Source organism: Bacteroidales bacterium, from assembly GCA_013141385.1.
Taxonomy (GTDB): domain Bacteria; phylum Bacteroidota; class Bacteroidia; order Bacteroidales; family Tenuifilaceae; genus UBA8529.
The window spans coordinates 288,357-346,027 of sequence record JABFRB010000019.1; the positions used below are offsets into that span (position 1 = coordinate 288,357).

Annotated in this window: 51 protein-coding genes (2 of these 51 cut by a window edge); 31 read left to right on the forward strand and 20 right to left on the reverse strand. The window is 34.0% G+C overall.

Translation table 11 applies throughout. The features are described from left to right. From ybeY to dut, 4 genes are all read right to left on the reverse strand, one after another. Positions 1–64, reverse strand: partial view of an rRNA maturation RNase YbeY gene (ybeY, locus tag HOO91_12115; protein NOU18291.1) — the 5' portion only. Its footprint begins 365 nt before the window's first position; the window shows 64 of its 429 coding nt (coding positions 1–64); it begins with the start codon at positions 62–64; its stop codon lies beyond the left edge, outside the window. A 6-nt stretch (positions 65–70) separates the two neighbouring features. Beyond that, on the reverse strand, positions 71–466 hold the full coding sequence (locus tag HOO91_12120) for an ATP-binding protein (protein NOU18292.1): 396 nt from the start codon (positions 464–466) through the stop codon (positions 71–73). Between the two features lie 68 nt (positions 467–534). After that, complete coding sequence (locus HOO91_12125) at positions 535–1,743, reverse strand: peptidoglycan DD-metalloendopeptidase family protein (protein ID NOU18293.1); 1,209 nt, start codon at positions 1,741–1,743, stop codon at positions 535–537. A gap of 9 nt (positions 1,744–1,752) precedes the next feature. Continuing rightward, a complete protein-coding gene (gene dut / locus HOO91_12130; GenBank protein NOU18294.1) occupies positions 1,753–2,187 on the reverse strand; it encodes a dUTP diphosphatase in 435 nt (144 codons plus the stop codon). Between the two features lie 293 nt (positions 2,188–2,480). Between dut and HOO91_12135 the strand changes: the two genes are divergently transcribed. The 3 genes from HOO91_12135 (at position 2,481) to HOO91_12145 (ending at position 5,085) form a co-directional block, all read left to right on the forward strand. Next, positions 2,481–3,284: a peptidylprolyl isomerase gene (locus HOO91_12135; GenBank protein ID NOU18295.1), complete on the forward strand. Its 804-nt coding sequence runs from the start codon at positions 2,481–2,483 to the stop codon at positions 3,282–3,284. 7 nt (positions 3,285–3,291) lie between these two features. Next, on the forward strand, positions 3,292–4,311 hold the full coding sequence (pheS, locus tag HOO91_12140; protein NOU18296.1) for a phenylalanine--tRNA ligase subunit alpha: 1,020 nt from the start codon (positions 3,292–3,294) through the stop codon (positions 4,309–4,311). A gap of 75 nt (positions 4,312–4,386) precedes the next feature. Next, the gene (locus HOO91_12145; protein ID NOU18297.1) at positions 4,387–5,085 is read left to right on the forward strand and encodes a Crp/Fnr family transcriptional regulator; all 699 of its coding nucleotides are present in this window, start codon (positions 4,387–4,389) and stop codon (positions 5,083–5,085) included. Here the strand turns inward: HOO91_12145 and ruvB are convergent. Both ruvB and nadA read right to left on the reverse strand, forming a co-directional pair. Further along, positions 5,082–6,098, reverse strand: coding sequence for a Holliday junction branch migration DNA helicase RuvB (gene ruvB, locus HOO91_12150; protein NOU18298.1), 1,017 nt, complete (start codon positions 6,096–6,098; stop codon positions 5,082–5,084). The two genes, HOO91_12145 and ruvB, sit on opposite strands and share 4 nt — an antisense overlap. A gap of 4 nt (positions 6,099–6,102) precedes the next feature. Next, positions 6,103–7,092: a quinolinate synthase NadA gene (gene nadA, locus HOO91_12155; protein ID NOU18299.1), complete on the reverse strand. Its 990-nt coding sequence runs from the start codon at positions 7,090–7,092 to the stop codon at positions 6,103–6,105. A gap of 501 nt (positions 7,093–7,593) precedes the next feature. Between nadA and HOO91_12160 the strand changes: the two genes are divergently transcribed. After that, complete coding sequence (locus HOO91_12160; GenBank protein NOU18300.1) at positions 7,594–8,694, forward strand: BamA/TamA family outer membrane protein; 1,101 nt, start codon at positions 7,594–7,596, stop codon at positions 8,692–8,694. Between the two features lie 57 nt (positions 8,695–8,751). Here the strand turns inward: HOO91_12160 and HOO91_12165 are convergent, their stop codons facing one another. The 4 genes from HOO91_12165 to HOO91_12180 all read right to left on the reverse strand — a co-directional run bounded on the left by HOO91_12165 (position 8,752) and on the right by HOO91_12180 (position 14,284). After that, positions 8,752–10,143: an aminopeptidase P family protein gene (locus HOO91_12165; GenBank protein ID NOU18301.1), complete on the reverse strand. Its 1,392-nt coding sequence runs from the start codon at positions 10,141–10,143 to the stop codon at positions 8,752–8,754. A gap of 105 nt (positions 10,144–10,248) precedes the next feature. Continuing rightward, on the reverse strand, positions 10,249–11,202 hold the full coding sequence (locus HOO91_12170) for an ROK family protein (protein NOU18302.1): 954 nt from the start codon (positions 11,200–11,202) through the stop codon (positions 10,249–10,251). Positions 11,203–11,251: 49 nt separating this feature from the next. After that, positions 11,252–11,494: a hypothetical protein gene (locus HOO91_12175; protein NOU18303.1), complete on the reverse strand. Its 243-nt coding sequence runs from the start codon at positions 11,492–11,494 to the stop codon at positions 11,252–11,254. 15 nt (positions 11,495–11,509) lie between these two features. After that, positions 11,510–14,284 carry a DUF3352 domain-containing protein gene (locus HOO91_12180; protein NOU18304.1) on the reverse strand — a complete coding sequence of 925 codons (2,775 nt, stop codon included), beginning with the start codon at positions 14,282–14,284 and terminating at the stop codon, positions 11,510–11,512. 543 nt (positions 14,285–14,827) lie between these two features. Here HOO91_12180 and HOO91_12185 point away from each other — a divergent pair. After that, positions 14,828–16,378, forward strand: coding sequence for a hypothetical protein (locus HOO91_12185; GenBank protein NOU18305.1), 1,551 nt, complete (start codon positions 14,828–14,830; stop codon positions 16,376–16,378). Positions 16,379–16,413: 35 nt separating this feature from the next. Here HOO91_12185 and HOO91_12190 read toward each other — a convergent pair whose 3' ends face one another. After that, entirely contained in the window at positions 16,414–17,649 is a 1,236-nt protein-coding gene (locus HOO91_12190; GenBank protein ID NOU18306.1) for a TlpA family protein disulfide reductase, read from the reverse strand. A 77-nt stretch (positions 17,650–17,726) separates the two neighbouring features. Next, the gene (rnr, locus tag HOO91_12195; GenBank protein NOU18307.1) at positions 17,727–19,925 is read right to left on the reverse strand and encodes a ribonuclease R; all 2,199 of its coding nucleotides are present in this window, start codon (positions 19,923–19,925) and stop codon (positions 17,727–17,729) included. 168 nt (positions 19,926–20,093) lie between these two features. Here rnr and HOO91_12200 point away from each other — a divergent pair, with 168 nt between their 5' ends. Continuing rightward, positions 20,094–20,681: a hypothetical protein gene (locus tag HOO91_12200; GenBank protein ID NOU18308.1), complete on the forward strand. Its 588-nt coding sequence runs from the start codon at positions 20,094–20,096 to the stop codon at positions 20,679–20,681. A 391-nt stretch (positions 20,682–21,072) separates the two neighbouring features. On the opposite strand, the gene HOO91_12205 is transcribed toward HOO91_12200, so the two are convergent. Both HOO91_12205 and HOO91_12210 read right to left on the reverse strand, forming a co-directional pair. Further along, positions 21,073–21,246: a hypothetical protein gene (locus tag HOO91_12205; GenBank protein ID NOU18309.1), complete on the reverse strand. Its 174-nt coding sequence runs from the start codon at positions 21,244–21,246 to the stop codon at positions 21,073–21,075. 345 nt (positions 21,247–21,591) lie between these two features. Further along, positions 21,592–21,756 (reverse strand): hypothetical protein, encoded by a 165-nt coding sequence (locus HOO91_12210; protein ID NOU18310.1) that lies wholly within the window; start codon positions 21,754–21,756, stop codon positions 21,592–21,594. Positions 21,757–21,945: 189 nt separating this feature from the next. On the opposite strand from HOO91_12210, the gene HOO91_12215 reads away from it, so the two are divergent. The 4 genes from HOO91_12215 (at position 21,946) to HOO91_12230 (ending at position 24,444) form a co-directional block, all read left to right on the forward strand. Next, complete coding sequence (locus tag HOO91_12215) at positions 21,946–22,437, forward strand: hypothetical protein (GenBank protein ID NOU18311.1); 492 nt, start codon at positions 21,946–21,948, stop codon at positions 22,435–22,437. Next, positions 22,409–22,900, forward strand: coding sequence for a hypothetical protein (locus HOO91_12220; protein NOU18312.1), 492 nt, complete (start codon positions 22,409–22,411; stop codon positions 22,898–22,900). Before HOO91_12215 ends, HOO91_12220 begins: the two co-directional genes overlap by 29 nt. Before the next feature lie 136 nt (positions 22,901–23,036). Further along, on the forward strand, positions 23,037–23,267 hold the full coding sequence (locus HOO91_12225; protein ID NOU18313.1) for a hypothetical protein: 231 nt from the start codon (positions 23,037–23,039) through the stop codon (positions 23,265–23,267). A gap of 100 nt (positions 23,268–23,367) precedes the next feature. Beyond that, entirely contained in the window at positions 23,368–24,444 is a 1,077-nt protein-coding gene (locus HOO91_12230) for a radical SAM protein (protein ID NOU18314.1), read from the forward strand. An 83-nt stretch (positions 24,445–24,527) separates the two neighbouring features. On the opposite strand, the gene HOO91_12235 is transcribed toward HOO91_12230, so the two are convergent. Together HOO91_12235 and HOO91_12240 are read right to left on the reverse strand one after the other, a co-directional pair. Further along, complete coding sequence (locus HOO91_12235; protein ID NOU18315.1) at positions 24,528–25,661, reverse strand: ATP-binding protein; 1,134 nt, start codon at positions 25,659–25,661, stop codon at positions 24,528–24,530. A 115-nt stretch (positions 25,662–25,776) separates the two neighbouring features. Next, positions 25,777–27,219, reverse strand: coding sequence for a radical SAM protein (locus HOO91_12240; GenBank protein NOU18316.1), 1,443 nt, complete (start codon positions 27,217–27,219; stop codon positions 25,777–25,779). Between the two features lie 198 nt (positions 27,220–27,417). Here HOO91_12240 and HOO91_12245 point away from each other — a divergent pair, with 198 nt between their 5' ends. Further along, a complete protein-coding gene (locus tag HOO91_12245; protein NOU18317.1) occupies positions 27,418–28,929 on the forward strand; it encodes a hypothetical protein in 1,512 nt (503 codons plus the stop codon). Positions 28,930–28,968: 39 nt separating this feature from the next. Here the strand turns inward: HOO91_12245 and HOO91_12250 are convergent, their stop codons facing one another. Then, positions 28,969–29,832, reverse strand: coding sequence for a universal stress protein (locus tag HOO91_12250; GenBank protein NOU18318.1), 864 nt, complete (start codon positions 29,830–29,832; stop codon positions 28,969–28,971). A 485-nt stretch (positions 29,833–30,317) separates the two neighbouring features. On the opposite strand from HOO91_12250, the gene ispG reads away from it, so the two are divergent. The 7 genes from ispG (at position 30,318) to lgt (ending at position 39,938) form a co-directional block, all read left to right on the forward strand. Continuing rightward, the gene (gene ispG, locus HOO91_12255) at positions 30,318–32,195 is read left to right on the forward strand and encodes a (E)-4-hydroxy-3-methylbut-2-enyl-diphosphate synthase (protein NOU18319.1); all 1,878 of its coding nucleotides are present in this window, start codon (positions 30,318–30,320) and stop codon (positions 32,193–32,195) included. A gap of 139 nt (positions 32,196–32,334) precedes the next feature. Continuing rightward, on the forward strand, positions 32,335–33,696 hold the full coding sequence (locus tag HOO91_12260; protein NOU18320.1) for a sigma-54-dependent Fis family transcriptional regulator: 1,362 nt from the start codon (positions 32,335–32,337) through the stop codon (positions 33,694–33,696). Positions 33,697–33,801: 105 nt separating this feature from the next. Next, positions 33,802–34,713 carry a hypothetical protein gene (locus tag HOO91_12265; GenBank protein NOU18321.1) on the forward strand — a complete coding sequence of 304 codons (912 nt, stop codon included), beginning with the start codon at positions 33,802–33,804 and terminating at the stop codon, positions 34,711–34,713. A 692-nt stretch (positions 34,714–35,405) separates the two neighbouring features. Beyond that, positions 35,406–36,728, forward strand: a complete 1,323-nt coding sequence (locus tag HOO91_12270; protein ID NOU18322.1) for a hypothetical protein — start codon at positions 35,406–35,408, stop codon at positions 36,726–36,728. Positions 36,729–36,781: 53 nt separating this feature from the next. After that, the gene (locus HOO91_12275; protein NOU18323.1) at positions 36,782–37,876 is read left to right on the forward strand and encodes a gliding motility-associated C-terminal domain-containing protein; all 1,095 of its coding nucleotides are present in this window, start codon (positions 36,782–36,784) and stop codon (positions 37,874–37,876) included. A gap of 35 nt (positions 37,877–37,911) precedes the next feature. Next, a complete protein-coding gene (locus HOO91_12280) occupies positions 37,912–38,907 on the forward strand; it encodes a type IX secretion system membrane protein PorP/SprF (protein ID NOU18324.1) in 996 nt (331 codons plus the stop codon). 233 nt (positions 38,908–39,140) lie between these two features. Then, positions 39,141–39,938, forward strand: coding sequence for a prolipoprotein diacylglyceryl transferase (lgt, locus tag HOO91_12285; protein ID NOU18325.1), 798 nt, complete (start codon positions 39,141–39,143; stop codon positions 39,936–39,938). Here the strand turns inward: lgt and HOO91_12290 are convergent. Further along, the gene (locus HOO91_12290; protein NOU18326.1) at positions 39,935–40,948 is read right to left on the reverse strand and encodes an NAD-dependent epimerase/dehydratase family protein; all 1,014 of its coding nucleotides are present in this window, start codon (positions 40,946–40,948) and stop codon (positions 39,935–39,937) included. The two genes, lgt and HOO91_12290, sit on opposite strands and share 4 nt — an antisense overlap. Before the next feature lie 10 nt (positions 40,949–40,958). Beyond that, a complete protein-coding gene (locus HOO91_12295) occupies positions 40,959–41,417 on the reverse strand; it encodes a hypothetical protein (protein NOU18327.1) in 459 nt (152 codons plus the stop codon). A gap of 161 nt (positions 41,418–41,578) precedes the next feature. Between HOO91_12295 and vanZ the strand changes: the two genes are divergently transcribed. The 4 genes from vanZ (at position 41,579) to HOO91_12315 (ending at position 45,484) form a co-directional block, all read left to right on the forward strand. Further along, positions 41,579–41,974: a VanZ family protein gene (vanZ, locus tag HOO91_12300; protein NOU18328.1), complete on the forward strand. Its 396-nt coding sequence runs from the start codon at positions 41,579–41,581 to the stop codon at positions 41,972–41,974. 251 nt (positions 41,975–42,225) lie between these two features. Then, complete coding sequence (locus HOO91_12305) at positions 42,226–43,485, forward strand: methionine adenosyltransferase (GenBank protein ID NOU18329.1); 1,260 nt, start codon at positions 42,226–42,228, stop codon at positions 43,483–43,485. A 117-nt stretch (positions 43,486–43,602) separates the two neighbouring features. After that, the gene (gene gldA / locus HOO91_12310) at positions 43,603–44,514 is read left to right on the forward strand and encodes a gliding motility-associated ABC transporter ATP-binding subunit GldA (protein NOU18330.1); all 912 of its coding nucleotides are present in this window, start codon (positions 43,603–43,605) and stop codon (positions 44,512–44,514) included. A gap of 55 nt (positions 44,515–44,569) precedes the next feature. Beyond that, positions 44,570–45,484: a hypothetical protein gene (locus HOO91_12315; protein NOU18331.1), complete on the forward strand. Its 915-nt coding sequence runs from the start codon at positions 44,570–44,572 to the stop codon at positions 45,482–45,484. Positions 45,485–45,545: 61 nt separating this feature from the next. Here the strand turns inward: HOO91_12315 and HOO91_12320 are convergent, their stop codons facing one another. After that, on the reverse strand, positions 45,546–46,232 hold the full coding sequence (locus HOO91_12320) for a 2-C-methyl-D-erythritol 4-phosphate cytidylyltransferase (protein NOU18332.1): 687 nt from the start codon (positions 46,230–46,232) through the stop codon (positions 45,546–45,548). A gap of 421 nt (positions 46,233–46,653) precedes the next feature. On the opposite strand from HOO91_12320, the gene HOO91_12325 reads away from it, so the two are divergent. The 9 genes from HOO91_12325 to HOO91_12365 all read left to right on the forward strand — a co-directional run. Beyond that, positions 46,654–48,315 (forward strand): AMP-binding protein, encoded by a 1,662-nt coding sequence (locus HOO91_12325; protein ID NOU18333.1) that lies wholly within the window; start codon positions 46,654–46,656, stop codon positions 48,313–48,315. Between the two features lie 28 nt (positions 48,316–48,343). After that, complete coding sequence (locus HOO91_12330) at positions 48,344–49,999, forward strand: AMP-binding protein (protein ID NOU18334.1); 1,656 nt, start codon at positions 48,344–48,346, stop codon at positions 49,997–49,999. 126 nt (positions 50,000–50,125) lie between these two features. After that, positions 50,126–50,908: a hypothetical protein gene (locus HOO91_12335; GenBank protein NOU18335.1), complete on the forward strand. Its 783-nt coding sequence runs from the start codon at positions 50,126–50,128 to the stop codon at positions 50,906–50,908. A 338-nt stretch (positions 50,909–51,246) separates the two neighbouring features. Further along, positions 51,247–53,673: a polysaccharide biosynthesis tyrosine autokinase gene (locus tag HOO91_12340; protein NOU18336.1), complete on the forward strand. Its 2,427-nt coding sequence runs from the start codon at positions 51,247–51,249 to the stop codon at positions 53,671–53,673. Between the two features lie 124 nt (positions 53,674–53,797). Then, complete coding sequence (locus HOO91_12345; GenBank protein NOU18337.1) at positions 53,798–54,124, forward strand: DUF2809 domain-containing protein; 327 nt, start codon at positions 53,798–53,800, stop codon at positions 54,122–54,124. 27 nt (positions 54,125–54,151) lie between these two features. Then, complete coding sequence (asnB, locus tag HOO91_12350; GenBank protein NOU18338.1) at positions 54,152–55,933, forward strand: asparagine synthase (glutamine-hydrolyzing); 1,782 nt, start codon at positions 54,152–54,154, stop codon at positions 55,931–55,933. Next, on the forward strand, positions 55,911–56,651 hold the full coding sequence (locus HOO91_12355) for a class I SAM-dependent methyltransferase (GenBank protein NOU18339.1): 741 nt from the start codon (positions 55,911–55,913) through the stop codon (positions 56,649–56,651). The genes asnB and HOO91_12355 overlap by 23 nt, the downstream gene beginning before the upstream one ends. A gap of 7 nt (positions 56,652–56,658) precedes the next feature. Then, a complete protein-coding gene (locus HOO91_12360; GenBank protein ID NOU18340.1) occupies positions 56,659–57,525 on the forward strand; it encodes a glycosyltransferase family 2 protein in 867 nt (288 codons plus the stop codon). Between the two features lie 10 nt (positions 57,526–57,535). After that, on the forward strand, positions 57,536–57,671 hold the start of the coding sequence (locus HOO91_12365) for a hypothetical protein (protein ID NOU18341.1). 1,172 nt of this gene lie beyond the right edge of the window; only the first 136 of its 1,308 coding nucleotides appear in the window; the start codon lies at positions 57,536–57,538; its stop codon lies beyond the right edge, outside the window.

Genomic DNA, 57,671 nt, shown 5'->3' on the forward strand with positions numbered 1-57,671 from the left:
TAGAAATCTTCCGTTTATTCTTTAATTTGTATTTATTTTGATGATTCGTAAAATATATCGCCATGTTTTATCATATCTTAAAAATTAACTCTACTTGTGTTCCTGTATCATTAAAAATTAAATTATCGGCTAATTTTTTCATTAAAAAAACTCCCCTTCCAGAAATATTCTCAATGTTTTCAGGCGTTGTTGGATCGGGAACATTGCTAAAATCGAACCCACGTCCTTGATCGGAAATTGAAATATGTAAATTCGGTTTTTCGTAATAAATTTCAATCATTACCTTTTTGGAATGATCTAACTTGTTTCCATGAACTATCGAGTTATTAACCGCTTCAATCGTTGCTATTAAAATTTTCCCGTATATATCTGACGAAATTTTGATTTCATCAGATATTTCATCAATTATTTTTTCAACATAGCAAATATTCTCAACTTTGCTATCTATTGTTAATTGTTTTTTCATCAGGCAACATTAAAATTATCTTAGTTATACTAACTAAAAAGATAAATAGTTTCGAATTTTTATAAAAACTACTTTTCGCTTTTTCTAAACCACTTAGAAGGATCTTCAGTCTTGTTTTCATTCCAAAGTTCGAAATGCAATATTGAAGTTTCTTCTCCTCTTTGCAAACTTATTTCTCCTATTTTTTGATAAGTATTTATTTCCTGACCAATCGCAACATTTATTTTTGTTAAGTTTGTATAAACTGTAAGATACCGACCATGTCTAATAATTATTGCAAGATTAGAACCAGGTACTTTAAATATTTTTCTTACTTCTCCCTTAAAAATTGAAAAAACATCAGATTTTTGAGATAGCGTAATATCAATTCCATTGTTTTTTATCTTAACTTCTTTTAAAACAGGATGAAATGACTCCCCGTAATTTCCTGTTACTATCCCACCATTTATGGGAAGATTAAATTTACCAATATTATCTCTAAAATTATTACTTAATAATATTCTTACTTCTTGTGTATTTACATTCCTATTTTCTGCCTCCCGCTTAGCCTCTTCTTCAATCAATCTTTTGATTTCATCATTTATTTTTTTCGATATCTTTTTTTGTTCTTCTAATTCACTTAACAACTCAGATTTCTTTTTACTTAATTCATTAATTTTTTGTAAACACAAACCTTCTTCTTTTTTTAAGGCAACAACTTCATACTCTTTTTCCGTTTGTTTTTTGCTTAGCATGTTAAGGTTATCGCTTAACTTCTCATTCACTTCTTTTATTACATTTATTGTATTATAATATCTACTGACTAATTTCTTTTTATAATTAAAAATTTGTTGATAATATTTGATTCTTTTATATGCTTGATTAAAATCCTTAGCTGTTAAAATAAGTAATAATAAAACATTTTTGTTCTTTGAGTTTTGATTAAATAAAATAATCCTTTTATAATCGTTTTTGATTAAGCCTATCTGTTGATTTAAACTATCAATTTTTCCTTTTTGTAAATAAATTTTATCTTTTAATTGATCGCTTTCATTATCTATTTGCTTAATTAAGCTATTCTTTAATTCTATTTTCTTCTTAGTTAGCCTAACACTGTTTAATGATTTTTTGCTTTCCTTTTCAGTTTTTACAAGGAGATTCGAAATGGCATCAATCTCCTTTTCTATTTCTTTTTTTTTCTTACTTAGTTCATTTATTTGTTGTGAATATAAATTATTCACTACTAATAAAATTACTAGTACCAAAAGCACAAAACGTTTATCTTTTAAAAAAACCATTTTCTGAATTTATCCAATACCTGTATGCCCAAAACCACCATCCCCTCTATTCGTTTCTGTAATATGATCAACATTAATAAATTCTACATGTTCATATTTAGCAAATATCATCTGACAAATACGCTCTCCATCTTCAATTATCACTTCTTCTTGACTAAGATTTATCAATATTACTCCTATTTCACCCCTATAATCAGAATCAATTGTTCCGGGTGAATTTAGCACTGTAAGACCCTTCTTTAAGGCTAATCCACTTCTTGGGCGTACTTGTGCTTCATATCCGATAGGAATCTCGATAAACAACCCTGTCTTAACCAATGCTCTTTCAAAGGGCCTTAATATTATTGATTCAACTAAATCTGCTCTTAAATCCAATCCTGCACTATACTGCGTTGAATAGGTTGGATTTTCATGTCTCGATTTATTTATTATATTAACTTTCATTTTTTCTTATTAAATAATCTTACATTTTCTCAACAGCCAATCCCTTTGCTTTTAGAAATAAAAGAAATATGGGTAGCTTGAATTGTACATCCACGTAATTTCTAATCTTGGTAAAAATATACTGAAAAAATATAAATAAAAATTATTAGTGAAATTATTCTATACAATTAAATTATTCTCTTATCTAATGAATAATTATTTATTTAGTAAAAGAAGCATTAATATTGTATAAATAATTTTCTGTTCTGTATTTTTGCATCATTTTAATATCAAACCTTTAACTAACTGTTTTTATGGTTCGCAAACTCATTTTTCTTTCTATAATTATCTCTGTTTTTACGTTTTGTAATAGAGTTACCAAAGATGATTCCCATTACATAAAAATCATTACAGATAAAGGTGAAATTGAAGTCAAGCTTTATAACCAAACACCTAAACATAGGGATAATTTCTTAAAACTATCCAATGAAAATTTTTTTAATGATCAAATTTTTCATCGCATCATAGACAATTTTGTTGTTCAAGGAGGAGATCCATCAACTATAACTGCTAAACCAGACTCACTTTATGGTAATAACGATTCTGGTTATTTAATTGATAATGAAATAATTGATAGTTTAATTCATAAAAGAGGGGCTGTTGGTATGGCTCGAGATGGCGATGATATTAATCCCGAAAAAAAATCCTCCGGTTCACAATTCTATTTAGTTAAAGGAAAAGTTTATACAAATTCTCAACTAGATGAATTAGAAAAGAAAAGAGACTCTAAAAATAAATCTAATCTTTATAAAAAACTTCTTCAAGAAAAAATATCATCATTTAGTAATCAAAAAATGATTGATACTATTTCCATTTCATTGGATGTTAGTATGGCAATTGATTCTATTTGGGAAAATTATCCTAAGTATAAATTTACAGACAAACAACGCAAAATTTATACTACAATTGGAGGTATACCACATCTCGATGGTAACTACACTGTTTTTGGTGAAATAATTAAAGGTTTAAATATTGTTGACGAACTTTCATCCGTTCAAACTGATAAAAATGATAGACCTTTACAAGATATTAAATTTAGTGCTTCTGTAATAAAATAGTATTTAAATGAAACTAAAAATTCAAGAAATAGATCTGGAAATTAACTCCTTTTCTCCTTCAAATTTAGACGAAATTGAGGCTTTTCGTATTAAAATGCTTGGTAAAAAAGGTTTAATAACCTCTTTGTTCTCAGATTTTCGTGATATTCCAGCCGATGAGAAAAAGGAGTTCGGCCAAGTAATAAATACTTTAAAAAATAAAGTTGTTGAAATAATTGATTCTTCTAAATTAAATTTCAAGGACAAAAGTATTAGAAACAATTCAATTGATTTATCTCTTCAACAAGAATCATTTTTCATGGGTTCTCGTCATCCAATATCTCTTATTAAGAATGAATTATATTCAATTTTTGAAAAATTAGGATTTTCATTATCCGAAGGTCCAGAGATTGAGGATGATTGGCATGTTTTCTCAGCTCTTAATTTTCCGAAAGAACATCCTGCCCGAGATATGCAGGACACATTCTTTATCGAAAAAAATCCTGATATTCTTCTTAGAACCCATACGTCCTCCGTTCAAGTTCGAAGTATGGAAAACGATAAACTACCAATACGTGTAATTTGTCCAGGACGTGTTTTCCGTAACGAAGCAATTTCGGCAAGAGCACATTGTATTTTTCATCAAATTGAAGGTTTATATATAGACAAGGGTGTTTCATTTTCAGATTTAAAACAAACATTACTGTTTTTCTCTAGGGAATTATTTGGTTCTGACACAAATATTCGCCTTCGTCCCTCTTTCTTTCCATTTACAGAACCATCTGCAGAAATGGATATTACATGTAAACTCTGTGGCGGAAAAGGTTGTTCCGTTTGTAAACATACTGGTTGGTTAGAGGTACTTGGTTGTGGTATGGTTGATCCAAGGGTGCTTGAATTAAACAATATTGATAGTAAAATTTATTCTGGCTATGCATTTGGTATAGGTCTTGAACGTCTAGCTATGCTTAAATACCAAGTTAAAGACTTAAGATTATACTTTGAAAATGATATTCGTTTTTTAAATAATTTTAAGAACTATTTATAACTCATTTTTTTCTTAATTAACCAAGTTTAAAATGATCTTTAAGTTATATTTACCTTAAATATTATGAATAACACAATGGAAGAGAATTTTCATTTATGTAAGGGTTGTTCTTGTACTGAATCATCCATCTTTAATTCCCTCAATTCAGAAGATTTAGATTTTATTGATAAAAATAAATCTATTAATTCCTATAAAAAGGGTGATGTTCTTTACCGAGAAGGTAATAGGATATCAGGGTGCTATTGTGTCAATTCTGGTATTCTAAAGATTTACAAAACTGGCTTTGATGGCAAAGAACAAATTATTGCTTTTGCACAAAAAGGTGATATTACTGGTTATAGATCTGTTCTTAGCAATGAACCTGCCTGTACAACAGCAGAAGTTATTGAAGATGCTTCAATTTGTTTTATACCTTCAAGCATCATGTTCTCTTTTGTAAAAAAGAACTCCGATTTTGCTCTATCATTAATGCAACTTACTTGTAAGGAATTAAATCAAGCAAATAGTTATATCAAAGATATTGCTCAAAAAACTGTTAGAGAACGCTTAGCCGAAGTTCTTATTATGCTTGAAGATACATTTGGAAAGGACAATGAAGGTTTCCTTACAATTTCCTTAACCAGAGCAGAGTTATCCAATATAGTTGGAACCGCCACTGAATCTGTTATTCGTTTACTTTCCGATCTCAAAAATGACAAGATTATTTCTATTTCGGGCAAACGTATTAAAATTTTGAATAGACCCGAACTCAACAAAATCTCGAATCCTTACTAAAAAAGTTTTCCTTGTTCTTCTGCTTTAATAATACCCAAATGTTTGTAAGCTAGGGTTGTAACTTCTCTACCTCTTGGAGTTCTATTAATGAAGCCCTCTTTTATTAGAAATGGCTCGTAAACTTCTTCAATTGTTCCTGAATCTTCTCCAACAGCAGTTGAAATAGTATTTAATCCAACTGGTCCACCATTAAACTTATAAATTATCGTGGTCAATATCTTGTTATCCATTTCATCTAAACCCTTTTTATCAATCTTTAATGCATCCAAAGCATACTTTGATATCTCTTTATCAACAATATTATTCCCTTTTACCTGAGCAAAGTCTCTAACCCGTCTTAATAAGGAATTAGCGATTCGAGGGGTGCCTCTACTTCTTAAAGAAATTTCTGTTGTGGCGTCATCTTTTACTTCAATATTTAAAATTTTTGCAGATCTTTTAAGAATTCTTTTTAACGTTTCGGAATCATAATATTCCAAGTGTAATTTTATACCAAATCTTGCCCTAAGTGGGCTTGTTAACAAACCACTTCTAGTTGTAGCTCCAATTAAAGTAAAAGGATTTAATTCAATTTGTATAGTCCGTGCACTAGCACCCTTATCAATCAATATATCAATTTTGTAATCTTCCATTGCAGAGTACAAATACTCTTCAACAATAGGGCTTAATCTATGAATCTCATCAATAAATAGTACATCAAACTTCTCTAAGTTTGTTAATATTCCGGCTAAATCTCCGGGTTTTTCTAAAACTGGACCAGATGTACATTTAATTGATACATTTAATTCATTTGCAATGATATTTGCTAAAGTTGTTTTCCCTAAACCAGGAGGTCCATGAAGCAATACATGATCCAAAGCTTCATTCCTCATCTTAGCTGCCTTTACAAAAATCTTTAAATTATCTATTATACCTTCTTGTCCACTAAATTCCTGAAATTCAAATGGCCTTATTTTCTGCTCAATATCCTTATCCGAATCTATTTTATTTCCTCTTAAAAATTCATTCTCCATATATCTACTTCGAAATTTCCAACATTCTTTTAATAGGTAATCGTGCTAAATTCATTAAATTATCATCCATAATAACCTCTGGTAATTCGTATTTTAAAGTTAAATAAATTTTTTTTAAGGTGATTAACTTCATAAAGGAACATTCATTACACCCACAATTCGTTGCTTTTGGTGGAGGCGAAATAAAAATCTTATCTGGATTAACTTTCTTCATTTGATATATTATTCCGGGTTCTGTAGCAACAATATATTCATTAGAACTATCATTTATTGTATAATTTAATAAATCTGATGTAGATCCAATAAAATCGGAAACAACTAATATATGTTGCTTACATTCTGGATGTGATATTAATTTTGCCTTAGGGTATTTACTTTTAATCCTTAATATCTCCTCTAAATCAAATTCTTCATGAACATGACATGCTCCATCCCAAACAATCATATTCTCTCTTCCTGTGATATTCTTAATATAATTTCCTAGATTTCTATCTGGTGCAAAAATAACTCCTTGTTCTTTCGGAATGCTATTAATAATTTTTACAGCATTTGAAGAAGTACAACAAATATCTGAAATACTTTTTATTTCTGCAGTAGTATTTACATATGTAATTACCTTATATCCTTCATATTTTTTTATAAAGTTTTTAAAATCATCGTATTTACAAGAATCGGCTAAACTACATCCTGCATTCCTATCGGGTATTAAAACTTTCTTATTTGGCGACAAAATTTTTGCTGTTTCAGCCATAAAACTAACACCAGCAAAAAGAATTATATCCGCTTCAATATCCTCTGCTTTTTTTGATAATGCTAAACTATCTCCTATAAAATCAGCGACATCTTGTATCTCTGAAGTTTGATAGTAATGAGCAAGAATAATTGCATTTTTTTCCTCCTTTAATCTCTTTATTTCGAAAGGTAAATCTAAATTACTATCGATGTTTAAATCGATAAAACCTAATTTATCAACAGTATTAACATTTATAATCATATTTTTAAACTTATAAATTTAATTTATGATGATGATGTTAGGATGTTAATTTGGTTAAAAAAAACATCTAAATGTTCTTGCAAAATTGCCTATTAATATTCGGATAACAAATTTTAAACAGCGTAAAAAACAATTTGTGTCTGGTATTCAATCGAATTCAACAGTTATTAACAATTAGTTAATATCGTAAAAGTGTATAAAATTAGAGTTACTAACATATTCAAAAGAGTTAATAGGTTGTGTGTACTATATTTTTAAAATTTCTTAAAATCTCTTTGAAGATTGAAAAAAAAGTATAACTGATTACAGAGAAATTAAAAGCAAATTTATTTTTAATACAAAACACACAATCTTATTAACAGCGATTAAACAAATTAATATGTGAACAAGTTCAGTCAAATCCCACCATAAAAGGATCTAAAGACATCAGAATAATCAAATAATTTTAGTCAAATCTCATTAACCTCACTACCTTTGCTTCTATACCTTTACATGTATAAGATGAAAATATCTTCGACATTAGTTGTCATTTTTCTATTGTGCTCACAGGGCATAATAGCGGAAACAAATTTATTAGTGCCTAAAGATACTATTCCCCTAAAGGATACAAACAAAAATTTCATAGTTGCTTTGCCCATACTGTTTTATGGTGATGAAACGAATTGGGGCATGGGGATTACTTCTGGCTACTATTTTACCAGCGAAGGCTCAAGTAAAGCATCAAATATTCAGGGAACATTGATTTATACATTAAAGAATCAAGTAAGTTTAACCTTACTTCCTAAATTTTATACTGAGGATAGGGATTTTTACTATTCAGGGCATGTTAAAGCCAATTATTACCCCGATAAGTTCTTTGGTATAGGTCGAAATACTCCTGATTCGCTTGAGGAAAATTATATTTCAAAGGATGCTTCACTTCTATTTCAACGTCAACGAGTGATGTTTGATGTAATTATGGCAGGAGTACAGGCACAATTTGGTTATTATCAAGCGTCTGATTTCAAAAATAATGGAGAACTTATTAATAAAACCATAATTGGAACAAAAACTTTTTTTACTTCTGGTTTGGGATTTCTACTAACATGGGATAATCGGGATAATTTGTTCTATCCAACACGAGGGGAGTTTTACAAATTGTCTCTACTTATTAACAGCAAAATATTTGGAAGCCAATTGGAATACAGCCGATTAACGTTAGATTTCAGAAATTACTATCCAGTTGTGTATAGCCACCTGATTAGCCTTCAGATTTATGGAGATATTACTTGGGGAAACACTCCGTTTCAGTTATTGCCATCAATAGGAGGTAATGAGATTTTAAGAGGATATTATAAGGGTAGATATCGCGATAATAACTTAATTGCTGCACAAGTAGAATATCGTTTTCCAATTTACAAGTGGTTAAAAGGTTCAATGTTTTATTCTGCAGGGGATGTTGCAAGCGATATTGACGATTTTGATTTGAGTAAATTCAAATACACTTATGGTTTTGGTTTAAGAGCAAGAGTAAACCCTGCAAATGTTCATATCCGTTTTGATGTTGGTTTTACTCAAGAAAATAAACCGGCACTATACTTTACAGCAAGTGAGGCCTTTTAATATATAAATAAAAAAGGGGTGAACCACCCCTTTTTATAATTCTGGCATAAGAAAAAATTAACCAGCAAATTCCTTTTCAACCTCATCAATGGTTATTGGGATACGTTTAGATCCTAGCAAACGACAACCTTTTGCTGTGATTAATATATCATCTTCAAGACGTATGCCACCAAAACCTATATAATCAGCAACCTTATCAAAGTTAATAAACGAAGAATTTATCTTTTCATTCTTCCATTTTTCAAACAGTGCTGGGATAAAATAAATCCCAGGTTCAACGGTGATCACAAATCCTTGTTGGAGTTTTCTACCCAACCGAAGGTAGGCTGTTCCAAATTGGTCGGAGCGAGAGATTTCATCGTCATAGCCAACATTATTTTCACCAAGATCTTCCATATCATGAACATCAAGTCCCATCATATGTCCAAGACCGTGTGGCATAAATAATGCATGAGCTCCATTTGTAACGGCATCATTAATATCACCCTTCATTAATCCAAGTTGAATTAATCCTGATGTTATTATTCTAGCAGCCTCTAAATGAATGTTTAAATAAGGAATATCTGGTTTTGCTAGTTCAATTGCTTTATTGTTTGCGGCTAGCACTATATTGTATATATCTTTTTGTTTTTGAGTGAATTTTCCTCCTACAGGTATTGTTCTTGTAAAATCTGATGCGTAATTCGAAACAGCCTCTGCACCAGCATCACACAAAAGGAGTCGACCCTCTTTCAGGGTCTGAGAATGGTCGTGATTGTGAAGTGTTTCCCCGTTTTGGGAAAGTATAATTGGAAATGAAGGACTAGATCCATAACAATTTGCTATACCGGCTATTGTACCTGCTATATTAAGTTCCTTTTCTCCTACTTTTGCCATTTTCATTGCGGTGGTATGCATTTTATAGCCAATATCACAAGCGGAGTCTATTTCGGCTATCTCGCATGGTTCTTTTATAGAACGTAATGAAACTATAGCATTTACTAATTCAACGGATGAATATTTTTGAACCAATGAAGGATGGATACCGAGCAGTTGTTCTAATGAGAGAATGTTTTCTGCTCTATAAGGAGGAGTAAAATAAATTCTACGACCTTGTTTAATTGCACGGTGAAGCGTTGTTGCTAGATCTTTCAATGGGTGAGTACATAAAACACCAACTTTTGATGCTAATTCATTAATGGTTGGTTGTGGGCCCATCCAAATAATATCATCTATATCTACATTATTGCCATAAATACAGTCTTTGCCATCTTCAATATCAATAACACCCACTAATCCGGGTAGATTTAGACCAAAGAAATAAAGAAAATTGCTATCTTGGCGGTAATGATAGGGATTTGCTGGGTAATTCATTGGTGATTCATTATTGCCATGAATTAATATAATTCCCGAACGAATCTTTTTACGGAGTTTTAACCGTCTTTCCGAATATATTTTACTATCAAACATGCTATAGTTATTTTGAAATGAGGCATAAAGTTAGCACCTAATATCTATAATTCAAAATACAAGAAAATGCCATCAAAATACAAGCAAAAAAGTACTTGTAATTGCTTAGCCAACATTTTGCCAAATCAATGCAGCAGCACCTAAAACGGCAGCGTTTTTACCCTCAAGTTCTGAAGGGATAATTTTTACTTTATTTCTAAAAACAGGAAATAGATTTTCTTCCATGTAACGTTTTGTGGGTTCAATTATTAAGCCGCCTGCTTTTGCAAGTCCGCCAAAAACAAAAATGGCTTCAGGACTGAACATTGCAACAGCCTCAGCGAGTTTAAGGCCCAAAACCTTGCCTGTAAATTCAAATGCTTCAATAGCTATTTTATCGCCGCTAATTGCCGCATCCGACACCATTTTTGCAGTTAGTTTTTCAAAGCTCACCCCTCTTAAGATACTCGGTTGATTGCTATCAGCCAATAGCATAAATACAGTTCTTCTTATTCCCGTTGCAGAGGCGTAAGTTTCCAAGCATCCTTTGTTTCCACATCCACATATGCGACCATCGGGGAAGGCTGTTAAATGTCCAAGTTCTCCGGCAAAGCCATCGTGCCCAACAATGAGTTTGCCATTTGCAACGATACCGCTCCCCAAACCAGTTCCAAGAGTAATGACAATAAAATCTTTCATATTTCGGGCTCCACCAAAAAACATTTCACCCAAAGCAGCGGCATTAGCATCGTTGGTTACTATTGTAGGAACAGGTGTGTACTTTGTGAGTTCTTTAGATAGAGGCAGTATGCCTTTCCACTCTAAATTTGGAGCATCTACAATAGCACCAAGGTTATAAGAACCATTTGGGGCACCAATGCCAATGCCTATCAGGGTATGGTTTTCCCCAGTTTTTTTAATTAGGGTTTCAATTTCTTGAAATATAGACTTAACAAAGTCCTCAAAAAACCTATGGTTTTTTGTTGATATTGATGATTCTATTAAACAATCACCATTATTTGTAACCAATCCAATCACGGTATTGGTTCCTCCGATATCTATACCTGCTACAACATCCATTTTTTAAAGAATTATTTTATTTATAATAATTTGATGATTAATTGAAAAACTATTTTGTATCAATTTCTTCGAAATCAACATAATCCCCAACATTTTTATCTACAACTTTTTCTTTAGTTGGATTACCTTTAATATAAGCATCCCCAACCTTTTGTCCTTTATCTTTTTCTTGCTGAACATTCATCTTTTTTGCCAAACGAAAGAGGAATATTTTCAAAAGAAAACGAGAAATATAGCCTAATACAGTAATGACTATAAAGACAATCAGTATAAATCTTAAAAAGCCAAGCATTTGATATACAATTAATTATTTTACAGAATAGTTAAGCAACATACCCGAAGGAGATCCTGTAATCACGTTAAAATTTGAACCCTTAATGGGGTTGTTTCCAACACTAAAAAGAGTGCATCCGTTTAAAGGAAAACCATCATATAAAGAGCCATTTCCATTAACTAGAAAGATTTTATTGTTCTTTAAGGAAATAAATCCAAGTTTAAGACCCAAATTATTGATCCTGCAGGTCAAGATTTCAGAGATCATTTCGGCATCAAACTTATATAAAAAGAGCAAAGTTTTATTCTTTTTATAAACATAAAGGCTCATGTTATCTAAAAAAACAAACTCTTTTTCGCCATCAGAATCGACATCCAGATAATTGAAAACATGCTTTGATGAAAAGACTTTAATTGCGAGTTCTTCAACTTTACCATTAAAATAAATGAATTTGATAAGACCGATAGAATCTGTGGTGATAAGCCTCACAGAATGGTTTTTGGAATTTTCGTCGAGGATAAATTGGCTATTTACGGATTTGGAAAAGTAGTGAGGTAAAGAGACCCTTGCACCTCCCTTCCTATCAACAATATATGGGCGGTTTGCATCGGCAAAAACAATATAATCCTTACCGTTCACACAAAAGTGTTGGAGTTGACCGCCTACAATTTTTTCTGTTTTTCCAAAAAACCAACCAGAAAGGGGTTTTCCTTGACAATTGAATGCGTATATTTTATGATCGCTGCATGCAATAAATAAACGATAGTCACGGCTATTATCGTAATCAAAAACCGAAACAGGATTTGTGGCTTTTGACGATAACTTTATTGGATAACCATCAACAAAATCCCCCCTTCGATCAACGGCATAGATATAATTTTTTGTACTAAAAACGTATTGCAGTTTTTCATTTCTAAACAGATCCGCTTGCATAATTTCACCATTAATTGGTTCGGGTAGTTGCTTTGTCCAAAGAATACGTCCAACATCATTGAGTAAATAGAGTTTGTTTTTTTTATCTTGAACTATTATTTCCTGACTTTTTGTAACATGGTTGGTTACCAGTTGTGGTCGCATCGAAAAGGTTGTATCAAGCCTCGTTTCCCAAGAGGTTTGAGGATCTTCAGATGTAAATGGTGAGTACTGGAAGTTGATATTATTGAATATCATACTGCTCCCACCGTTAAGTTGTAATGAGATCCCTTGAATTTTATTTAAGGAAGAGTGGTTGTTGGATAGTGAGGATGCGTATTGATTTTCAAGAAGATTTTCAAAAAGTTTTTCGCCTCTATGAGGATTTAGATAGAAGAAAAAACTGGATTCAGCGGCTAGCACATTACTGAATTGGCGAAAAGATATATCCAGTTGAAGCTGCTTATTGTGAATATTTGAAAGGATAATTTTAGATAAAGATTCCTTGGATGATCCAAAGATAACGTAGTCATCAATAAAGGTAATATACTCATCGGATACACCTGAGAAAAGGCTCCCCAAAAGAAGTTGGTTTATTCCCTTAAATGGGAGTTTGTAAATTTCGTAACTTTTATCACTATCAACCTTAAAAATGGTTTTAAAATCAGAGCGTTTCAGTTTGTTTAATTTAACATATGAATCAATTCGTTCGCTGAAGGATTGTTTTGTTTGGCTAGAGCCATTATTTTTTACAGCAACATACCAACAATCTTTAGTGTCGACACCATCGAAGGGGGAAAAAAACAACGCTATTTCTTTATTAAAGTATGAACGGTAAAGTTCATGAATATCAATTCCAAAACTTTTTTTACAATCTGTTAGAGCAGAAGTATACTCAAGAATGCGATCCGTGCGATCAAGGTAAAGTCTATAATCTTCAAGGAAAAGATCGAGATTCGATATTCCCAAACAGATAAACATTGCGGTTTCTAAAGGAAGAATAGAGGCTATTTTATTCTCAACAGGGCGTTGATGGGCAAAAACTTTGAGATAAGAATTTAATGTGTCTGCCGTTAAAGTGAACCCATTGAGAAAAAACGCATCTTCTTTTATGGTAACATCAAGTTCACTCCACTGTGCGATATCAATGAGTGTATTAATCCCTGAAAGATAAGGTTGTTTGAAAAATTTGCGAAATGTAACTGGAATCTTTGAATTGTTTACATAGAGATTTGCATCTACCTTGGTACCAGCGGTATGTGAAATAGATAAGAATCCGGGATCGTTTAAAAGAGACGATTGTTTTTCGAGTTGGTTAATCGAAGACGTAATCAAATTTATCGATGATGAACAAATTACTATACCGCGAAAAAAACTGAAGTAAAATAGTTCGGTGGAACGTTTGGAATCAAGAATGGTAGAAATGCTGATTTTGTTATATTCTTGTGTTACAATCCGAAATTTGTTTGTTATATACTGTTCCACAAGGTCAAGGAGCTCCTTTTTACTAGAGCCTTTTGGTATTTTAACTGTTGCAAAGAAGTGAATATTATTCCCCCCAAGAACATGGGCGGAAATGTAAACAGGATTTACAGAAACTAACTGGTTAAAAAGTAATGAGCGATTAGAGAGGCTGTCAATAAAGGCTATAGTACTATCCGCTTTTGCTACAGGCGTAAATCGCTTTATAGTTTCCCACAGATGATTGTTTGTTTGTAAATTTCCCGAAAAACGATGATAATCATTAACCTTTAAGACAAAAGAGGCGTCAGTTGGAACGGCAAGAATTGCCTCCGAGGGGGTTTCCCTCTTGTTTTGCAACCAAAAAAAGAAAAAAACAACGGCAACGGACAAGGCGACTAATGTTACTGCAATTGTAAAAATCAACTTCTTCATAACGATACTAGAAGAGTAAATCAACTATTTAACCATTTACGAGCACTTCCTTTAAATCAAGCTTACTATTCCATGATGATGATAACATTTAAATATATTTTGGTTGAAAAAACATGAAATAGAATATTCAATCTAAAAAGTAATACAGGATACAAATGTACAACCGATAATTCAAAATTAGGAAATATTCAATGAGGTGCTTAAATAATTTGTAAAAACCGGTATTTATATTTGTAAGTTGCTAATTTATAGCATGTTTTATTTTTACCATACAGCCACTTCCTATTTTGCTTCCCCAAAGGTAATTTCACAAAACAAATAACATCATAAATAGAGTAGAACTAAAAAAAATCACGTATTGTATAACATAATCGATGATTTGTTTGTTGATTAAACGGTTGATATTTTGTTATTTGAAAAAACAAAAGTGTGAGAACGGGGCATGATTTACCTTCCCAAAATTACTTTTTGAATGTATTTTTTTCAATGATTTTCATCATCTTATATAAAAACAAAAAAATATTAAGTTAACTTGCCTCGATTTTGAACAAGATTAATCACGGAATGAGCCGGCGAGCATTTGGTCTTATTGTAATTGATATCCAATTTGTTTTAGTTGGGTTTTGGTTAAGTATTAAAATTAATCCAGTATCCTTCAGAACCAATCATATTTATTATGAATTGTACTTACTTGGCCTTTTCTGGGTGTTGATTTCGCTTCTATTTAATAAGTATAATTTCAAAAGAGTTAGTATTACTGAAAGCACAAAGCAGGTTTTATTTAGTAATATTAGTTTATTGATGCTTGCTGTTGTTATTCTTTATTTGATGCGTTTTGACAAGAGTTTTGGTTTTATTGTCTTTGCTACTATTCTCTTTGCATCTCTTTTTGAGTTTTCATTTCTCTATTTTGGCTATTTATTTAAAAGAGCTCCGATTATTCGAGAAGGGTTTTATACCGCAGATCATGATAAAAAAAAGATTGACATCCTTGAGTATCGTTTTAGATCCACTGAAAAAATACCAGAATCAGTAGTTACCTACCCCCAAGAATTATCTGTAAAAAACGCAATAATTCAAGAATTGGGAGAATCCGCATACTGTTTTTTCGAGAAATTTGTTAACATTTCCGCGGAGTCTACTTTAATAGTATCTACGACTACTCGTTTTAATATTATGAGTATTCATGGTAATTTGTATAAAGCAATTATAAATATTAAGCGGGTTAACGATATACAGTGGATTAACAAATTTTTTGAAGCCGTTAATGAAAAACTACCAAAGAATGGAATTTTTATCTGCACGGCAGAAACCAAGGATTTACGAAAGAAAAGAATTTTAGCGAAATTTCCTCCGGTGCTTAATTATTTTTACTATTCAGTCGACTTTCTAATAAAAAGGGTTTTTCCAAAGTTTCCAATAACAAAAAAAATATACTTTCTTCTTACTCGTGGAGAAAACAGGGTTTTAAGTCGTGCCGAACTTTTGGGACGTCTTTACTCTTGTGGTTTTGAAATTGTTGACGAGGAGTACATCGATAAACGATATTTTGTAGTAGCACGAAAAGTCAAAACCCCAGCTTTTGACCTTGAACCATCCTATGGTCCAATTATCAAACTTAAAAGAGTAGGTAGGGGGGGGAAACTTATTAAGGTTTATAAAATGAGAACGATGCATCCTTATGCAGAATATCTTCAGGGTTATGTATACGAAAAGAACGATTTACAGGCTGGGGGCAAGTTTAACAACGATTTTAGGGTTTCAACCCTTGGACGGTTTATGCGGAAATTCTGGATTGATGAGCTTCCAATGTTTGTAAATTTCTTCCGTGGCGACATGAAATTATTTGGAGTGAGACCTTTAAGTCAGCACTATTTTAATTTGTATTCGCAAGAACTTCAAGAAAAGAGGGTGAAGTTCAAACCAGGGTTGATTCCTCCATTTTATGTTGATAACCCCAAAACGCTTGAGGAAATTATGGCTTCAGAGATGAAGTATCTTGAAGCGTATGAAAAAAGTCCATTTTGGACTGACTTTAAATACTTTTTTAGGGCTTTTTACAATATTGTTTTTAAGAGATATAGGAGTAAATAGAAAAAGGGGGCGCTAACCCCCTTTTGTATTCTGCACTATTTTTCGCTAAGCAGAAGTTCAATCAGTTTTGTTGTTTCCTCTACAAACTTTGTGTAGTGTTCACCTGTACCGGGGCCAGAAAAACCGGTCTCAATTTTTCTTATAGTACCTTTTTTGTCCAAAAATAATCCTGTAGGAAATGCCATTTGACCTTCAATTGGGTATAAAACAGAGTCCCTCTTCTCGCGACCACGAGAAGATACATACAAAAAGGTATAATTTGCTCCAGTTTGATTTATAAATCGTTCCATCTTTTTCTTTGATATCTCAAACGTTTTATCCTCAAAGTTTAATGCAACAACCTCAAAACCTTGATTTTTATATTTACTATATAGATCGCGAAACAACCTTGCTTCGTCCAAACAGTTGGGGCACCAACTACCTCCCGCAAGAACAGCGACAACTTTATTCTTGAATATTTCATCTTTTGAGGTAATCTTTTTTCCATTTATATCAGTACCCGCAAAATCAAAGGTGGTGTAACCCTTCTTTACTTTTACAAGATCTTCGCTACCAGGAAGAACTATGTTTTCATCCCTAATTGCAATCCATTTGCTTGTCCATTTTGAACTTCCCATAAACCTGCCGTTCTCCATGGTATTCTGATCTTTTATATTGGCATTAAAGATTAAAGATTGAGCACCATCCATTTTAGAAAACAGGAATTTGTTTCCAGATACTTTTCCCTCAAGATAACGATAATCGCCAGTAATATTGAGGAATGTACCTAAAACCTTATCGCCAGTTTGCCTGAATTCACCAACCATTATTGTTGAATCTGATGTTCCTGGGTTTTCAATTACTTTCCAACGACCAGTTACATCAAAAGCAGCTTTTTCAGTATGCCAAGGAAAACGATCAACAACACCAGAAACGGCATAAAACCTATAAGGATTCCCAACTTCAATCCCCTTTGGATAATATTTTCCAACAAGAGAATCGTTGCGAAGTACGGCAACCACTACACTTGTAAACACAGGGGTTTTTATAACCAAGGTGTCCCCATTTCTAGTAATCTCTGTGATGATAATCTTTTCATCGGCATTGGTTATCTCAAATTGAGCAACACCTTTTTCGTTTAAAGAGTAGGTCATATTAAATGGAACAACCATACTGTTATCCTGTGGGTCAATTTGGATTACTCCTAGCCATGGACCAGTTTTCATCTCATTTTTTTTACCGCAACTTGTTAGGAATACAATAACAATTGCGAATACAAAAAATCGTTTCATTTTTTATAGGTTTAATTATTTGACTTATTTTCAAACATATAGTTCGTTGACTTTTACATGGAGTAATATTGATTAGACTAACGGCGTTTTTTGAACTTTGATTTATCTTTTGATATAATTTTCTTTTCGCCCGTTTCAGCTAATCTAAAATCCAAATGTTTTTTCGCGAGATTTGTCCTCCACACCTCTACTTTTACCTCGTCACCAAGTTGAAATTTATTGCCTGTTTGCTTTCCAATAAGGCAGTAGTTATCCTCATCAAACTCGTAGAAATCGTCATCCAGCTCGCGAATGGGAACTAAACCTTCGCATTTACTATCAATTAGTTCAACAAAAAGTCCAAAACCAGCAACGCCAGATATTACACCAGAGAATACCTGTCCAACTTTATCGGTCATGAACTCAACCTGTTTATACTTAATCGAAGCCCTTTCGGCCTCGGTTGCCTTAACCTCCATATCCGATGAATGCTTGCAGAGTTTTTCTAGTGCATGCTCATCCTTTGGAGTTCCTTGATTCAGATAGTGCGCCAACAGTCGATGAACCATCATATCAGGATAGCGGCGAATTGGGGAGGTGAAATGGGTATAGTGCGTAAATGCAAGTCCATAGTGACCAATATTATTGGTCGAATATCTTGCCTTTGCCATCGAACGCAACGCAAGCGTTTCAACGAGGTTCTGCTCCTTTTTACCTCGAACATCATCCATAAGTTTATTCAACGATTTGCTTATCTGCTTCTCAGTTCCTCCCATAATGTTGTAACCAAAGCGTGTGATAAAATTACGGAACGATTCAAATTTTTCAGGGTTTGGCTTATCGTGAATACGATAAACGAAGGGTTTGGCTGTTTTATCCTTAACACGCCCAACCAATTCAGCAACTTTTTTATTGGCGAGCAGCATGAATTCCTCGATTAGCTGGTTGGATGCCTTATTCTCCTTGAAGAATACACCAAGCGGTTTTCCTTTATCATCAAGATTGAATTTAACTTCGGTGCGCTCAAAGCCAATTGCGCCGGATTTAAATCTATTTTTTCTTAGTTTTTGAGCAAGCTCATGTAACTTAAGAATCTCGATTTGCATATCACCATTGCCTGTTTCGATGACTTGTTGAGCCTCCTCGTATGAAAATCGGCGTTTAGAGAGGATAACAGTTCTGCCAATCCATTGGCTGATGATTTCAGCAGAGTCATTCATTTCAAAGACAGCTGCAAAGCAAAGTTTCTCCTCATTTGGACGTAATGAACAAACAAAATTCGAAAGCCTTTCGGGCAGCATTGGAACACACCTATCTACGAGATAAACGGAAGTTGCGCGTTCTATGGCTTCGTTATCAATTGGTGAACCCGACTCAACGTAATGGGTAACATCGGCGATGTGAACGCCAATTTCGTAGTTACTGTTTGGCAAAACACTGAACGAAAGAGCATCATCAAAATCCTTTGCATCAACGGGGTCTATGGTAAAAGTTGGAATTTCCCTAAAATCTCTACGATCGCTGTAATCCTTTTGAGTAATTTTATCGCTAATCTTGTTGGCAATCTTATCAAGTTCTTCGGGGAATCTGTAAGGTAGTTCAAATTCAGCCAGAATAGCATGCATCTCAACCTCGTTTACGCCAGGATTACCAAGCACCTCAATCACCTCCCCATTAGGATTTTTCATATTTGAAGGCCAATCGGTAATTCGCGCGATTACTTTTTGACCATTCTTGGCCTTTTTAAGATCTTTTTGTGCGATAAAGATGTCATAAGGCATCTGCTTGTTATCAGGGACAAGAAATGCATAATTCCTTTCAAGGCTGATGGTTCCAACAAAATTACGTTTAGCTCGTTCAATAACCTTTATAACCTCGCCTTCAGGCAGATTACGCCGCATTCGGTGGGTGATAAGAATCTGAACCTTATCGCCGTGTAAGGCGTGGTTAAGACGGAACTCTGGGATAAAAATTTCACGGTTATCCTCAGTAGTCACCTCTGCTGTACCGTCGTTATTCATCTCAATAACTCCAGTGGAATAACCTGCTAGTGCTTTAAGCTTAAACTTGCCTGCGTAAACCTCATCGAGCGTATTGCCGGCCAGAAGCTCATAGAGTATTTCGGTGATCATTTTCCGAGGCCCATCATCTTTTATATCAAGCAATTTAGCAAGTTGCTTATAATTATATGTATAAGTGGGGTTGTTGGCGAATATCTGTAGGATTTCTTTTGTAAGAGCCTTTTTACCAAGGCCATTCTTAGCTTTTTTATCCTGTTTCTTCTTTTTGCTTTTCATAAATCTTAGTTTAATCCCATTTAGGATTGAATTATATTATTAACAACAATGCAAATGTAATTGTTTTGCAGGGTTTTAGGTTGTACATGGGGAAAAAGATATAAAACACGACCTTTTGTGGTTAAATAAATTGTGTTACTTTTATAATAAGGAAAGGATTTATAAAAAATGAAAAGTTTAATTAGATCAATAATTCGGAAAGGTTTGTTGGTGCTTATATTTTACATGCATTCTTATTCAACAATTGTTGTGGCCCAGGACAGCACAAACACCCCATTTAATGGAAAAAAAATAGTTGCGATCGGAATAGGGGAAATAGGTTACAGTATTAATTATACCACTTTTTACAAAAAGAATAAAGCGTATGAGGTAAAGGTTGGGTACAGGCAAGGAGAGAACTTTACAAATTTCGTTGGTTTTTCCTTTAAAGATCCTTTCTGGTGTTATAATCAGTTTGTTTTACAAGCAGGTTTGAGATTCTATAATTCCGAAGGGCTATATTTTTCACCAATGATAGTTGCAACTTATGGGTTTTATGACAATCTTCAATTTCCAGAATACGAAGGAAGAAAAAATTACTACCCATTAATTTCCAGAGAAAAAAAAGGAATAGGAGGTATTGCCAAATTTGGGTTTACACCCATAAAGAAAAGATTTGTAATGGATATTTATCTCGGCTTGGGGTTTAAGGTATCACAAACAAATGAAAAAATTGTTGATCCAGATAGACAGAATAACACAAACCGTTCTAACTAACGGAAATATGAGCCTACTAATAAGCTAACAGTATTACAGAGTTTGGATGGGACTTTGAATGGTTCAGTATATCAAACAGATAGCATAGTTTAGAACAAATTTAGAACAAATTATTTGACGAATGTCTAATTGAACCGAGGTTCTTGTCCTGACCCAATTAAGCAATTTTTACTGATTCTCTTTCTCAAAAGTTCATTTTTTAGATAGTAGATTTAATTACTTGACAATGAGCTTGAAATAATAAACAGATTCTTTTTAAATGGTCGTTTATTTGGCACTACAAAAATAATTATCCTATTCTTCTTGCATATGCTTAGAATGCTTAGCCTAGGTAAAATGAAAAGCCCCATCTTTTTTGGATGGGGCTTTAACTCTTTAACTAGACGAAGATCTAATCTTCTTCGTACTCGATAGATGCTCTAAACTTCCGTTTAGCGTTGCTGGTCTGTTTCTTCTTTAGTATAGGTTGTAATACTATTACGCCTATTAGAAACAATACCACCAAAAAAAGAGCCAAATTCATTCCTGCTGTTAATAGCAAGTGCCTAAAATAATCTAAAAGCATTATGAATAAAAGGTTTTAGTAGTGAATAACTTGGCGGTGGTGTTCATTAAAAAATAGACCAACAGTTTGCATCTTGATTCAAAAATGTCTTAATTTGTTGTGTCAAAACTATCAAAACATATTTTGAGGGCTGATTAGAAACTCTTCTATCGGCCTTCTTTTTTTCTCACACACTCGCTGTTCAAAGAACTTCTGCAAAATTATTGAAACTAAGTTGTTTTAGAACCATTAACACAGCTTGAAAATATCAACATTAAATTATAGTTGTGAACATAGTAATGCTTTGTGTTACAAAAAAATACAAAAACAGCTTGGTATTCAGCCTGATGTTTAAGTGTATGAATATCAGAATAGAACACGTTTTTTAATAAGTTTATTCTGATTTTTGTTATTAACATTAAACATAATACCCACAGGGTATGATACCGCTCCATTCATGGAGTTGAATACCAATACCAGACATAGTACCACCTCGTGGTACATTTCAACCACAGCACTACGGCGTTTCATCAACTGAACCTGTTCTTAACCTTAATCGTACCACAAAACGGTGTTTTGCCGAAACCTTTTCTTATGGGTAGAAAATCAAGTTGTATTTAGATAATTAATAAATTGCATTAACTTTGATGTAAAGAAGGGTAATGCTAAACAAGAATATATAAACTATGGACGTATTGTTATATAACTAAAACCAATTCAATGAAAAAATTATATGTCTTTATATCATTGATTACAATTGTAATTCCACAAAATTCATTCTGTCAAACTAACCAGGAGATAGAAAGAAGTTTTTTAGGAATGAAAGAATTTATTGTTGCAATAGGAACAACAGTAAATGATACAATCATTGCTGATAATGTGAAAAAAGAAGTTAAGAAGTTTGTAGCTATTGGAACAGGACTGGTAACATATTTCAAGATTGATACTAATTTAGTATATAATGTTGTTACTGCTGGTCATGTAATTAAATTTTTTACAGAGAATAAGAAAAACATTTATATTAGAGCTTCATGGGCAGATACTATTAAAACGACTGATTATTGGGGGATAGAAATACCTCTAACAAACTCAGATAATACTCCAAATACTTTTTTATACCCTAATAAAGAAATTGATTTAGGGTGTATTTTGATGTTTCCTATGTATTTTAATAAAGTTTTTATTGAAAAAGCAAATAAAAAAAAATGTTAAAATATTTCCAATTAATTATATGACTGTTCCTTATATTGGAAGTCAGGTATGGTTATTTGGTTATCCAGATCATGTTGAAAATAGATTTCAATATTCTTTTTTATATAATATTTCGACATTTAAACCGGGATATATTGTTTGGAAACCATCATTAAATATGACAAATAAAGACTTATATCATATAGCATTAATGGAATCAAATGCAACACATGGTAATAGTGGTGGTCCTATTTTTTACGTAACTGACAAAATAGAATTAGTCGGAATTCTAACGGGAGGATATGAAGACATTAACTCTGTTTATTTGAACAATAAACCTGTATTTGACCCTATTTCAAAAAATTTTTTAATTACAAAAAGCAGATCTGGCGTTTCCATAATAGAGAAAGCAGAATATGTAAAGAAACTTGTTAAATATGTACAAGAAGAATTTTATTTATACATTAAAGGTAAGCACAAATAAACATGATGCTTAACAACTATAAATTTCAGTTGTATCCATCGCTTCTTCTTCTGTTCGATTAATAGTTCCTTATTCCGTACCTTGAAACGGCGGTTTGTCGAACCACGCCTTACTATTTTATGCAAAAATTTACACCGTGGAGGACTTAAATGGTGTTTATGTTGTTGCGTCAATCGATTCAGGCAGCAAGAATATTTATATGAATTCATTTAATCTCGCTACGACCATTGATACCTTAAATGAATGGCAGGAGTTTAAATTCTTGTTTCCTGTATTGGTTCAAACCACACTCCCTGATTGTGAGTTAAAATTATATATTTGGAATAATGGGCGTAAAATCTCAACTTCGATGATTTTAAAGTTATGATATACTAAATGAATAATAGGTTGTTCTTATTAGCACGGATTGTTTGAAATCAATTACTATTTCAGAACTTGTTCGTTAATAATGTCCAAATGTTTATATGATGAATAAAAGAAAACTAAAAAAAGCCCTAAAACGAATTAAATACCTACCGCAGGGGAAGTATTTCTTTCTCTATTGTTTTAATAAAATTAAACATTTTTATTTCAAATATAGCCAGTCAACAAAAGTTGCTTTCCCTTCTACTGTAATGCTTGAGTTAACCAACCACTGTAATCTTCATTGTATTACATGTCCAAGGGAGTATGATTATGGAAAGGAAATGGATAAGGGGAGTATAGATATTAATCAAGCAAAAAAAATTGTTGATGAAGTTTGGCCATATCTCGATTCGATAGGCTTGACGGGTATGGGAGAAACATTCCTTTACAAGGAGATAGAACAAATTGTTGATTATATTAAATTGAAGAATAAGGGAATAATTATTTCTCTCTCAACCAATGCTATGACCCCAGATTTTACTGGAGGTGTGCAAAAAATAATAGGTAAGGTTGATACAATTCAGGTTTCAATTGATGGGTTAGATGGCGTGTATGAGCAGATTAGGAAGAATGCAAGTTTTGAAAAGGTAAAGAAAAATCTTACATATCTCACAAAACGTTGTATCGGAACGGAGACAACAATAATGCTTAATATGGTGGTTACTCAAGAAAATTACCATCAGATGCATGAGTTAATATCATTTTCGGAAAATATAGGTATTCAATATATAAACTTTACGCTATTCAATCTTTGTGCTGTAACTGATATAGAACTAGACTATTACCAATTCTTTAAAAGCAAATCATTTATTGATGAACTTAAAAGAGTTGAGGACATGAAGCAAAAGCACACTTCTGTGGAGGTAAGTAATTGGGATTTTCAGGCAAAGAATGAATTCAAGAAATGCCCCTTTCCATGGACACATTTTTATATTTGCTGGAATGGTTATGTTGCACCTTGTTGTTCGAAACCATTTCCCAAAGAGCAGCATTTTGGAAATGTCTTCGAAAAGGGTGTTATGGAATGCTTAAACAGTAAGGATTTTAAGATGTTTAGGGAGTTATGGTATAAAAACCAAAACCCCGAATTTTGCAATAAATGCCATTTTATTGGAATAGAACCGATAAAAATCAATTAAAACGTTTCTTTGGAAAGGGCAACTACTCTTATTATCATCACCTTAACATTCGTCATTAACTAGAAATTACCAACATGAATTATCTACTTAATCCAATCTTCAAAATTATTTGTAGTAATTACTTCGAAACTTGAATCGGGGTAGGCGTTTTTCCATTGCGAAGGTGTTTTTACCTTGGTTTTTCCCCATTTAAATTCATAGCCAAATAAAGCACCATCACGCTCCTCCACCCAATCTATTTCCTGTTGTTCGTATGTTCGCCAAAAGTAGTTATTCGAGGAAATTTTTTTATACTCTTGGTATTTAATCCTTTCGCTTATCATATAGTTCTCCCAGAGTTGTCCGGCATCATTTCTTGAGGCAACGGGATTGAAGTTAGCTATAACGACGTTTCTAATGCCATTATCGAAGAAATACCATCTGGAACTTTTTGAAATCTCTTTGCGTAGATTCCTGCTAAACCCTTCTACTTTATGCAGAATAAATACTTTACTTAGCAGATCGAGATATTTTTCCACGGTATTTTTGCTAATTGAAAGTTGACTTCCTAGTTCTTGAAGTGATACTTCGCCGCCAATTTGAAAGGCAATTAGCCGTAACAGGTTAAAAATCTTTTGAGAATTTTTAATATTTTCATAAGCAAGAATATCTTTTAACAGATAGGAGCTTACCATTTCATTCAGGTAATCAATTTTGTCTTCTTGGTTGGGCAAATGAAGAAGTTCTGGATAGTTGCCAAAGATCAGTCGTTCCCTTACCTTATCTATTTTTGATATACTGTTTTCAACCTGATTGTACTCCCTTTCCGATATTGCAAACAGGTTAAATGTGTATTTCCGTCCCGTAAGAGGTTCTCCGGCATCTTTATGAATGTTAAAAGATGATGAACCCGAAATAATAATTTTTAGCCCGTCAATCTCGTCGATCATAAGTTTTAGCTTCAAACCAATATCTAGTATCTTTTGGGCTTCATCGATATAAAGTAGCTTATTTGTACCAAGAATCTGTTTATAATTCTCCACGGTTCTAGTGGCAAGTTTGTCATGAACATTAATATCATCTCCATTTAAATAGAGGTAAGGTTCGTTCACTTTCCCTAAGATATCTTTAATAAGTACCGTTTTTCCTACCCGTCTGGCTCCGCAAACAATTACAACCTTATTGGGTTGAAGCTTCTTAATAATATTATCCGAAAGCTCTCTGACTAAATAATCCATAATTGAGTCATTGTGGTGACGCAATTTAGCATAATTCTGTCGGAGCAGCAAATTTTACGCAATAATATTTTAAAACTCAGAAACATGTATTATTTAATTTTAGACTTTATATAAATCAATTCCAACGATTAAAAGCAGCCAACAATCTGATTAAGCCAATCTTAGCATTCGCCATAAGATTATGCCCAAGAAACTTCTGCATAAAGTATATGGCTAGTTTTACAATACTCCTCCCCTTCGCTTTTTTATAAACATCGTAGTGGAACGAATCGAACGATTTTTGGATTTGACGTTTCGAAAAACCCGGTAAATCTAATATAGCCCTTTGGCGCTCGTTGTTAAAATCAATATTTTTAGGGATGATGCCCATCGCAAGGGCTTTTTCGTATAGTGCCGTTCCCTCGTAAGGGAAAAAGATAGAGGTTGCGTGCCAGTCGGGCTGCAGTTCCTGATTCATCGCTAGTGTATATAGGAATTGAATATAAGTTTCACCCGGTATGCCTATTATATTGTAGATACCAACCCGTATCCCATATTTACGGGCAGTAGCGACCACCCTGCGGATATCATCGTTGGAGTAATTGCGGTTAAGGATATTCCTACGTACCTCTTCATTGCCCGATTCTAAACCAATTGAAACAGCGGTGAAGTTTGCTTTTTTTAGGGATTGAAAGATAGGTTCGTCCTTAATACCGGGAAATACCCGAAGGTTGGTGGCAAAGGATTTTGGTGTTGTAAACTGCTCATTAAACTTATAAAGTGCATCGCAAATTGCGATAAGCCAATCGGGATTTACCCCGCACGTCTCTATCTCAAGGAAAAACGCATTAACTGTGGGAAAGTGTTTTGTAACTTCATCCATCTCATTTATAATATTCTGAATCTCCCTTAACCTAACGTACTTCCCGCTTGTAATCGATCTAATCTTATGGTTACAGCAGTAGGTGCAATTAAACGGGCATCCTCTACCCAAAAGCACTGTAATCCTTGAGTTTGGTTCTAGCATCCACTCCTGCCAAATCTCCCTATCAGGGAATGGTAACTCGCTTAAATGTTCAGTGAATGGGCGTGGAGGGTTTTTAATAACCCGTCCATCCTTTTTAAACCAGAGATTAGAGATATTGTAGTAGGATTCACCATTCTGAATCTTTTCGGCAAGTTCCAAAACAGGGTACTCTCCTTCGCCAATGCACATTGCATCGTAAAGGTTAAGGTACTCCTCCTTGGGATTAAGGGAAACATGAACCCCTCCTATTATTGTAAATATGCTTGGGTATTTATCCCGAATATATTTTGCGATACCGCTAATAAACTCAAACTCGCTGAATACTGATGTATAGCAGATAATATCAGGGTTGAAACCTGCTATTTTATCATCTACCGTTTTACGGTTTTTAGTGCCATACCTTCTATCAAGAACAACCAAAGCCGTTTGATGGTTATATTGCTTTAGCATCACGGAGATGTAGGAGATACCAAAATATATATCCTCCTGCCCTCGCAGAGGTTTTCTTCTGTTTACTGTTTTAGTGGTAGAGTATATAAATAGGATTCTCATTGGCGTTGATAAAAAAATATCAGTAAAAATACTTTTTAAGAAAATACCACGGACTTAATAGTTATAAATTCTTATATCCTAAGTAATAAAAGATAACATTTTAGATGACAACACACTACTATATAGCAATTAAAGTGTTTACTTTGTTTTTTAAATGTACTCTCCCGTTAATCTTGAAAAGAATAAATAAACAGTGAAATGAAATTAAACAAATCAAATACTACAATTATTATCGTAACAATAATATTCTTAATTATTTATATTGTTTTCCCAACAATTAATAGTTCTGTTGATGCTTGGGGATATGCAGCATACGTGAAATTGGGCGAAAATCTATTCCTTTCGCACCACTTATTCTATAACGCCTTAGGTTTCGTTTGGGTAAAACTAATTGGGCTGGCTTATAGTTTTGATACCCTTAAACTACTTATCACGCTGAATGCTTTATTTGCTGTTGCAACACTTTACGTATTTGGAAAAACGATAAGATTGTTGGGGGTTGAGGGGAAACGGCTAATTATATGGGTTGTTTTTATTGGAAGTTCATGGGCAATTATGCGATTTGCCACGGAGAATGAGACCTACATAATACCTCTCTTTTTTTCAATGCTCGGCAGCTATTTTTTTATAAAAAGTTTAAAAAAGAATTCAACAACTAGTTTTTTTCTTTCGGGCTTTTTTGTAGCACTTGCTTGTCTTGTTCATCAGGTAATGTTTTTCTGGTGGTTATCACTTTTAATTGGTGTAGCGTACAAGAAAAAAATTAAACCCTTTGTTTGGTTTGCTCTTCCTGCTCTTCTTGTTCCGCTTTCATACATATTGGTTTTGGTTTTTTACAATAATCAATCATTAACCCTTGACTCGTTAATGCGATTTGTTTTTAGGGATTATTATTCTGGTGCGGCAGGAGTATCAATGGGTATTAGTAGTTTGATATTTAGTGCTATCAGCATGGTTCGTTCTTTCTTTCAGGTTCACGGATATTTTGCTATTCTGCCCCGAATCAGCAGTTTATTTGTTCTGGGAGGCGTTATTGCTATCGGTTTTTTAATTGTTGGTTTGATTAGTTTAAAACAGACCCAATGGAATTTTAAGCGACTAAAGGATTTGCCAATTTGGGTTCATTTACTAGCAATGCTGTTTCAAATTGTTTTTGCATTTTTATCAAGCGGGAATGCAGAATTTATGGTGATGATACCTATTCTGTTTGCAATAGTATTGTCACAAATAGTTAAAAATGAAACTCGTTTCATTGGTTTTATTGCAACAGGGATGCTGATATGGAATGTAACACTTGGATTGATCCCATTAAATAGATATAGTTTAGATAGCAACACAATAATGTTTAAAAAAGTTCTCGAAAGTCAGGTAAATCAAGAGAAACAACTATTTGTTTTATTCAATAGACCGGGGGTAGAGAATCGAGTTAAGTACTTTACAAAGGAGTATCCAAAGAATCTTATTACAGGAACTCAGTATGATAGTATTAATCATGTTATAAGGAGGATTAACAATGCGTTAGCAAACGACTCAGCTGTGTATACCGATTGTATTAATCGCCCCAAGACCCTTTCACGCGAAGCACTTGTTGTTTCTACAGATAACAGCAAACTGTTTAGCGGTTTTAATCTAATAAAGATTGATTCTGCCCAAACCCTAACGGGGGAATATTACATTAATGCAATAGCAAAAACCAAAGGGGAACAGTAACATTCCCCTTCATTTTACAATATTCATTTACCAATTTTCCTAGTAAGGTTTTCCTTGGGTGATGAAACTACCAAGTATAAATATCTCCTGTGGAGTTACGCTAAGAACAGGAATTGGCGATTTGTTTAGCATTTGCTGCGCATAAGTACCAAGAACAAAATTGGCAATTGAGAGCGATTGTTCTGTCATAATGCTTATTAAATCGGCATTAACATCCAATGCGTACTCAATAGTGATATCGGTTAAATTATCGCCATTCATTTTTACCGTTTTGAAGGGTACTTCATAATCCTTAAGGTAATCGCAAACCTGTTTTGTAAAGGCATTAAGTTTGGTTACAATCTCATCCGATTCATTTGTCGAAACGGCAACCACGTGTACTTCTGCACCAAAAGCCTTAGCGATCTCCGCCGTAATGGGAACTTTCTGACGCGTATCGGAAGTAATATCAATAGGCATTACAATTTTTTTAATCTCATGGGGAACAGATCCTTGACGTATTGTAATTACGGGCTTTTCAGTAGCTGATATTATTTTAAATGCATTGCTTCCAATAAAAAACTCCTCAAAACCCGATGCTCCATGTGTTGAACATATAATAACAGTATTCTCAAATGCTTCAGCCTGATTAACCACTTCACGATAAACTTTCCCTTTTTTGATGATATAGCTTAGTTCTAAACCTTCGTGTAGTTTTGGTGAATACTCCCCAATCAGCTTTGCAAAATCTTGGGTTGCCATTCGATGCTCCTCCTCCAAACCAATACGCCCCATCTCCGATACGGCCTTTTGAACATAAACCATCTGTATATTACTCTTAAACTGATTCGCAAAAATTATGGCCAAACGAAGACCGTTTAACGATTCCTTAGAGAAATCAATAGGTACAATAATATGTTTCATGATTTATAAAGTTTTGTATTAGGGCTCGATAGCAAAAGTAATTAGTTTGCGTGAAGTTAACAAGGAATAATTGATAATGTATTGTTGATAATCAAAAATGAAAAAAAGAATTGTAACTACTCTGTTACATAATTTAGTAGATATTTCTTTTGAAAAAAACAGAAAATGTCAAATATAGATGCTATGCTTGCACTAACAACTCTCGCAAAGCCGCCAAGTTCACGAAGAAGAAAAAACTTTTAGTTTTTTCCCTTTGCGTCGATTAATTATCGTTATTACTAGATTCTCAAATTTTCGATAAAACTATATTAATATATTTTTGCTTTTCTTATAATTTTCCCCAATTCATTGCCTTTACATAAACCCAACAAAGTAAAATCTTAATTTCTTTGCGGCTTTGCGACTTAGCGTGCAAATTTTTTAGAATGGAAAATAGTTACAAAGAATTTAATACAAAATCCCTTACTTTGCAAAAAGGATTGACCATGTCAAATAGGAGATACTGCGAAAGCTTGACACAGTTTGTACGATTAAAGACGCCGGCTGTATCAATTGGCGGAATTATGCTTGGAGGAGACAACCCAATACGTGTTCAAACCATGGCAACCACCAGCACAAACGATACTTATGCAACAGTAAATCAATGTATCCGAGCAGCAGACGCAGGAGCGGAGTTATTTAGAATTACTGCTCCAAGCCTAAAAGAGGCTAAAAATTTTGCAAACATCAAAAAAAATTTGATAAGTAAAGGGTATAAAACGCCTTTAGTTGCTGATATTCATTTTAATCCAGAAGTTGCCATCGAGGCAGCACTCCATGTTGAAAAGGTGCGGATCAATCCCGGGAATTATGTTGATCCCCGTGCTAAATTCGACACATTTAAGTATACCGATGTTGAATATAAGGATGAATTAAAAAAGGTTGAGGAGCGATTTCTTCCTCTCTTGAATCTTTGTGTTAAAAAAGGGGTTGCTATACGGATTGGTGTAAATCATGGTTCCCTGTCCGATAGGATAATGAGCCGCTATGGTGATACTCCTGCAGGTATGGTAGAATCGGCAATGGAATTCCTCCGAATTTGCCATAAGCAAAATTTCAAAAATATAGTTATATCGATGAAAGCTAGCAATACAAGGGTTATGGTTCAGTCCAATAGATTGCTGGTTAGTTCAATGATGATGGAGGGAATGATTTACCCGCTTCACCTTGGTGTTACCGAAGCTGGCGAAGGTGAGGATGGACGCATAAAATCTGCCGTTGGCATTGGTACCCTTTTAGCCGATGGTATTGGAGATACAATTAGAGTTTCGTTAACAGAAGAACCTGAGTATGAAATTCCTGTAGCAAAGAAATTGGTTGCCTATTTTGAGAATCGAAAAACACAACCTGTTATACCTGAAATAGTTGATTTACCCTACGATCCATTTTCATACAATCGAAGGAAAACTTTCGCCATTGAAAAAATTGGCGGTAATAACCTCCCGGTGGTATTTGCAGATCTATCTAATAAACAACAAATCAATAATAATGATTTATTAGAGTGGGGATGGATATTTGACACGAAAGTTCAATCTTGGGCGAACACAGAATTATCTGCTGATTATTTGTTCTTTGGAAATGCTGATGTATCGGAGTTAACGAATTTAAAGGGCTTACCAATTATTACAATTGCGGAAAAAATTGAAGAGTCGTACAATTCAGAAAGTCCAATATTCCTTATTATCACTCTTCAACAACTCTCTAAATCTATAATTGAGACGATAAATAAGAACAAAAACACTATATTAATTCTCAAAACAAGCAATAAAAATGGGTATGCAGATCAACGAGTTACTTTTATCCAATTAATGAATGCAGGTATCGAAAACCCAGTGATTGTTCATCGCGAATATGATGACTCTGATATTGAATCATTTCAGCTTAAGAGCGCAGCCGATTTTGGAGCATTACTGATTGATGGACTTGGCGATGGAATTATGATTTCCTCTAAAAATCAATCCTCTAAAATCGTTTGCTCAACCGCATTTTCAGTTCTACAGGCAGCAAGAACACGCACAACAAAAACCGAGTACATATCATGCCCCGGTTGTGGACGCACCCTCTATAACCTTCAGGCAACTCTTGCCAAAATAAAAGAAGCAACTAGTCATCTTAAGGGGCTTAAAATTGGAGTGATGGGTTGTATTGTGAATGGTCCGGGCGAAATGGCCGATGCCGATTATGGGTATGTTGGTTCAGGGAGCGGCAAGGTATCCTTGTATAAAGGTAGGGAGATTCAAAAGAAAAATATATCGGAAGATGTTGCTGTTGAAGAACTTATTTGGTTGATCAAGGAAAATGGGGATTGGAAAGAGAAAGAGTAGAAGATTTTTTCTCTTGATCTGTTTGCCAGTCAAATAATATGTTACAGATAACAAACAATGACCAATAACTGTTAACCAACAACTTTATATTAAAAAAACTCTCTAACTTAGCACCTGTCGATTTTCAATACAGAAACACATGGCAAAGATTTTAGTAGTTGATGATGATTCCACCTTCTGTATTATGCTTAAAACCTTCCTTTCAAAAAAGGGACATGAGGTCAAGGAGGCTTTTTCGTTTGACGAGGCGATTAGAATAATCAAGGCAGAAGAGGTTGATGTACTCCTTTCCGACTTCAGATTACCAGACCATAGTGGGATGGATCTTCTCGTTGAGGCGAAAAGAAAATCATCCGATACTATTGTTATACTGATGACCGGGTATGCCGATATTCGTATTGCCGTTAGCGCAATTAAAAAGGGAGCCTATGAGTATGTTACTAAACCCATTAACCCCGATGAGATTCTGCTTACAATAACAAATGCTCTAACAGCCCGAAGAGGTTCATCAATAAACGATTCCGACAAAAATGTTTCAAGAACAGTCACCAAATTTATTAAGGGCATAAGTATTCAAGCACAACAGGTGAATGATTATATTAGTATTGTTGCACCAACAAACCTTTCGGTAATTATTCAGGGAGATAGCGGTACTGGGAAAGAGTATATTGCCCGCGAAATCCACAATGAAAGCAAACGCAGTCGCAAACCATTTATAGCCATTGATTGTGGTGCCCTATCGAAGGAATTGGCGAGCAGTGAATTTTTCGGTCACCTAAAAGGATCATTCACAGGTGCAATTTCAGATAAAATTGGACAGTTTGAGGCAGCTGATGGCGGTTCTTTATTTCTCGATGAAATTGGAAACCTTCCCTACGAGGTACAGGTTAATCTTCTCCGAGCCATTCAGGAGCGTAAGGTTAAAAAAATTGGAAGTAGTCGCGAGGTTGAGGTTGATGTTCGGTTGATCACCGCCTCGAATGATGATTTGATAGAAGCCGTTAAACGTGGCGATTTTCGTGAAGATCTATATCATCGCCTTAATGAATTCACAATAAACGTTGCTCCACTCAGGGAGCGGAAAAGCGATTTAACAATATTTGCCAACCATTTTCTCGATTTAGCAAATCGGGAGATGGGAAAACACATCCTTGGCTTTGAGCAATCGGTAGTTGATATATTTATGAGGTACACCTGGCCTGGGAATATTCGTGAGTTAAGGAATGTTATCCGAAGATCTGTACTTCTTGAAACTGGAGAGCAGATCACAATTCGGTGTCTCCCTGTTGAGTTATACACGCAGAGCGAGAATGTAGACATTGTGTCTGCCCCAGTTAAAAAAATTGAAAACCTTCGTGACTCAAAGGAGAATGCCGAACATGAGTTGATAGTCTCTACTCTCGAAAAGGTCAGATACAATAAAAGTAAAGCAGCACAGCTACTTAGCATTGATCGCAAAACGCTTTATAACAAGATGAAACAGTATGGAATACCCTATTAATATTTTGTATTTGTAACATTCAACATCAACTATTCGTTTAATTAACTTATGTTTACAAGAGATAGGTATATATTCTTAACAATGATATCACTAAAGAATTTTGATATGAATACAGCAACCCAAATCAAACAACGATTCGACTCATTAAAAACCATCTTTTTTCTATTCGGGTTTATTTTAACATTATCTTTCCAAATATCAGCCCAAACACGACCAGTACAAGATGTACGAAGAGTAATTGTAACTACAAGCTATGTTGTAGAAAATGGGCAACAGCAAGATTTAAATTATGCGGTTGAACAGGAAATTTACGATTCCTTAAATCGAATGCATACCGAAATAGAGTTTGATTTAAAAGATCATTATCCACATAACTACAAGTGGCACGCCTATAATAAAATGGAAAGAGTTAGAACACTAGTATTTAGAAACGAAAAAATGGTTCAAGTGCTAGAATTTAGCTATAGGAATAATTTGGTAAACCAAGAGGTTGTTAAAACCGTACAACCAAACGACACATCAATTCTTTATATTCTAAATTTCACATATAAATCAGGCAATCCTGTTAAGATAATAGCTCAAAATTCACAAGGGAAAAAAGTTTACACCGTTGATTCAAAATTTGACGATAAGGGCCTTGAACTTGCTCGCAAAGTCAAAATTAAGGGGAGCATTTATCCCTCCGATTCCGTTTTAAGTATAACTGTAAAACCCACATATGACTCTAAAGGATTGCTTATTGGTAAAAAGGTTCGAACCTCGTATGTTTATAAACAAAACCAGAACGTTGAATTTCGTTACACCTACGATGCTAAGAAAAATTTAACAGGCATTACCAAACTCGATGAAAAGGGAAAACAGCTAAGCCGAGAGGAGAGGGTATACCACAGTAAAATTGAAGGAAGAGTCATGCAAGTTAAGTATTTTGATGCTAATGATGTTCTTATTAAATCAATTACAAAACGGTATGAAGTTTATCCAGCCCACGATTTAATAACAAGAATAATAGAGGATTAGACAACTAAATCTATGCTTTTTTTAAATGAAACTTCTCCTGTTCGCTTTGGCAAGCATTCATTATTCAAGCGAAAACCAAGTTTAAGAGTTTAGAAATTTAGCAGATCAACAACTTTCATATTAATCGTTTCTATATGAAAGGATTCTGAAAAATGAATAAAACCCTCAATTGCTGAGGAATTAACTTTATGGCAACGCTTATAGCAATTTAGATATTATTGATAGGCCAAACAACATACTCCCCCATTTTCGTACATGTAAATTCAGCAAATATTTTCTTTTGTCTGATTCTCTTCTAATTATATCTAATGGCAGGATTGTTGGTTGGATTTTATCTCACGTTCTTTAAATGCCGAAAATGGAGTTTTTTAACATTTTTTTGGAAAACTGAAAAAAAATTAGTTCCGTTTATCAGGTTTAACCGTACGTTCATCAAGTAAATGAGTAAAATTACGTATTAATATGTAAACTTTAACAGCTAAGTCAACGTATTACCTGTTAATAACGTGTTAAAAATTAATAATCGACATGCCTTCCAAAAGTAACAATTGGAAAATGAACGACCGAAAGATTCCTATACGAGATGGCCCTCCACCTTAACGAGGCTATAAGTATAGCAACGTGATTTATTGCAAACAAGCAAATCAGTAAAAAAACTAAATAAACAAAAACTTAACTTAATTTACAAAACAATGAAAAAATCAACTTTTTTAAGAATTGCGATGGCCTTCTCTTTGATACTTCTGGTATCAGGTGCTTTCGCACAGGTTAATATTACTGTCAAAAAATCTGATGGTACTGCGGCAAATGGATCTCAAATCTATACAAAGCATAGTTCTACTGGCGCAGAAACAGTTATTGCTACTGATGGTGGTGCTGGTGACCTTGATGCTATTGTAAACGGTGTTATTAGAATTTCACCCGTTGCTGGCACAAATTACCTTTTGCGCGATGCAGCAGTTGGTACCCAGTGGAATGCTTACACAGGAGTTGCTGCTGCAACAATTACTTTGAGTGCAAGCTTTAACCCTACAATTCAGGAGTATACAGCGAACCGAAATGTAAACAAGGTTACTACAGGTAAAGCGATACCATTCTGGGCTTACCCAAGTCCAGTTCAAAACCCTGCATGGATAGCTCCTGCTGCTCTGAAAGCAACACCAGCATCTATAGCCACAAATATTCTCTCATCATTTGCTTGGTCAACAGTTCCTGTAGCAAATGCTGCCAACTCTCATGCCCCTGCAACTGACAACTATTCTGAGTGGACTTTTACACCAAACCTCACAGCTGCAATTACTACAACATCCACATATGAGGTTGATGTGGTAGAAACCCCAACTGCTGCTTATGGTGGTTGTGTAGGTTCAACGATTAGACATTCAGTATCAGTTATTAATGCACCTTATGTTAGAATAACAACTGCAATTGGACCAGCAACCTATCAGGTTGGTGGAACTCCTGTTAGTCATATCGTTGCTGGTTGTTCTGGTTCAATAGCTGCAACTAATATTGCATTGGCTGCGGAAAATACAAACGAGGAGTTTCCTTACTATGTTAAGATTGACTATAAGGTTTACAACGCTACAATGGGTGCATTAAACAATCTTACTTTAGGTGCAGATGTTACAGCAGCCACTATGCTTACTTATCCCGCTCTTGAAGTACAAGGTTTTTTTGCTGCATCACATGTTAATAATACAACTAATCCATACAGGATTACAGCAACACCACAAAATCTTTATGGTGCAGTTCAAACATTCGGAATAATGAATAATTTGATCACTGTTTATCAATTCGATGTTCAGTCATGGAATGCTAAAATATCACGTAAATGCGATTATACTGCAATAAGAAATGCCGCAGGTGATGAGACACAAATAACAGATGCTAACTATACATGGTATAACTCTAAGTGGACACCAGCAACGGATGTAACTAGAGCATATATTATTGTATTCCCACAACCAGTTACAGGTCCTATCTATCATATACCTAATAGTTGGGCACTATAATAGTTGTTTAAAAGTAATCTACATTATGTGCTTACCAAAAACGTAACTAGGCATTGAAACTGAAGCTTAACATAGCGTTAGCACTTACTCTAACTATAGCTGCTGTAATGCAGAGCCATGGGCAAGATTTGCCCATGGCCTGCGTTGGTAGCGTTGAGCGTTACTGGGTGAAAGGTCTTAATGGCCATAGTAACTTTACATGGAAAATTACAGATCCCGATGGTAACGTTGTTCCTTCTTCTTTTTATACCCCAATTGACAGGGGAGATACTATTCAAATTAATTGGAATGAAACTTTAAAAGGAGGCATTTACACTTTTGAAGTTGTTGAACACCCTGATTATATTGGTTGTGGGGATGGTGATCCTTATCGCCAAAACATTGTGTTAAATTCTCCAACTATTAATATTCCTTTTGAGGGCGTTCCTACTAGCGTTGCTGTTTGTTATGGAAACCAAGTAGCATTGGATCCTGGTTTATTTACAAGTTATTTATGGCAGGACAATTCAACAAATAGAATTTATTTCACAGGAGTGGCAGGAACCTATCAGGTTCGGCTTATCGATGAAAAGTATAGTTGTTCGTACAACGAAATTGAAGCAAAAATTAATCCATTACCACTGATTAAACTAGGTAATGATACTGTTTTATTTGGAAACCAAACATTAACACTTGATGTTAGTGATCCCCAGTTCCAACTTTATGATTGGAGTACCGGAGATATAGTTCCATCAATTACTGTAGATGCTCAACCAGGAAATCAAACTTTTTGGGTTAAGATCACGGATGTTAATGGTTGTAAAAACTCTGATACAATTCTTATAAGTGGAATTAATTATGAGGAATTAAGAATTCCCCATGCTTTTACACCCAATGGCGATGGAATAAATGATAAATGGTATTTTCCTGCTCCACCTTTAGGCACACAGATTGAGCAGGATCTATACCCTTACTTTGATAATATTCAGGTTCGTATCTTTAACAGATGGGGCAGATTGGTGTGGGAGTCCGATAGTGATTTTATTGCCTGGGATGGCAAAGATTTAAAAGGCGAACCCCTTCCAATGGATTCATACCATTATATGATAAGATTGATAGTTAAAGGTAAGACCTATTCATATAAAGGGTCTATTACTATAGTTAGATAAAATTTTAAAATGCCTTCTGAAGAAAACCAGAAGAAATGCTAAAGAGAGTATTCATATTAACTGTTTTGTTTGTAAGTGGAATCACCGCTGGGTATGCTCAGCAGCAACCACTCTACAGCCAATATATGCTCAACACTTTTTTGGTAAATCCAGCTGTTGCTGGTGCCGAAGGGCTAACCGCTTTTCACCTAACCGCCCGAGAACAATGGGTTGGTTACAATGAAGGTCCAAGCACGTATGCTTTGAGTGCACAAACAAGAATATTAAAAACATCCTTTAGGAATCGTTCCCGATTGATTAAATCCAGAGCACGAAAACGCCGACCCAGTGGACGCATTGGAATGGGAGCTTTTGTTTATAATGATGTAAATGCTCGGATCCGGCGAACAGGTTTTCAGGGAACATACGCTTATCATATTTATATGAGAGATGTTCAATTAAGTTTTGGTGGTTCTTTAGCAGCATACCAATTTCGTGTTACTGTTACACCAAATGACACTTATGACCCACTTGTTGTAGATCCTCTTATTTTAGCCGGTAAGATAAATCAAAAGGTATCTACCGATGTAAACTTCGGAATGCTTGTTAGTACCGAAAAGTATTATGCGGGTTTTTCTGCCACAAATATTTTCCAGACCGCATTTCAATTTGGGAATGGAAGTTCTAATGAAGCATACAAAATACTTCGTCAGTATTATTTAATCGGGGGTTATCGATTTGAACCATACAAAAGCGATTTTGCATTTGAACCTTCAATTTTATTGACGTTCACAGAAAGAAAATCTACATCAACAGACTTGAATGTAAAAGCATACTATAAACAAGATTATTGGGCAGGCATCTCTTTTCGTACCGTTGGAGCTATGATTATGATGTTTGGCACTAGGTATCAACAGTTCACATTTGGATACGCATTTGATTATAATTTCAACGATTTGTCTAATATCAGTAAGGCCGGATCGCATGAGTTAATGATTGGTTATAAGTTAGGTGATACCGCTAGAAGATATAGATGGCTAAACAGATTTTAGCCTTTAAAATTATTTGTTTTTTATGATTATCAATTACTCACCGTCAACTTAGACGGTGTTTTTATATTGAGTAATAGACTCTACAGAATTTCAACACAATATATTATCTTTACGGAATTAATGCAATGACTGCTAGGAGGGGTTTTAAGAGATACCCACAAAGGATAGTATCCTTGAGATAACAAACACTCCTAAAATAATTGACATATTCTCAAATCTTAAAAGAATAATATATGATACTTGCTTCGATTCATTGGAATATAGATCCTGAAATATTTCGTATAGGAAGATTTGCAATTCGTTATTATGGCGTTTTATGGGCTCTCTCATTTTATTTTGGATATCTTATTTTTAACCGATTTGTAAAAAAGGAGGGTTTACCAGAAGGATTTCTCGATTCCTTAACTATTTATATGGTTGTTGGAACAATTCTTGGAGCAAGAATCGGACATTGCCTTTTTTATGAGCCAGAATACTACTTGAGCCATCCAATTGACATATTAAAAATATGGCAAGGCGGACTTGCAAGCCACGGTGCTGCTTTGGGTATTATAATTTCCCTTATTTTTTTCAGTATAAAACATAAGGTATCAACCATATATGTCCTTGATAGAATTGTTATTACAGTTGCTCTTGCTGGTTTTTTAATTCGTTTAGGAAATCTAATGAATTCAGAAATCTATGGAGTTGAAACAAATCTTCCTTGGGGCTTTATTTTTGTGAGAAACGGCGAGCAATTCCCCAAGCATCCCACTCAACTTTATGAGGCCTTCGCTTATCTGTTCATTTTTTTATTGCTTTATAGCATTTACTACAAATCGAACAATAAACCACAGAAAGGATTGTTGTTTGGATTATTTCTTTCGTTAGTATTCTCAGCACGCTTTGTTATTGAATTTATAAAAGAACCCCAGGTAGATTTTGAAAAGACCATGAGTTTAAATATGGGACAGCTGCTTAGTATACCGCTAGTTATTGCTGGGATTGGTTTTATAATTTACTCATACACCCAAAAGAACAAGGAGGTTTAAAGAGTACCTTTTCGAAAGATTTCTCCAATAAATTGGACTGATTCTGAAACTGGTAAAAGTTGAAGATCGACACTTTTTTTTATTTTTTCAGAAGAGTAGTAGGATTTGCTAAAGGCTGAATTTAAGTTTTCTCTTGAGATTGTAGGTTCTTTTCCGCTAAGCGTTCCAAATAGTTTGATTATTGGGAAACAAAAAGAAACCATTTTTGGCGTAATTTGGTATCGAGGAGGATTTTTCTCAAGACTTTTTGCAATTAACAAGAAAATATCTTTGTAACTCAAATTCTCAGAGTTTAAAATAAACCTTTCGTTCTTGATATTTGGATTTTCGTTTAAAAGAATCATGGCTTTAACAACATCTCGAACATCAATATAGCCACAGATACCATTGGTATAAAAAAGCAAACCCTTAGAAATTTTACAAAAAAACTGCCCACTTCCTGTACTCCACCGTCCGGGGCCAAGAATAATAGACGGGTTAACAATAATTATACGTAAACCCATTTCAGCACCACGCCAGACCTCCATTTCGCCAAAAAACTTACTCTTTGCATATGCACTTTTTCCCTTATTCTTTGTCCAAATGCATGATTCATCAATAAAACCTTGTTCGTTTGCTTCTCCTAGCGAAGCAATAGAACTCATATGGCACAAATTCTTGACATGGTTGTGAACGCAAGCATCTACAATATTTGCAGTTCCCCTAATATTTGTTTCGCTTATAGCTTCGGCATCTTTGGGGTTGAATGAAACTAAAGCACCGGCGTGATATACCGTTTCAATGCCAATGGTTGCGTTAAGCAATGATGAATAATCTAGTAGATCGGCATCGACCCATTCAATTCGGTCTAAAAGCTCTTTGGGATTTAAGGCGTAAAGAGAAAAGACTTTTGTGACAAATTCAATTGAAGAATTATTCCGCTTGATAGCCCTTACGGAATGTCCTTTTCGGGTTAATTCAAAGAGAAGATGCGAACCCGTTAGCCCGGTTCCTCCGGTTACAAGAATCATTTTTTGGATTTTAGTCTTTTAGGTTGATTTTCTGAAACACAAGATCTTTTTTCCAGATCAACTTTTTCCCGAATCCAAGCAGATTATCGGTCATTTTAATTAATGTTAAATCAACAACCCAAAGATGAGTCTCCATTAGCATTGCAACGGGAAATCTTTTCAGGTATGCTTTTTTAACCATATCAAGGAATTCACCTTTGGGTTCACTGATAATTCCTTGAAATTGAATCCCTTTAATTTTACCAATAATCTTAGTTTCAAGAACAATACTGCCAGCTACATAAATATTGTGACTTGCTTGCTGAATGTGTTTAGTCTCAAAATCAGAAGTAAAGACAAGGCTATTCTCTTCAGGAAGGTAAACATAGAAACAATTTGCACACCACGGTTCCTCTTCGAAACTGGTTGCTAAGGTTAGAACATGATGTTCCTCAATAAAATCAACAATTCTTTTTTCAGGTGTATTCATTGTATCTTTTAAAGCCTTACAAAGGTAACAAATGGCATGAAAAAAAATCAATGAAATTAAAAAACTCGTATTTGGCAATAAAAATGCTAATCGTTTGTAATGATTTTTTACTTTTACGTTTCAATGGATTACATTGCAACGGATAATTATTACATATAAAGATGCCTGAATTTTTTAAAAATCATTGGAAATCTATTACGTGGGCAGTGTTTATTTTTATCCTATGTGGCATTCCCGGAAATCAAATTAGCAAAGTAAAGATTATTGATATCCCACATTTTGATAAAATTGTACACTTTTCTTTTTATTTTACTTTTACTTTGCTTCTGATATCTGAAAACAATTCACAAAAATTGCAACAAAAAGCCACAATAAAAGCCATTCTGATCGCAGGGGTAATTTCAATAAGTTATGGTATTTTAATCGAAATTCTTCAAAAATTAGTTTTTATAAATCGAGGAGCAGAAATCTGGGATGTAGTAGCCAATGCATTTGGTTTTATACTAGCAACACTTTCATATCGATTGGTTAATCGGATAACCAGAGGGTACATCTAATATGCGAATAGTTGTTTGTATATAGTACACACGGAGAAAAAAATAGAAAAAACACCGCAATTATTAAAAATTATTAAAACCAATCAAGAATAATGAGCAAACGTATATTTATTTCATTACATTTGTAACCTTAATAATGTATGTGGAAAGATTTGGCTGATTGCAACCACAGTAAAAAAATGCTAAAAAAGGGCAGAATGCCTGGCAATCCCGAAACCTTTCCTATTTAGTAAACCTATAAAACATAAAAAATGGGATATTTATTTACATCCGAAAGTGTTTCGGAAGGGCATCCTGATAAAGTTGCCGACCAAATTTCTGATGCTTTACTTGATGAGTTTCTTCGCCAAGATCCTAACTCAAAAGTTGCATGTGAAACATTAGTAACAACAGGTTTAGCTGTGTTAAGTGGCGAGGTCAAAACCAAAGCCTATATTGATGTTCAAGAAGTAGCTCGTAGAGTGATAAGACGTATCGGTTATACCAAACACGAGTATCGTTTTGACTCTGAGTCTTGTGCCGTTATTTCTAGCATTCATGAACAATCGCCCGATATCAACATGGGTGTTGTAAGAGAAAAGGAAGAGGATCAAGGCGCTGGAGATCAGGGTATGATGTTCGGTTATGCTTGTCGCGAAACAGATGAGTACATGCCATTAACGCTAATGCTTTCACATCTTCTTTTGGTCGAACTTGCTAAAATCAGACGTGAGGGTAAGCAAATGACCTACCTACGTCCAGATGCAAAGAGTCAAGTTACCCTCGAATACGATGATAAAAATAATCCTTATCGTATTCACACAATAGTAGTTTCTACTCAGCATGATGATTTTGATGAGGAGAAGAAGATGCTTGAAAAAATAAAGAATGATGTAAAGACTATTCTTATTCCAAGAACAAAAGCACTATTTCCTGAGAGGGTTCAAAAACTTTTTAAAGACGATTTTATTCTTCATGTTAACCCAACAGGAAAATTTGTTATTGGCGGTCCACATGGAGATACTGGCTTAACAGGGAGAAAAATAATTGTTGATACTTTTGGAGGAAAAGGGGCTCATGGTGGTGGTGCTTTTTCTGGTAAAGATTCATCAAAAGTAGACCGTTCTGCTGCTTATGCCGCTCGTCATATTGCAAAAAACCTTGTTGCAGCAGGTGTTGCGGATGAGATTCTTGTTCAAGTTGCCTATGCAATTGGTGTTGCACAGCCAGTTGGACTATTCGTAAATACTTATGGCACAGCAAAGGTTAAACTATCCGATGGGGAAATAGCAAAGAAAATCGAAGGCCTTTTCGATATGCGCCCAGCGGCAATTGTAAAACGCTTCGGTTTAAAAAATCCTATTTTCGAAGAAACAGCATCTTATGGTCACTTTGGCCGTATTCCTTATAAGAGGATGGTCAAATTTATAGAACCAGGCAATGGAGGTAAAGAATATGAGAAAGAAGTCGAATTTTTTACTTGGGAAAAATTAGATTATGTAGATAAAATCAAAACAACTTTTGGAATTTAATATAAATGTTGTTTAATATTCAAAGAGGCATCTTTAACAGGATGCCTCTTTTGTTAAACATAGGAGTGCAAAAGTAAACGTTATTTTTCTTAGGTTTGCATGTACTAATATAATAGCATGTCAATTAAGGTTTCTAATGTAGTAAAAGACTATAGTAGGCAGAGAGCGCTTGATGGTGTGTCGTTCGAGGTACAATCTGGAAATGTAGTTGGTTTTTTAGGCCCGAATGGCGCTGGAAAATCGACCATGATGAAAATTATTACAGGATTCATTCCTCAAACCTCTGGAATTGTTGAGGTTAATGGTGTTAATATTGAAAACCAAGAGATTGATATAAGAAAAGAGATTGGTTATTTACCAGAGAACAATCCGCTTTACACTGATATGTATGTGAAGGAGTATCTCCGTTTTGTTGCAAATATCTATAACCTTGGTAAAAGCAAAGATAAACATATAGGCGAACTTATTTCGATAACAGGAATTGGACATGAACAGAATAAGAAAATAGGCTCCTTATCAAAAGGATATCGTCAACGAGTTGGTTTGGCTCAAGCGCTTATTCATAATCCAAAAGTCTTAATCCTCGATGAACCCACAAGTGGCTTAGATCCCAATCAAATATTAGAAATCCGTAAGCTTATTAAAGATATTGGTAGGGAAAAAACGGTTTTATTATCTACACATATAATGCAGGAAGTTCAGGCCATTTGTCAAAAAATAATCATAATAAATAATGGAAAAGTTGTTGCCGATGGCTCCACAGAGGATATTATGACACAATCGAAGGGAAACGGATCTAACATTCTAGTTGAATTTGTTGAGGCATTAGAAGAACATGTTTTTTATAAAATCAAAGAAGTTTCTGCAGTTGCGAACATGGGTAACAACACATGGCTTCTTTCAATCAATAGTAGTGATGACATACGACCACTGATATTCAGGTTTGCAGTAGAAAATGGCTTAACTTTAATAGCAATGCAACAAAAGGGAAAACTACTAGAGGAGATTTTTCAGTCATTAACAAAATAAGGATTATCTTTAAAGAAGTATAAGAACATTAAAACAAAACACAAAAAGAGAACATATGGAAAACTCAGGTAACAACCTACCAGAAAGCAACAACCATGAAAAATCAAAAGCAGTTGTATTTCTTTCTATATTAATTGTTGTTTTAGCAATTGTCCTCCTTGTAGTTGGATGGATGTATTATCAAAAAAATAGAGATTCGGAGAATATGCAGGTTCAACTTACCGCAGAAAAAGACTCCATCGCCAGAAATCTTAAGGGATTAATGGCAGACTATAAAACGCTAGAAACAACAAATGACACAATTAATCAGAAGCTTCAAACAGAACAAGATCGCGTAAAAAGACTTTATTCACAGATTCAATCCGAAAGAAATATTAGTTATTCAAAAATTAAAGAGTATCAACGAGAATTGGGAACTCTTCGGACAATTATGAAGGATTTACTCCATGATGTTGATTCGTTAAATGCAGTTAATCAGAAACTTATTGTTGAAAATATTAAAATTAAGGAAGAGGCAACAACTGCAAAAAAAACAGTTAAAGAGTTGGAGCAAAAAACCGAAGAGTTGAATAGTCAGGTTGAAAAGGGATCCGTAATAAAAGCACGCAGCGTAGTTGCAATGGCGGTAAGTAGAAAAGGAAACGAGGTTACACGAGCCAGAAGAGTTGAAAAACTTCGAGTTTGTTTTACTCTTTCTGAAAATGTTATTGCAAAAGCAGGTGTTCGTGATGCTTATATTAGAATAATTGGACCGGATCAATTTGTCCTTGCAAAAGCAGAAACAGATCTTTTCGATTTTCAGGGTGAAAAAATTGTTTATTCAGCTAAACGCGAGGTTGATTACCAGAATAAGGATATAGATTTATGTATATTCTATGACAATAAGGGCGAATTAGTTGCTGGCAAATATCAGGCAACGGTGTATGTTGATGGTAATCTAGTTGGATCAGGAGAGTTTATGCTTAAATAGAATGCATTAATAAAAAGGAAAAGGGAGCAGTGGTGCTCCCTTTTTTAGTATCAAAACTCATTCAACAGGGATTGTTTTTCTTAAGTATAACTTCTGCAAACAACAAATCTTGAGGGGTTGTGATTTTAATATTCTCTTGATTCCCCTCAACTATATGGACTTGATTCCCAGCATACTCAACAACCGATGCATCATCAGTAAACGAGGACTGCCACTGTGTTTGGTAGCTTTGCTTAATAATCGAAGATTTGAAAACCTGAGGGGTTTGAATAAGTAATACTTTTTCCCTATCAACTGGGATTGTGCCCGATTCTTCACAAAACCTTACTGTTTCTAATGGCTTAATAGCGGGTATTGCATTTCCATATTTTTCTGCTTCTCGAAAGCATCTCTCAATAACCTCTCTTGAAACTAAGGGTCTTACCCCATCATGAATTGCAACAAGCGCATCTGAATCAATTACTTTCATCAAGCCGTTGGTAACGGACTGGAAACGAGTCTCTCCTCCTTCAGCTATGGTGTATTTAATGTCAAAATGGTGCTTTTTGCAAAGATCAAACCAGACAGGTATCTGAGACGCTGGCAAAACAAGGATGATTTCGATAATTGAGGGTAAAGCAAGAAAAGTCTCAATAGTATGAATTAGGATGGGCTTACCGAGAAGAGGTAAAAACTGTTTTGGAATATCTGCACCCATTCTTGTACCAGAACCGCCGGCAACAATTATTACAATTCTTCTAGAATTCATATTTTAAGGTTGTGGGAGAGGTTATAAAATGAAGTTTTTTTACAAAAAAGTTCGGTGATTTGCTATAAATAATTAATTATTAGTAATTATTGTTTATCAAATTAAGTCTTTTTGTTGAAAAATTTTACATTTGCAAGTGGATTCGATGACAAATTAATAAAGAATTTTAACATTACAGTGCAATCTTCTGACGTTTATTCGTCTGAAATTAGTAATTGTATTTAATAACCAATCACAGCAAACGAAAAAGGTTATTCGTAATGTATTTTTTTGATCTCCATAAAAGCAAAACATGAAACATAAATGTTACTTTCTAAAACAAAAGAGGAGAAATAAAAGTACAACACCTTATTTATACTTAGAACAAGTTTTCAGAGATTATATATTTAGATAAACAAATGTTTAACTTGATTATATTTTAATGGACAAATGTTTTATTTCACTTATAGAAAAAAGTGTTAAGCAGAACTGGGATTTACCTGCATTTACAGATTATCAAGGAGTTACACTGAAATACTCAGATGTGGCGAAGAAAGTAGAAAAAATCCATATCATTTTCGAAAAAACCGGAATTCAAAAAGGGGATAAAATTTCCATTATTGGAAAAAACTCATCAATGTGGGCTGTTGCTTTTATAGCGTCGGTAAGTTTTGGGGCGGTGCTTGTACCCATACTACATGATTTTAAACCCGATAATGTTCACCATATTATCAATCATTCCGATGCAAGAATTTTGTTTGCAGGCGATAGTATTTGGGAAAACCTGAACGAAGCTCAAATGCGAGGAGTAAAATGTATTATTTCTCTTACCGATTTTTCAATTCTACATGAAAATACTCCGTTTTCAGTTAAAGAGATCAGAAGCCGTGTTCGAGAATTTTTTGATGAAAAATATCCACAAGGATTTTCTTCTAATCAAGTATCTTATCATCAGGATCAACCAGAGGAGTTAGCGGTTATAAACTATACATCAGGAACATCGGGATTTTCTAAAGGAGTAATGCTGCCCTATAGAAGTTTATGGAGCAACATGGTATTTGCCAAAGAGGTTATGCCTCTTAAATCGGGTGACAATATGGTATCCATTCTCCCCCTTGCGCATGCTTATGGTGCTGCCTTCGAATTTTTGTTTCCTTTTACTGTCGGATGCCATATTCATTTCCTTACAAGAACGCCCTCTCCAAAAATTATCCTCGAAGCCTTTGCCGAGTTAAGACCCAGGGTAGTGCTTTCCGTACCGTTGATAATCGAAAAAATTTACCGAAAGAATATTTTGGATTCCCTTAAACGCCCGTCTCTAAGGATATTACTAAAATTGCCCATTATAGATCGTAGGGTTCTTGGTAAAATCAGACAAAAACTCACAAAAATATTTGGCGATAATTTTATAGAAGTAATAATTGGTGGAGCAGCATTAAATCCTGAAGTTGAAAATTTTCTAAGAAATATTGGGTTTCGCTATACCGTTGGATATGGAATGACAGAATGTGGACCCATAATTGCCTATGATTCATGGAAAACAAATCGGCTATTTTCATCAGGAAAGGCGGTTGTTAATATGCAGATTAGGATTGATTCTCCGGATCCTCAAAGGATAATCGGGGAAATCCTTGTTAAGGGAGAAAATGTAATGCTTGGTTACTATAAAAACGAAGAAGCTTCAAGGCATGCAATTGATGAAGATGGTTGGCTTCATACAGGTGATCTTGGTATTATTGATGTAGATGGTTATCTCTATATAAAGGGAAGAAGTAAAAATATGATTCTTGGCTCAAGCGGACAAAACATATACCCCGAAGAGATAGAGGCGCGAATCAATAATATGCCATTCGTACAAGAATCGCTGGTTGTTGAGCATAATCAAAGACTTGTTGCGTTAATTTTTCCCGATTTTGATTTGGCCGATAAATCAGGCTATTCAAACGAAGATCTTGAAAAGGTAATTGAGTCTAATCGTGTGGAAATAAACAAGTTACTTCCCCAATATTGTCAGATAACAAAAGTTAAACTTTATCCAGAAGAATTCGAAAAAACACCCAAGAAAAGTATTAAAAGATTCCTATATCAACTTTCTCAAAACTAATTACGAACTTAAATCCCCCAATACCATGATGAATATCAATTACGTAAAAGAGTATATTGAAAAGAGCATTAAGGAAAACTGGGATCAGCCAGCATTTACCGACTATCAGGGTAAAACACTTTTATATCAGGATGTTGCTCAACAGATCCATAAGTTTCATAAAATCTTTGAGATGTGGGGAATTAAAAAAGGGGATAAGATATCACTGATTGGAAGAAATAACTCTAATTGGGCGGTTATCTATCTTGCAACCATTTCGTATGGAGCGGTTATTGTTCCCATTCTTGCCGATTTTGCAAATAATGATATTCACCATATTGTGAATCATTCTGATTCTGTAATGCTTTTTGTTGGTGATTCTGTATGGGATAATCTCGAAGAGAATTCAATGCCACACGTTAAGGCTATTTTTTCCATTGATAGTTCATCTCTTTTAGTAAATAGAGTAAGTAAAGCAGAACATAAACATCAGGATTTCCTTAAAACAATCGATGACGAAACCAAGAAGTTATCACCCAGTATGATTTCCTATCCTGAAATTCCTAATTCTAAACTTGGAGTTATCAGCTATACTTCAGGAACAACGGGTTTTTCAAAAGGAGTTATGCTTTCACTTAATAGTTTGGTGGCAAATGTTGATTTTGGAAGAAAAAACATTGGCCTAAAACCAAAAGACAAACTTGTTTCATTTCTACCATTAGCACATGCTTATGGTTGTGCTTTCGAATTTTTAATGCCTTTTTCAATTGGATGCCATATAACCTTCTTAACCAAAATACCATCGCCTAAGATTATCCTTCAGGCTTTTCAGGAGATTAAACCTAAATTAGTATTAGCGGTACCCTTGATTATTGAAAAAATTTACAAGAAGCAAATTTTGCCCATTATAAATAAGCCTTCAATGAAGTTACTAATCAATGTACCGATACTTAACAAAGCAATTTACCAGAAAATAAACGCAAAACTTACAAATGCGTTTGGAGGGAATTTTCTTGAAATTGTTATTGGGGGTGCTCCCATTAATAAGGAGGTTGAGGAGTTTTTACGCAAAATACGCTTTAGATATACCGTAGGCTATGGAATGACGGAGTGTGGCCCGTTAATATCTTACATCGGATGGGAGAAAATTAAAGCTGGTTCTTGTGGTGTTCTTTTACCAACCCTCCAAATAAAAATTGATTCGAAGAATCCGGAAAGCGAAGCAGGGGAGATTTTAATTAAAGGGGAAAACGTAATGGAAGGGTATTATAAAAACGAGGAGGCAACAAGGAAGACTCTCGTTGATGGATGGCTTCATACTGGTGATTTGGGTATTATAGATAATGATGGTTTTATTTTTATTAAAGGAAGAAGTAAAAGTATGATACTGGGCCCAAGCGGTCAGAATATTTACCCGGAAGAACTTGAGGCTAGGTTTAATAATTTACCATTTGTTACAGAGTCTCTGGTTATTGAAAAAAATAATAGATTGATTGCATTGGTATATCCCGATTTAGATGCTGCTGACGAAGCAAAATTGAAATCGGCTGATATTGAGAGAATAATGGAGCAGCACAGGGTTGATGTTAATAAAAATCTTCCACAGTATAGTCAAATCGTCAAGATCAAGCTATACCCAGAAGAATTTGAAAAAACTCCCAAGAAGAGTATAAAACGGTTCTTATATCAGATATCAGAAAACTAGAACATATTAATATTGTTGGATGTTGGTTTGGGACTTAGATTCAAATTTAGTTCAGCCCCTCATTCCAAAACCAACGAGCAACTATCAATTTTTTTCCTTACTTTTGCTTTAATTGAAAATAAAGCCATGAGGAAGCAGTTATTTGTTGAAATTTTCCTACTAAGTGTACTTATATTGTTTGCATTTACATCATGTAATAGAAGGGCGCAATTGCTTTATTTCAACAATATAAGTAATGAAAACCTCAAAACGATAAAAATTCCTGACTATACTCTTCGAACCGGAGATGTTTTATATATTCAAATAATTACCCAAGATCCTATTGTTTCCAATCTTTTTAATAATAGGGGAATGGGTAATGCCATTCAATCCTCGTTGTTTACAAACGAATCTGCAAATTACTTATATGGTTATTCAATTTCAGACTCAGGTTTTGTTCAATTACCCGTTCTGGGAAAGCTTAAAATTATTGATCTTACCATAAACCAGTGTCGAGAGTTAATTCAAAAACAGACAGAAAAATATTTGAATGATGGAATTGCAGTAGTAAAAATGCTTAGCTTCAAAGTCACAATTTTAGGGGAAGTCAAAAGCCCCGGGGTTAAGATAAACCTTAAAGACAACCTAACCATTTTTGAGGGGCTGGGCTTAGCCGGGGATGTTACCGATTATGCTGATAGAACAAATGTAATGTTGATTAGACAAACACCAGATGGAGTTAAAACATTAAGAATAAATCTTCAGGATAAAAGCCTCCTATTCTCAGAAGCATATTATTTAACACCAAACGATATGCTTGTTGTAGAACCTCGCAAAGGTAAACTATTCACTATGAATTCACCCAATATATCAATTTACCTTTCCATTGTAAGTACAACCCTATTGCTTATAAACTATATTCTCAAATAGTTGTTTAAGATTGATAAGAATCATTCATTTTCACCCTTGATTTAATTGATTCTTGAGGGATAATCAAACACCAATTACTATATTTGTATACATGATTTAAAGTTATTTTTATTTATATGTTTTTATGGATAAAACCATTGAAAACATTTGTTTTTTTAAGGGTAGGATAATTGATAATTCTTGATTTTGTCGTACAGTGTAGCTGTAACTGACCAAGCGAAGCTGTGTATTGAGGAACAGAAATATGTAGGTTAAAGAATTAGTTTGCTATTTTTTATTTTAACCAACCCAATATTATCCTCAACCAATGTAAAAATTCAACGAATAGCCGTAAGCAAATGGACAATCAACCAAACAGGAGAGAGGATCCTCCACATGAAGAAGATTCATTAGACATAAAAAAACATCTATTTTTGATATTATCAAATTGGTATTGGTTTGCACTTTCAATTTTTACCGGGCTATTTATTGGATATCTTGTGAGTCGATACTCCGTTAATGTTTATAGTATCCAATCTTCTCTAATCATTAGAGATGATGAGAGTCCCAATAGTTTTACAGGTGCTGAAAATCTTATTCAAGGGCTAAAATTGGTCAGAAATACAAAAAGCGTTCAGAATGAAATTGGTGTGCTAAAATCATATTCGTTAGCCTACAAGGCCTTATCAGAACTCGATGAATTTAATATTACCTATATTGGGGTTGGTCGAAGAGGGGTAGTAAAAAACGAACTTTATAAACGATCCCCATTTAAAGTTTTTCCCGATTCATCAAAAAGTAACCTCACGGATTACCCCGTAAATATCACAATTCTTTCTAATGAGAAGTATCTGCTTGAAATAGATAATAATTATAATATTAAAAAAGAAATAAAATGGGGAGAACCCTTCAAGAGCGAGATTTTCAATTTCACATTAAAGATTAGAAATCGTGAATTATTTTCCAATTACAATGCGGGAAGCAAGTTTTACTTTGTACTTAACTCTCTTAACTCCCTTGCAAATGCTTATAAAAGCAAAGTATCAATAGATCTTAATGATAAAAAAGGTTCAATTCTAGTTTTAAATACCACGGGGTTTGTTCCAGAAAAAGAGGCAGATTATCTTAATAATCTTATGCAAACGTATATTCAAAAAGGTCTTGATGAGAAGAATAGGATAGCAGAAAACACCATTAGATTTATTGATTCACAGTTAACCGATATGACAGATTCATTAAATGGTGCTGAAAAAAGGCTTCAGAATTTTAGATCGAGTAATAAGGTTATTAATATTGATAAAGAGGGCGTTATTATATATGAAAGTATTCAGAGACTTCAAGATGATAAGGGAAAGATAGATCTAAAGAGCAGATACTATAATTATTTAAAAAAATATTTAGAGGACAAACAGGAGTTAAAAGATATTGTTGCGCCTTCCGCTATGGGTGTGGAAGATGCTCAACTTGCCGATATTCTTACAGAACTTAATAAAGCATACATTGAACAAGAAATATTAATGCTTTCGGTAAACCCACAAACACCAGGATTAACGACTTACACTTTTACGCTTGAGACGTTAAAGAAAACTCTAGGGGAAAAAATTAAGAGCTTAATTGATGTTAATAAGGTTGCCCTTGGGGAGATAAATCGCAGGATGGTTGATTTGGAGCGAGAGATGAGCAAAATTCCTTACAATGAAAGATTACTAATTAGATTTGAGCGCGAATTTAACATGATCAATAAGATGTATACATATCTTAACGAGAAGCGCGCAGAGGCAGCAATAGCCAAAGCCTCTAATATTGCGGACAATAAAATCCTTGATTTTGCAATACCTCAGAACGCAACTATCATAAAGCCAAATAGGAGGATGATTTATATTAATGGTTTTTTTGTGGGGGCAATAATTCCTGTTTTAATAATATTTGGACTTAACTTTTTAAACACTAAGGTTACAGATTTAAAAGAGATTCATCGACTTACCTCCGCAATAGTTCTAGGGACTATCGGGCACAATAAATATGATAAAGATTTACCCTTGGTATCAAATCTGCGATCTACCTTGGCAGAATCGTTTCGTGGACTACGAACAAATCTGAAATATATTCTGCGAGAGCCGGACAAAAAAGTAATTACAATAACATCAACGGTAAGCGGTGAGGGAAAAACCTTTATTGCCTCAAATTTAGCATTAATAATTGCTTTAACGGGAAAAAAAGTGCTACTGGTTGGTCTGGATCTTCGCAAACCAAAGTTGAATGGCATTTTTGGAATAAGCCAACAAAATGGTATGAGTACGTACCTAATCGGGAAAGATGAGTTTGATTCAATCGTTTTTCAGACTAAATTCGATAATCTATTTATCTCCCCATCGGGTCCCATACCTCCAAATCCAGCGGAACTTATTGGTATTTCAAGAATGGATGAGTATATAAATGAAGCTAAAAAACGATTTGATTATATTGTAATTGACACACCTCCTCTGGCGGTTGTTACTGATACTCTTGTGATTTCGCGTTTTACCGATGCTTTATTGCTAGTTATAAGATTTAACTACTCAGACAAAGAGGTGCTAAATCTGGTAGAAAACCTAAGAACAAGTGAGGCGACTAAAAACATTGCATTAGTAATAAATGATGTTATTGCCAAGAAACATTATGGTTATAGCTATGGTTATGGTTTTAAGTATGGCTACCAATATCCCTACGAATATTCAAATGGCTATTATGATAGTGATGAAGCACCTTTAAACCTTAAAAGCCAAATACTCAAGTTTTTTAAATAAAAAACCCAATAAAGAATAACACTTTCGCCCAAAGCAATCGATAAGTAGAATGCTATTCAAATCAACGTCAAAAAAATATTATCGGAAATTTACGTTATTACTATTCCTTATTTTGATTGGAATATTGACAAAGTTTTACAAGGGATTCGGGTTTGAATTCATACAGAACCATTTAGGTGGAGTTATCTATGTTGTATTCTGGATACTGTTTTTTTCAATTATTTTCCCAAAGTTCTCAATCCTAAAGTTGAGTATTGGAGTCTTTTTAGTTACAAGCGCTATAGAGTTTACCCAATTAATTCATACACCATTCTTAGATAGCCTGCGCGAGCATTTCGTAATCCGAGCATTAATGGGTAGCACTTTTAATCCTTTCGATTTTATTTGGTATTTGGTGGGTGCATTATTAGGTTATTTGACTATTAGTCTATTTTTTAAAAAAGCTGATTAGATTGTATTTAATTACTCATTAAGAGGTATGTGTGGAATCGCTGGTCGTTTAAGTTCTGAAATTTGTTTAGAAAGCGAGAAAATCGTTTTGGATATATGCAATAAAATGATCCATAGAGGACCAGACTTTGGTTCTGTTAAATCATTTGGTGCAATGGTTATGGGTCATAGACGTCTTTCGATTATAGATTTATCTCTTGAGGCAAATCAACCAATGACTCTTACTACCGGGCGTTATTCCATAGTTTTCAATGGGGAAATCTATAACTATCAAGATATTCGAAACGAACTAATTAAAATCGGATATAAATTTCATACAAATTCCGATACCGAAGTTTTGTTATATTCATATCAACAGTGGGGAGAAAAATGCCTTACAAAGTTCAATGGAATGTTTGCATTTGCAATTTGGGATGAGATAGACCAATCACTGTTCTTGGCGAGAGATCGTTTTGGTAAAAAACCTCTTTTTTATTCAATTGGAAATAGCACTTTCACATTTGCATCAGAGACAATAGCTCTTTTAGAAGATCCGTCAATAAGCAACATATTTTCACACGAGGCAATTAATTGTTATCTATCGCTGGGTTATATTTTAAACCCAATGACAATGTATTCTTCAATAAAACTTCTTGAACCAGGTTCTTTCATGGTTATTTCTAGAGATTGTAAAATTGTTCGGAAAGGTTTTTATTGGAATTACGCAGGTAGCTTTAGAACCAAAATTAAAGCAAGCGAAGAAGAAATTGCAAAAAACATACTTGAATTGCTGAATGAATCAGTAAAAAGACGCATGATTAGCGATGTTCCTGTGGGTGCGTTTCTTAGTGGTGGCATTGATTCCAGCAGTATTGTTAGTTTAATGAAAAATTTTCACAAAGGAGATTTGCATACGTTCAGTGTTGGTTTTAATCAAAAAAGTTATAACGAACTACCTGATGCAGATCGTGTCGGTAAATGGGCAGATACAATTCATCACGGAATAATAGTAGATGCAAGACAAAACGATCAAATTCTTGAGGAATCAATTTGGGCAAGCGATCAATTGTTTTCTGACAACTCAATCATTCCTATGATAGAGGTCTCTAAGTTGGCTGCAAAGCAAGTTACGGTTGTTCTCTCCGGTGATGGTGCTGATGAATTATTTGGCGGCTACATTACCTACACAGCAGATAATTATTATAAAAAAGCACAAATAGTACCTAAAGTAATAAGGCAATTACTTGGTTCGCAAAAATTTAGTATTAATCCTTTTTCAACAAAAAAAATAAATTTCGATTACAGGAGACAACAATTCTTTAGTGGAACATTATTCAACTATCAAAAAGCACATTACTCTTGGCGAAATATATTTAATGAAGAGGAACGTATTAAAATCCTAGGAGAGTCATCAAGAGAATTGGTTTATGACACAGACCCTTTTAGAGTATTTAAGAAATATTATGATAATGTATTGGATTTAGAATCGCTCGATCAACATTTATATGTAGATGCTATGACATGGTTGACTGATGATATTCTAGTTAAAGTTGATCGTTCAACAATGCACAGCAGTATAGAAGCGCGAGCACCATACCTCGATATTGACCTTGTTAACTATGCCGCGTCAATTCCTTCAGCAATAAAGATGAAAAATGGGATTAAGAAATACATACTAAAAAAAGCATTAAAAAACACAGTACCAGAATTTGTTTTAAACAAGAAGAAAAATGGTTTCAACGCACCGGTGAATATGTGGATTGAAAACACAGAGAATAATGAGTTTAAGGTTTTTAATAAATATGTATATGAAAAGAGAATCTCAAAATAATCAAGGTACTATACCAACGGGATTCTCTACAATGACCTCATCTGTAGAGTATGCAGATAATTATAATTCTTGGATTTTAAAGGAATATAAGCCTTTTATCGGAAAAAACATTTTAGAGATTGGTACAGGTCAAGGAAATTTTAAGAAATACTTAAAAAGTTCTTGTTCAAATTATGTTTCTATAGATATTGATGGCGATGTAATTAATAGAGCGATTCAAAGAGACCCTGAAGGGATATATTTAAATATATCTATAACAGATCCAGAATGCGTAAATGTTTTAAAGCAATATAAATTTGACACCATTATTTGCTTTAACGTGATAGAGCACATAAGTGAAGCAGAGGTTGCCATTTCTAATATGATTGAAATACTCGCATCAAAAGGAAATTTATTGCTTTTTGTACCTGCCTTTCCTTCGCTTTACAATAGTATGGATCAATTAGCAGGGCATTTTAGACGATACACAAAGGAGAGTTTAGTAAAATCCATTAATTCCAATAAATCTATAATAAGCAAAATGGAATACTTTAACTTTATTGGTGGGATAGGTTGGTATTTTAATAAATTAATTAAACACAAAGACTTAGATAGTAAATCATTAAATACACAAATGAAATTTTTCGACAAATTTATTGTCCCTTTTTCAAAATTAATAAATCCAATAACAAAAAATATTTTTGGTCAGTCCCTATTATTAGTGTTAAATAAAAAATAATAAAACTATGTTTTCAATCATAATACCAGCTTTTAATGAGGAGGATGCTATTGATAGCACGATCAAACAATGTAAAGCAATCATTGAAAAATGTGGTGATACACAATCGGAGGTAATTATTGTTGATGATGGTTCAAACGATAACACTATAGAAAATGCTAAAATAGCAGGAGCTCAAGTTATAAGGCATCCACATAATATTGGTTATGGTCGTTCATTAAAGGATGGAATAATGGCTGCAAAGAACGATATAATTATTATTACCGATGCCGATGGAACTTATCCAATTGAGAGTATCCCAGAGTTGCTTTCAGAATATAGTAAAGGTTTTGATATGGTGGTTGGAACAAGAAGTGGCAAGCATTATCGTGAATCATTATTTAAAACCATTCATCGGAGAATATTAAAATTTCTTGTTGAATTTACAGCCGGACGAAAGATTCCTGATATAAATTCAGGACTTCGAATATTCTCCAAAAAAACAGTTACCTCTTATTTTAATACCCTTTGTGATACTTTTAGTTTCACAACATCTCTTACACTAGCCTATATGATGACAGGTAAATTTGTGAAGTATATACCAATTCAGTATAATAAAAGAATAGGAAAAACGAAGGTTCGTCTGTTTGCAGACTCAATGCGTACTTTGCAATTTATTGTTGAAGCTATTTTATATTATAATCCAATAAAAATATTTCTGGTTTTCAGCATGTTGTTAATTTTCTTTGCTATTATAAGTTTAACAATTGCCTATTTTACATTTATTAAAATAACCTATATTTTTGGAATAGCGTGTTTAATTGCTTCAATATTTATGTTTGGAATGGGCTTATTATCAGTTCAATTAAAACAAATTATCAATAGAGATAAATAGAAAAATTATTATGAATTTATTGAAATTTCAAAAAAAAGATTATCCCTTTCTGGTTCTTTCTTTTTTAATCTATTCAATATTATGTTTTGTAATCTTTAGACGAGGCTTAATTTTAGCTCCGGATAGTGATGGCTATATCAATCCGA

Excerpts from the sequence above, each read along its gene's own strand:
- HOO91_12120 (NOU18292.1), bottom strand. The coding sequence starts at position 466 with ATGAAAAAACAATTAACAATAGATAGCAAAGTTGAGAATATTTGCTAT.
- HOO91_12125 (NOU18293.1), bottom strand. The coding sequence starts at position 1,743 with ATGGTTTTTTTAAAAGATAAACGTTTTGTGCTTTTGGTACTAGTAATT.
- dut (NOU18294.1), bottom strand. The coding sequence starts at position 2,187 with ATGAAAGTTAATATAATAAATAAATCGAGACATGAAAATCCAACCTAT.
- HOO91_12135 (NOU18295.1), top strand. The coding sequence starts at position 2,481 with ATGGTTCGCAAACTCATTTTTCTTTCTATAATTATCTCTGTTTTTACG.
- pheS (NOU18296.1), top strand. The coding sequence starts at position 3,292 with ATGAAACTAAAAATTCAAGAAATAGATCTGGAAATTAACTCCTTTTCT.
- HOO91_12145 (NOU18297.1), top strand. The coding sequence starts at position 4,387 with ATGGAAGAGAATTTTCATTTATGTAAGGGTTGTTCTTGTACTGAATCA.
- ruvB (NOU18298.1), bottom strand. The coding sequence starts at position 6,098 with ATGGAGAATGAATTTTTAAGAGGAAATAAAATAGATTCGGATAAGGAT.
- nadA (NOU18299.1), bottom strand. The coding sequence starts at position 7,092 with ATGATTATAAATGTTAATACTGTTGATAAATTAGGTTTTATCGATTTA.
- HOO91_12160 (NOU18300.1), top strand. The coding sequence starts at position 7,594 with ATGAAAATATCTTCGACATTAGTTGTCATTTTTCTATTGTGCTCACAG.
- HOO91_12165 (NOU18301.1), bottom strand. The coding sequence starts at position 10,143 with ATGTTTGATAGTAAAATATATTCGGAAAGACGGTTAAAACTCCGTAAA.
- HOO91_12170 (NOU18302.1), bottom strand. The coding sequence starts at position 11,202 with ATGGATGTTGTAGCAGGTATAGATATCGGAGGAACCAATACCGTGATT.
- HOO91_12175 (NOU18303.1), bottom strand. The coding sequence starts at position 11,494 with ATGCTTGGCTTTTTAAGATTTATACTGATTGTCTTTATAGTCATTACT.
- HOO91_12180 (NOU18304.1), bottom strand. The coding sequence starts at position 14,284 with ATGAAGAAGTTGATTTTTACAATTGCAGTAACATTAGTCGCCTTGTCC.
- HOO91_12190 (NOU18306.1), bottom strand. The coding sequence starts at position 17,649 with ATGAAACGATTTTTTGTATTCGCAATTGTTATTGTATTCCTAACAAGT.
- rnr (NOU18307.1), bottom strand. The coding sequence starts at position 19,925 with ATGAAAAGCAAAAAGAAGAAACAGGATAAAAAAGCTAAGAATGGCCTT.
- HOO91_12200 (NOU18308.1), top strand. The coding sequence starts at position 20,094 with ATGAAAAGTTTAATTAGATCAATAATTCGGAAAGGTTTGTTGGTGCTT.
- HOO91_12205 (NOU18309.1), bottom strand. The coding sequence starts at position 21,246 with ATGCTTTTAGATTATTTTAGGCACTTGCTATTAACAGCAGGAATGAAT.
- HOO91_12210 (NOU18310.1), bottom strand. The coding sequence starts at position 21,756 with ATGAAACGCCGTAGTGCTGTGGTTGAAATGTACCACGAGGTGGTACTA.
- HOO91_12215 (NOU18311.1), top strand. The coding sequence starts at position 21,946 with ATGAAAAAATTATATGTCTTTATATCATTGATTACAATTGTAATTCCA.
- HOO91_12230 (NOU18314.1), top strand. The coding sequence starts at position 23,368 with ATGAATAAAAGAAAACTAAAAAAAGCCCTAAAACGAATTAAATACCTA.
- HOO91_12235 (NOU18315.1), bottom strand. The coding sequence starts at position 25,661 with ATGGATTATTTAGTCAGAGAGCTTTCGGATAATATTATTAAGAAGCTT.
- HOO91_12240 (NOU18316.1), bottom strand. The coding sequence starts at position 27,219 with ATGAGAATCCTATTTATATACTCTACCACTAAAACAGTAAACAGAAGA.
- HOO91_12245 (NOU18317.1), top strand. The coding sequence starts at position 27,418 with ATGAAATTAAACAAATCAAATACTACAATTATTATCGTAACAATAATA.
- HOO91_12250 (NOU18318.1), bottom strand. The coding sequence starts at position 29,832 with ATGAAACATATTATTGTACCTATTGATTTCTCTAAGGAATCGTTAAAC.
- ispG (NOU18319.1), top strand. The coding sequence starts at position 30,318 with ATGTCAAATAGGAGATACTGCGAAAGCTTGACACAGTTTGTACGATTA.
- HOO91_12260 (NOU18320.1), top strand. The coding sequence starts at position 32,335 with ATGGCAAAGATTTTAGTAGTTGATGATGATTCCACCTTCTGTATTATG.
- HOO91_12265 (NOU18321.1), top strand. The coding sequence starts at position 33,802 with ATGAATACAGCAACCCAAATCAAACAACGATTCGACTCATTAAAAACC.
- HOO91_12270 (NOU18322.1), top strand. The coding sequence starts at position 35,406 with ATGAAAAAATCAACTTTTTTAAGAATTGCGATGGCCTTCTCTTTGATA.
- HOO91_12280 (NOU18324.1), top strand. The coding sequence starts at position 37,912 with ATGCTAAAGAGAGTATTCATATTAACTGTTTTGTTTGTAAGTGGAATC.
- lgt (NOU18325.1), top strand. The coding sequence starts at position 39,141 with ATGATACTTGCTTCGATTCATTGGAATATAGATCCTGAAATATTTCGT.
- HOO91_12290 (NOU18326.1), bottom strand. The coding sequence starts at position 40,948 with ATGATTCTTGTAACCGGAGGAACCGGGCTAACGGGTTCGCATCTTCTC.
- HOO91_12295 (NOU18327.1), bottom strand. The coding sequence starts at position 41,417 with ATGAATACACCTGAAAAAAGAATTGTTGATTTTATTGAGGAACATCAT.
- vanZ (NOU18328.1), top strand. The coding sequence starts at position 41,579 with ATGCCTGAATTTTTTAAAAATCATTGGAAATCTATTACGTGGGCAGTG.
- HOO91_12305 (NOU18329.1), top strand. The coding sequence starts at position 42,226 with ATGGGATATTTATTTACATCCGAAAGTGTTTCGGAAGGGCATCCTGAT.
- gldA (NOU18330.1), top strand. The coding sequence starts at position 43,603 with ATGTCAATTAAGGTTTCTAATGTAGTAAAAGACTATAGTAGGCAGAGA.
- HOO91_12315 (NOU18331.1), top strand. The coding sequence starts at position 44,570 with ATGGAAAACTCAGGTAACAACCTACCAGAAAGCAACAACCATGAAAAA.
- HOO91_12320 (NOU18332.1), bottom strand. The coding sequence starts at position 46,232 with ATGAATTCTAGAAGAATTGTAATAATTGTTGCCGGCGGTTCTGGTACA.
- HOO91_12325 (NOU18333.1), top strand. The coding sequence starts at position 46,654 with ATGGACAAATGTTTTATTTCACTTATAGAAAAAAGTGTTAAGCAGAAC.
- HOO91_12330 (NOU18334.1), top strand. The coding sequence starts at position 48,344 with ATGAATATCAATTACGTAAAAGAGTATATTGAAAAGAGCATTAAGGAA.
- HOO91_12335 (NOU18335.1), top strand. The coding sequence starts at position 50,126 with ATGAGGAAGCAGTTATTTGTTGAAATTTTCCTACTAAGTGTACTTATA.
- HOO91_12340 (NOU18336.1), top strand. The coding sequence starts at position 51,247 with ATGGACAATCAACCAAACAGGAGAGAGGATCCTCCACATGAAGAAGAT.
- asnB (NOU18338.1), top strand. The coding sequence starts at position 54,152 with ATGTGTGGAATCGCTGGTCGTTTAAGTTCTGAAATTTGTTTAGAAAGC.
- HOO91_12355 (NOU18339.1), top strand. The coding sequence starts at position 55,911 with ATGAAAAGAGAATCTCAAAATAATCAAGGTACTATACCAACGGGATTC.
- HOO91_12360 (NOU18340.1), top strand. The coding sequence starts at position 56,659 with ATGTTTTCAATCATAATACCAGCTTTTAATGAGGAGGATGCTATTGAT.